A 57,080-nucleotide genomic window follows, 5' to 3' on the forward strand; every position below is an offset into this window, starting at 1 on the left:
CCGTCGCCCCTGCCGTCACCGGGGTTGACCGGGGCGCCGCCGGAGCCGGAGGGCTTGGGGTCGTCGCTCTTGCCGGCGACGGGCTTCTTGTCCTTGTCGTCGCCGCCGCTCGCGGTGACCGCCCACACGCTGCCGCCGATGACGATCAGGGCCGCGACCGCGGCGCCGATCGCCAGGGCGGGCTTGCCCTTGAAGGGGTTGCGGGACCCGGAGCCGCCGGGCGGCGGGGTGCCGGGCGCGCCCGGGAACTGCGGCTGCGGATAGCCGTAGCCGGGCTGCTGGCCGTACGGACCCGGCTGCTGGGGCTGGGCGTACGGGCCGGAGTTGTACGGCCCCGGCTGTCCGTAGGGACCCGGCTGGCCCGGCTGGCCCGGCTGGCCCGGCTGGCCCGGCTGGCCCGGCTGGCCCGGCTGGCCCGGCTGGCCCGGCTGTCCCGGCTGGCCCGGCTGGCCCGGCTGTCCCGGCTGGCCCGGCTGGCCCGGCTGCTGCGGGTAGCCGTACCCCGGCTGCGGCTGCTGCGGCGGACCGGGCGGCGGGCCCTGCGGGGGCGGCGGGGGCGGCGCCCCGAAGCCTCCCGGCGGTGGATCCTGCGGTGCTCCGAAGCCACCCTGCGGCGGCTGGTTGGGCGGCTGGCTCATCAGCGCGTTCCCCCTTATTACTCACTGATTTCTAGCCACGCCCCCGAGGTACGCGCTGGCCTCGGAGTCGTTTTGCGGCAGTCACTCAGACAGTTCTCGGACGGCCTTTCTATCACCCGGGCAGGACGGCACACCGGGCCGCGTCCGCCCCTGTTCCCAAGGGAGGACCGGCCCGTGATGCCTCTGTTACGGGCCTTCACGTCCTCTTCACGCCGTACGCGCCCCCCCGCGCGCGGCTAGGCGTCCTCCGCCAGTTCCAGCCAGCGCATTTCCAGCTCCTCGCGCTGACCAGCCAGTTCGCGCAGCTCGGTGTCCAGCTCGGCCACCTTCGCGAAGTCGGTGGCGTTCTCGGCGATCCGCGCGTGCAGCTTGGTCTCCTTCTCGGAGACCTTGTCCAGCTGCCGTTCGATCTTCTGGAGTTCCTTCTTGGCGGCGCGCACGTCGGCGGCGCTCTTCTCGGGCGCCTCCGCGGCCGGCTTCGCGGCTGCCGCCAGGACGTTGGCCGCTGCCGTCTCCTCCATGCGCCGGCGCCGCTCCAGGTACTCGTCGATGCCGCGCGGCAGCATCCTCAGCGCGCCGTCGCCGAGCAGGGCGAAGACCCGGTCGGTGGTGCGCTCCACGAAGAACCGGTCGTGGGAGATGACGATCATCGAACCGGGCCAGCCGTCGAGCACGTCCTCCAACTGGGTCAGGGTCTCGATGTCGAGGTCGTTGGTGGGCTCGTCGAGGAAGAGGACGTTGGGCTCGTCCATGAGGAGGCGGAGCAGCTGGAGGCGGCGCCGCTCACCACCGGACAGGTCGCCGACCGGCGTCCACTGCTTCTCCTTGCCGAAGCCGAACGTCTCGCACAGCTGCCCGGCGGTCATCTCGCGGCCCTTGCCGAGGTCGACGCGCTCGCGAACGCGCTGCACGGCCTCCAGCACCCGCCAGGTCGGGTCGAGTTCGGCGACCTCCTGGGACAGGTACGCCAGCTTGACGGTCCTGCCGACCCGGACGTGCCCGCCCGCGGGCTGCTGCTCCCCGTCGCTGTACGCGGCGTTCGCGAGGTCCCGCAGCAGGGAGGTCTTGCCGGCGCCGTTGACGCCGACGAGGCCGATGCGGTCGCCGGGGCCGAGCTGCCAGGTGACGTGCTTGAGCAGCACCTTCGGGCCGGCCTGGACGGTGACGTCCTCCAGGTCGAACACCGTCTTGCCGAGCCTGGACGAGACGAACTTCATCAGCTCGCTGCTGTCCCGGGGCGGCGGCACGTCCGCGATCAGCTCGTTGGCGGCCTCGACGCGGAAGCGGGGCTTGGAGGTGCGGGCGGGGGCGCCGCGCCGGAGCCAGGCCAGCTCCTTGCGGACGAGGTTCTGTCGCTTGGTCTCCTCGGTGGCGGCGATGCGCTCGCGCTCGGCGCGGGCGAAGACGTAGTCGGAGTAGCCGCCCTCGTACTCGAAGACGTCGCCGCGCTGCACGTCCCACATGCGGGTGCAGACCTGGTCGAGGAACCACCGGTCGTGGGTGACGCAGACGAGTGCGGAGCGGCGCTCGCGCAGGTGCCCCGCCAGCCAGGCGATGCCCTCGACGTCGAGGTGGTTGGTGGGCTCGTCGAGGACGACGAGGTCCTGTTCGTCGATGAGCAGCTTGGCGAGCGCGATACGGCGCCGCTCGCCACCGGAGAGCGGCCCGATGACGGTGTCCAGGCCCTGCGGGAAGCCCGGCATGTCCAGGCCGCCGAACAGCCCGGTCAGCACGTCCCTGATCTTGGCGTTGCCGGCCCACTCGTGGTCGGCCAGGTCCCCGATGACCTCGTGCCGGACGGTGGCCTCGGGGTCGAGGGAGTCGTGCTGGGTGAGCACGCCGAGCCGCAGCCCGCCGGAGTGGGTGACGCGGCCGGTGTCCGGGTCCTCCAGCTTGGCGAGCATCCGGATCATGGTCGTCTTGCCGTCACCGTTGCGGCCGACGACACCGATGCGGTCCCCCTCGGAGACGCCGAGGGACACGCCGTCGAGGAGCGCACGGGTGCCGTACACCTTGGTGACGTTCTCGACATTGACCAGGTTGACGGCCATTTCTCTCCTGACTGGGGGATCGATCAGCCTTCCAGCGTAGGCCCTCCGGGGTGTGAGGTGACGCGGACGGGGGTCGTCACTCTTTGTGGTGACGCATGTCGGACCGCCCGGCTACGCGAATGTGATCGACCTTCTGGTCTGGGGGCTGCGCGCAGGGTTGCCCGCCGAGTTCAGGGTCAGCCGGGAGATGACCACCATCCTCGACCGGCGCAACGGGCCGGAGCCCGAGGTGAGCGTCATCCGTGCCGAGGCGGTCACCGGGCCGGCACAGACGAGCTACAAGGCCAAGGACGTCCTCCTCGCCGTCGAGGTCGTCTCCCCGGACTCCGAGTCCCGCGACCGCACCACCAAGCCCCAGAAGTACGCCGCCGCCGGTATCCCGAACTTCTGGCGCGTCGAGCAGGGCGGTACGGACGGCAGGCCGGTCGTCCACGTCTACGAACTCGAACCGGTGACAAAGGCATACGTACACACGGGAATCCACCGTGACCGCATCAAGGTCGACAAGCCCTACGTCATCGACATCGACCTGACGGCCGTCGACGAACTCTGAGCCGGTCCTCCCTCACACCACCGTCGCCCCCGCCACCGCCCCCACCGCCGTACGCACCTCACGGCAGGTCCCCGACGCCCGCAGCACCCCCGCGATGTCGGAGGCCGACCTCGCGTCGGTCGCGAGGAAGGCCGTGGTCGGTCCCGAGCCCGAGACCAGGGCCGCCAGCGCACCCGCGGCCCGTCCCGCCGCGAGGGTGTCGGACAGTTCGGGGAAGAGGGAGAGCGCGGCCGGCTGGAGGTCGTTGGAGACGGCCACGGCGAGCGCGGCCGGGTCGCCCTTGGCGAGGGCGTCGAGCACCCCCTGATCGGCGACCGGCTCCGGAATGTCCTGGCCCTCCCCCAGCCGGTCGAACTCGCGGAAGACGGCCGGGGTCGACAGCCCCCGTGCGGCCAGTGCGAACACCCAGTGGAAGTCGCCGCCGACCTCCAGCTCCGTCAGCTTCTCGCCCCGCCCGGTGCCGAGCGCGGCCCCGCCGACCAGGCTGAACGGCACGTCGCTGCCCAGCTCGGCGCAGATCGCGAGCAGCTCGTCGCGCGAGGCGCCGGTGCCCCACAGGGCGTCGCAGGCGACCAGCGCGCCCGCGCCGTCGGCGCTGCCGCCCGCCATGCCACCGGCGACCGGGATGTCCTTGACGATGTGCAGGTGCACGTCGGGCTCGCGGCCGTAGCGCTCGGCGAGGGCGAGGGCGGCGCGGGCCGCGAGATTGCCGCGGTCCAGCGGGACCTGGTCGGCGTCCGGGCCCTCGCAGGTGACGCGGAGTCCGTCGGCGGCCGGGGTCGCGGTGATCTCGTCGTACAGGGAGACCGCGAGGAAGACGTTGGCCAGGTCGTGGAAGCCGTCGGGGCGGGCGGCACCGACGGCGAGCTGGACGTTGACCTTGGCGGGGACGCGGACCGTCACGCTCACTTGCTCGTCACTCCTTGTGTTCGGCGATACGCGCGAACTCTTCCACGGTCAGCGCCTCTCCGCGCGCCTGCGGGGACACGCCCGCGGCGAGGAGGGCGGCCTCGGCGGCCGCCGCCGAACCGGCCCACCCCGCGAGGGCGGCCCGCAGGGTCTTGCGGCGCTGGGCGAAGGCGGCGTCGACGACGGCGAAGACCTCGCGCTTGGAGGCGGTGGTCTTCAGCGGCTCGGTCCGCCGGACGAGTGACACGAGTCCGCTGTCGACGTTGGGCGCGGGCCAGAAGACGTTGCGGCCGATGGAACCCGCCCGGCGGACCTCGGCGTACCAGTTGGCCTTCACGGACGGCACGCCGTACACCTTGTTGCCGGGTCCGGCGGCGAGCCGGTCGGCGACCTCGGCCTGCACCATGACGAGGGTGCGTTCGATGCTCGGGAAGGTGTCGAGCATGTGGAGGAGGACGGGTACGGCCACGTTGTACGGCAGGTTGGCGACCAGCGCGGTCGGGGCGGGGCCCGGCAGCTCGGTCACGTGCATCGCGTCGGAGTGGACCAGGGCGAAACGGTCGGCGCGCCCGGGCATGCGGGCGGCGACGGTGGCGGGGAGGGCGCCGGCGAGTACGTCGTCGATCTCGACGGCGGTGACCCGGTCGGCGGCCTCCAGCAGGGCCAGGGTGAGCGAGCCGAGACCCGGTCCCACCTCGACCACCACGTCGTCGGGGCGTACCTCGGCGGTGCGGACGATACGGCGGACCGTGTTCGCGTCGATCACGAAGTTCTGGCCGCGCTGCTTGGTGGGGCGCACACCGAGGGCTGCCGCGAGTTCACGGACGTCGGCGGGACCCAGAAGGGCGTCGGGGGTGGGGCTGCTCACCCCGCAAGGGTAGCCGGGGGCGGCAGCATGCCCGCCGGAGCCGCGGGTGCCCCGAGGGTCCCGCCCGGTCAGCCCTGCAATCGTGCCCCGCAGTGCGGCCACGAGTCGGCGCCGCTGCGTACGTACAGCTTCTTCGCGCGGTACGTCTGCTCCGATGCCGACGCGTCCTGGGGGCGGCCCTCGCCGCCGAGGCTCCGCCAGGTGTGGGTGTCGAACTGGTAGAGGCCCCCGTACGTCCCCGAGGGGTCGACGGCGTCCGGGCGGCCGCCCGACTCGCACGCGGCCAGGCCCTGCCAGTTCAGGTGGTCGGCGCCCCGCACGGACGTCGGCCGGGCGCGGATGCCGACCCGCACGATCTGCGGGCTGGGTTCGCGCACCACCTCGGTGTGCAGCCGGCGCGGCTTCTCGCGGACGCCGTTGACGGTGCGCAGCGCGTACGTGGTGCGGCGCAGACCGGGCCGGCCCGCCTGCTCGACGACCTCGGTGCCCCGGTAGAGGGCGGAGTCCTCGACCCGCCGCACGTCGAACGGGATCGGGTCCTCGTGGACCTCCTCGGAGCCGGTGATCCGCAGCACCGTGACGGTCTGCCCGTCGCGGGGGAAGCCGGTCGCCGGGACGGAGGTGGTGTCCTGGCCGCGCAGGGTGACCCCGGCCTGCTCGACGGCTTCGCGCACGGTCGCGGCGTTGGTGCGGACGGTGCGGGCCCGGCCGTCCGCCATGACCGTCACCACCCGCTCGGTCCGTACGTTCAGGGCGAGGCCCTCGCGTCCGACGCGCCGGGAGCCCTCGGTGGACAGGTACGCGCCCTCCGTCCGCACGCCGAGCTGCCGCAGCGCCCCCTCCACCGTCTCCGCGGTCGTCCACACCTGGCGCCGGTGGCCGTCGAGGGTGAGCAGGACCGGCCGCCCGTAGCGGACGGAGACCTCCTCGCCGCTGGTGAGCGGGGTCCCGGGCGCGGGCACGATCACGTCGTGGGCGCCCACCTCGACGCCTTCCTGCGCGAGCAGTTCGGTCACGTCGTCGGCGAAGGTGTGCAGTGTGCGCGGGGTGCCGTCGACGGTCAGCTCGACCGCCTTGTCCTTGGCGACGAAGGCGGTGGTGCCGCCCGCGAGGAACGCCACGACCAGCGCACGCGGCAGCAGCCGGCGCAAGGAGCCGTCCGCGCGCCCGGCGCACCGCTCCCGGCGCCGGCGCGCGGCCCGGCCGTCTCCCGGCACGGGAGCCGGGGTCCGCGGAGCGCCCTGTCGGGGCAGCGCGGGGCCGGTCGGCTCATGGGCGGGCCGGTAGGTGTCGCCGTACGCCAGGGTCGGCGCGCTGTGCACGTCGTACGGTGCGTGCGTCTCGTGGGTCGCGAAGGTTTCGAACTGCGTTCTGCTCACGCCGACACGCTCCAGGGGTCCGGATCGGGCCCCCAGAACCTAGCGGAGCGCTCGTCACTCTCCAAAGCGACGCGACTACGCAGCGTGGCGCGGCTTCTTCTCGGCAGCCGTCTCCGCCGTTCTCGGTCAGTAGCCGCTCAGTACCCGGTCAGCACCCGCTCAGTACCCGAAGGCGCGGGCGGTGTTCGCGGCCAGGGCCGTCGCCAGCGTGTCCTCGTCGACGCCCCGCACGTCGGCCATGGCACGCACCGTGACCGGCACCAGGTAGGGCGCGTTGGGCCTGCCCCGGTAGGGCACCGGCGTCAGGAACGGCGCGTCGGTCTCCACCAGGACCAGCTCGGGCGGGGCGACCGCGAGCGCGTCGCGCAGGTTCTGGGCGTTCTTGAAGGTGACGTTGCCGGCGAAGGACATGTAGTACCCGGCACTCGCGCAGATCTCGGCCATCTCCGCGTCGCCGGAGTAGCAGTGGAAGACGGTGCGCTCGGGGGCGCCCTCCTCCTTGAGGACGCGCAGGACGTCGGCGTGGGCGTCGCGGTCGTGGATGACCAGGGCCTTGCCGTGCCGTTTGGCGATCTCGATGTGGGCGCGGAAGGACCGCTCCTGGGCCGCCTTGCCCTCGGGGCCGGTGCGGAAGTGGTCGAGGCCCGTCTCACCGACGCCCTTGACCTGGGGCAGCGCGGCCAGCCGGTCGATCTCGGCGAGGGCGTCGTCGAGCGCCGCGTCCCCGCCGGGCTCGCGTGCCCCCTGCCTCGACCAGCCGTCGGGGTCTCCGTGCACGATGCGCGGCGCCTCGTTGGGGTGCAGGGCGACGGTGGCGTGGACGGCGTCGTACGCCGCCGCCGTCTCGGCCGCCCAGCGGGAGCCGGCGAGGTCGCAGCCGACCTGGACGACCGTCGTGACCCCGACCGACGCGGCCTTGGCGAGAGCCTCCTCCACCGTGCCCGACTGCATGTCGAGGTGGGTGTGCGAGTCGGCGACCGGTACCCGGAGGGGTTCGGGAAGCGGGGGCGCGTCGTTCTTGTCGGACCGGCCGGAGGCGTTCGAAGGCATGCCTCCGATCCTACGAAAGGTCCCCCGGGCCCGGTACGGCCGTCAGCTCGCCCCGCGGTGGAGGTGCAGGGCGTTCAGGAGGTCGGCCAGGTGCCAGTGCCGGCGCTCGGGGGTGCGCCCCGGCACCCCGGGTCCCGGCGCCCCGGGCACCCGCGGCACCTCCAGGGGGCCGGCCGGCGGCACCCGGTGGAGGCCGTGCGAGGCGCCGCGCGCCGAGGCGACCCGCCCCGGCCGCATGATCCGTACGACGTGGTTGCCGCAGTTCTCGCAGGTCGGCCGGGTCAGCGGGGAGGGCACGACGCGGCCGTCCGCGACGTAGAGCACGAACTCGTTGCCGTCGACGTCCTTGTGGTGCTCGATCTCGAACGACTGCTCCCAGCCATGCCCGCAGCGCATGCAGGCGAAGGAGTACGACTCGTGGACGACGGCGGTGGCTCCGGCGCGCGGTCCGGTCCGCCCCGCACTCTCACTCGTGCTCATCCCGGCTCCTTCGGTTCGCTGGCCGATCCCTTTTCGCTCCTTCCTTCAGTGGACTCCTCCACCAGCGGGAAAGCACCGGATCTGCCGAGTGTTTGAGCCGATTTGAGCTGCCCTTGGCGCAAGGGGCCGAAGGGTCAGGGACGGGTCAAGCGCGGCCGGATCAGGACCGTCAGGAAGAGCAGGACCGTCAGGCCCCCGCGTTCTTCGCCGCCACCACCGCGTCGAACACTTCCCGCTTGGGCACGCCCACCTGTGCGGCCACCGCGGCGATCGCCTCCTTGCGCCGCTCCCCCGCCTCCTCGCGCACCCGCACCCGGCGCACCAGCTCCTCCGCGCCGACCTCCTCGGCCCCCTGTTCCGGCGCGCCCTCGACGACGACGGTGATCTCACCGCGCACCCCCTCGGCGGCCCACGCGGCCAGCTCGCCGAGGCCGCCGCGCCTGACCTCCTCGTAGGTCTTGGTCAGCTCCCGGCAGACGGCGGCCCGCCGGTCGGCGCCGAAGACCTCGGCCATGGCGGCGAGGGTGTCGTCGACGCGGTGCGTGGACTCGAAGTAGACGAGGGTGCGGCGCTCCCCGGCCACCTCGCGCAGCCGGGTCAGCCGCTCGCCGGTCTTGCGCGGCAGGAAGCCCTCGAAGCAGAACCGGTCGACCGGCAGTCCGGACAGGGCGAGCGCGGTGAGCACGGCGGACGGGCCGGGCACGGCGGTGACCCGCACGTCCCGTTCGACGGCGGCGGCGACCAGCCGGTAGCCGGGGTCGGACACGGACGGCATCCCGGCGTCGGTCACGAGCAGCACGCGTGCGCCGCCCGCCAGCTCCTCGACCAGCTCGGGCGTACGGGCGGACTCGTTGCCCTCGAAGTACGACACGACACGCCCCCTGGGCGTCACGCCGAGCGCCTGGGTGAGCCGGCGCAGCCGCCGGGTGTCCTCGGCGGCGACGACGTCCGCGCCGGCCAGTTCCTCGGCGAGCCGCGGCGGGGCGTCCCGGACGTCGCCGATGGGGGTGCCCGCGAGTACAAGGGTTCCAGTCACGCCCCCATCCTCCCAGGGACGGGCACGCGTCCTGCAGCGGACGCATCCGGACCACCGGTGAGGGCCATGCGCGGGACGCGCACAGTACGGTTCCCTACGATGGCGCGGTGACCAGTACCGCGTCCTCCACGGACACCCGGCAGGACCAGGCCCCGCACGACCGGCGGCCCACCTGGCAGCAGCGGCTGCGCCGCTTCGGCTACACGGCGGGGCCCGCGGCCGGCGACGTCCGCGACCGGCTGGTGCCGCCGTACACGAGCCCCGGTCCTCGCCTGTGGGCGTTCCTGGGCCTGGCCAAGGGGCCGGCCGACCGGATCGTGCGCTGGTCGGCGTGGGGCGGTCCGCTGCTGGTGGCGCTGCTGGCGGGCGTGCTGCGGTTCTGGAACCTGGGCAGCCCGAAGGCGGTGATATTCGACGAGACGTACTACGCCAAGGACGCCTGGGCGCTGATCCACCGCGGTTTCGAGGTCAACTGGGACAAGAACGCCAACGACCTGATCCTGAACTCCGGCGGCGACGTCCCGATCCCGACCGACGCGGCGTACGTCGTGCATCCGCCGGTCGGCAAGTACGTCATCGGCCTGGGCGAGCTGCTGTTCGGCTTCGATCCGTTCGGCTGGCGCTTCATGACGGCGCTGCTCGGCACCCTCTCGGTGCTGCTGCTGTGCCGGATCGGCCGGCGCCTGTTCCGCTCGACCTTCCTCGGGTGCCTGGCGGGCGCGCTGATGGCGGTGGACGGGCTGCACTTCGTGATGAGCCGCACCGCGCTGCTGGACAGCGTGCTGATGTTCTTCGTGCTGGCGGCCTTCGGCTGCCTGGTCGCCGACCGCGACTGGGCCCGCGGGAAACTCGCCGCCGCGCTGCCGGTGGACGACGACGGCCTGGTCCGCCCGGACGCGCACATCGCCGGGACGTTCCGGCTCGGGTGGCGTCCCTGGCGGCTGGCGGCGGGGCTGATGCTCGGCCTGGCAGCGGCCACCAAGTGGAACGGCCTGTACATCATGGCGGCCTTCTGCGTGATGGCCGTGCTGTGGGACGTCGGTACCCGCCGGGTCGCGGGCGCCCACCGGCCGCATCTGGCGGTGCTGAAGTACGACCTGGGCTGGGCGTTCCTGTCGACGGTGCCGGTCGCGCTCGGCACCTACGTCCTGTCCTGGCTGGGCTGGATCCTCTCCCCCGCCGACGGCAGCGGCGGCTACTACCGCGACTGGGCGGCGAACGACGGCAAGGACAGCTCCTGGTCCTGGCTCTTCCCGGACTGGTGGCGCAGCCTGTGGCACTACGAGACGCAGGTGCTGGAGTTCCACACCAACCTCACGTCGCCGCACACCTACCAGTCGAACCCCTGGAGCTGGATCGTCCTGGGCCGTCCGGTCTCCTACTTCTACGAGTCGCCGGCGCCCGGTACGGACGGCTGCCCGGCCGACGCGGGCGAGAAGTGCGCCCGCGAGGTCCTGGCGCTCGGCACCCCGCTGCTGTGGTGGGTGGGCTGCTTCGCGCTGCTGTACGTCCTGTGGCGCTGGGTCTTCCGCCGCGACTGGCGCGCGGGCGCCATCGCCTGCGGCATCGCGGCCGGCTATCTGCCCTGGTTCCTGTACCAGGAGCGCACGATCTTCCTCTTCTACGCCGTCGTCTTCCTGCCGTTCCTGTGCCTGGCGGTGGCGATGCTGCTGGGGGCGATCGTGGGCCGGCCGGGCTGCGGCGACGCCCGGCGGGTCGCGGGGGCGACGGGCGCGGGCGTACTGGTGCTGCTGATCGCGTGGAACTTCATCTACTTCTGGCCCATCTACACGGGCACCGCGATCCCGATGGAGGACTGGCGTTCACGCATGTGGCTCGATACCTGGGTCTGAGTCCGGGGAGTCCGGGTCCGAACACGCCGCATCTCCATTCGGCCACCATCCGGAAACATCCGTACCGCCGGTCACGCGCTGCACATAGAGTGCAACTCCGCACCGCTTCTGAACGTGTTCAAGACGGCGGGCGCAGCGGATGGAAGTTCAGAAACGGGGAATCGGACGGGGAGGGACTGCCGATGGGCAGGGGGGTGAAGGTCGCCGTCATAGGCGGCGTGTTCGCCGTGATGGTGGGCGGTGCCGGGTACGGCGCCTACAACGTCGTGTCGGCGCTGGACGGCGGCGGGGGCTCGGGAGCCTCGGGGGCGACGAAGAAGAGCGGGCCGCCGAGCGGCGACGAGGTCGGGGAGACGACGGAGAAGTTCTTCACGGCCTGGGAGAAGGGGGACGCGACCACGGCGGCGTCGTACACCAACAACGCCACGGTCGCTGGGACGCTGCTCACCGCCTACGGCGAGGCCGCGCACATCACCGACGTCGAGATCACGCCCGGCACGGCGAACGGCACCGCTGTGCCGTTCACCGTGAAGGCGAAGGTGTCGTACGAGGGCGCGACCAAGCCGCTGACGTACAAGAGCAAGCTGACGGTGGTGCGCGGTGAGACAACCGGCCGCGCGCTGGTCGACTGGCAGCCGTCCGTCGTCCACCCCCAGCTGAAGGACGGCGACACCCTGGTCACCGAGGAGTCGTCGACCCCCCAGATCCAGGCGGTCGGCCGCAACGGCACCGTGCTCACGAAGGAGAAGTACCCCTCCCTCGGCCCGGTCCTGGACACGCTGCGCCAGAAATACGGCGACAAGGCGGGCGGCACCCCCGGTGTCGAGCTGATGGTCCGGCACACCGCGGCCGAAGCCGCCGACACGTCGCTCCTGACCCTGACCGAGGGCGAGCCCGGAAAGCTGGAGACCACGCTCAGCGCGAGCGTCCAGGCGGCGGCCGAGAAGGCCGTGAAGCGGTACGGCGAGTCCTCGGTGGTGGCGGTCAAGCCGAGCACCGGCGAGGTGCTGGCCGTGGCGAACAACCGCGCGGACGGATTCAACGCGGCCTTCCAGGGACGCGTCGCCCCCGGTTCCACCATGAAGATCATCACCGCGGCGATGCTCATCGACAACGGTGTGACCTCGATGAACGGCCCGGCGCCCTGCCCGGACACGGCGACCTGGCAGAGCCAGACCTTCAAGAACCTCACCGGCATGAAGGCCGACATGAGCGCCACGCTCGCCAACACCTTCATGCGGTCCTGCAACACCGGCTTCATCAAGCTCATCGACGAGGACCCGCTCACGGACGCCTCGCTCACGGCGGAGGCCGAGGAGCGCTTCGGGCTGAAGGGGGACAACTGGCAGACCGGCATCGTCTCCTTCGACGGCAGCGTGCCCGCGTCCGGCGGCCCGGACCGCGCGGCCAACGCCATCGGCCAGGGCCAGGTCCAGATGAACCCGCTGAACATGGCGTCGGTGACGGCGACCGCCATCACCGGCGAGTTCCGCCAGCCCTACCTGGTCTCGCCCGACCTGGACGACCGGCAGCTCGCCACCGCCAAGGGCCTGCCGCAGAGCACCGCCGCCCAGCTCAAGCAGATGATGCGGCTCACCGCCACGCAGGGCACCGGCGCCGCGGCCATGTCCGGGCTCGGCGGCGACATCGGCGCCAAGACCGGGTCGGCCGAGGTCGACGGGCAGACCACGTCCAACAGCTGGTTCACCGGCTTCCGCAATGACGTCGCGGCGGCGGCCATGACCGAGGAGGGCGGCCACGGCGGCGACGCGGCCGGCCCGATCGTGGCGGACGTGCTGCGGGCGGGGGGCTAGGCGACAGAGCCTATGGCGGACCGGATGCGACGGGTGCCCATACTGTGGTCGCCGTCGTTGGAAGCATGAGGCAATGAGGGCACCGAGGGACCCCGGGAATCCGGGCGCCGCGGAGGAACGGGACACAGTGGGCAGCAGAAGGGCCGCCGGCGAGCGGCGGAGGACGAAACCCGCCGTGATCGGCAGCGTGGCCGCGGTGGTCGTGGCCGGCGCCGGATTCGGCGCCTACGCGGTGTACGGCGGCGGGGCCGGCACCGAGGACGGCGCCCGGACGACGTCCGCGGCCGGGGAGGAGGTGAAGTCGGGCCCCCTCACGGCGGCCGAGGTCACCTCGACGGCCCAGCGGTTCCTGACCGCCTGGCAGCAGGGCGACGTCGCCGGGGCGGCCGCCGCGACCGACGACGCCGAGGCCGCGAAGGCCCTGCTCACCGGCTACGCCAAGGACGCCCGGGTCAAGGACGTCACCCTCACCGCGGGCACCCCGGCCGGGGAGAAGGTCCCGTTCGCCGTGAAGGCCACCGTCGCGCACGAGAAGACGACGAAGCCTCTGGCGTACGACAGCGCGCTGACCGTCGTCCGCCGGGCCGGCGACGGCGAGCCGCGCGTCGACTGGCACTCCGCCGTCGTCCACCCGGAGCTGAAGGACGGCGACAAGCTGGTCACCGGGGAGGCCGGGGCCCCGCCGGTCGAGGCGCTGGACCGGGACGGCGCGGAGATCACCGCCGCGAAGTACCCGTCGCTCGGCACCGTCCTGGACGGCCTGCGCGAGAAGTACGGCGAGCAGGCCGGCGGCACCCCGGGCATCGAGCTGCGCGTGGTCCGCGGCAAGGAGTCGAAGGCGGCGAAGGCCTCCGACAAGACGCTGCTGGAGCTGAGCGAGGGCACGCCCGGCACCGTGCGGACGACCCTGGACCCCGCCCTCCAGGCCGCCGCCGAGAAGCAGGTGGCCGGCAAGGCGCGGGCGTCGGTGGTCCTGCTGCGCGCCTCCACGGGTGAGGTCCTCGCGGTCGCCAACGGCGGACACGGCTTCAACACCGCCTTCCAGGGCTCGCTGGCGCCCGGCTCCACGATGAAGGTCGTCACCGCCTCGATGCTGATCGAGAAGAACCTGGCGTCGACGGACAAGAAGCACCCGTGCCCGAAGTACTTCAGCTACGGCGGCTGGAAGTTCCAGAACGACGACAAGTTCGAGATCAAGGACGGCACCTTCAAGGCGAGTTTCGCCCGTTCCTGCAACACCGCCTTCATCAGCCAGGCCCCCGAGCTGGCCAACGACGACCTGACCAAGCAGGCGAAGGAGGTGTTCGGCCTGTCGATGAACAACTGGTCGGTCGGCGTGCCCACCTTCGACGGCTCGGTGCCGGTGCAGAGCGCGGCCCCGATGGCCGCCTCCCTCATCGGCCAGGGCGGGGTGCGGATGAACCCGCTGAACATGGCGTCCGTGTCGGCGACCGTGAAGTCGGGCAGCTTCCACCAGCCGTACCTGGTCGCCCCGTCGGTCGACGGGCGCAAGCTCGCCACGGCCTCCCGGACGATGTCGTCGTCGACGCTGGCGCAGCTGCGCGAGCTGATGTCCTACACGGCGGCGGCGGGCACCGCCGCGGAGGCGATGGCCGGGGTCGGCGGTGACGCCGGTGCGAAGACCGGCTCGGCGGAGGTCGACGGGCAGGAGAAGCCCAACGGCTGGTTCACGGCGTACAAGGGCGACCTGGCCGCGGCGGGCGTGGTCCAGCAGGGCGGCCACGGCAGCGAGTCCGCGGGCCCGATCGTCGCGGCGCTGCTGAAGAACGCCGGCTGAGCATCGGCGTGGGCACGTGCGGCCGGTGGCTCAGTGGGCCACCGGCTGGGCCACCGCCGTGTAGGTCCGGCGCAGGAACCGGATGAGCGCCTTGGTCTCGAACTGGACCACGGAGCAGCCCTGCGGGGTGTGGAACTCGACGACCGCCTGCACCCGCCCGCACGGCCACACCCGCACCTCGCCGCTCCCGGCGGGGGCGCGCAGGCCCTGTTCCAGCAGCGCCCGGTCGAAGGTCCACTCACGGAAGGCGGGGCCCGGACCGCGGCCCCGCGCGGGCAGTCCGACGCACACCGACCGCGGGTCGTGGTCGGGGTCGTAGCGCAGCACGACGGGTATCGCTCCGCCGTCGTCCTCGTCCGGAAGGTCCGCGTCCGTCAGAACGTGGGCTCGTGCGTACTGTTCGACAACGGACATCGGATCGCCCCTTGCGCTGTGCCACCTGTGCGAATGCTCTGCTTCCACCCCTTCTCCAATGTCCCATATTTCCCGTACCACGCCCTTCGAGGCGTATATCACATGTGAGATCAGCCTTTACCTCGCTCTTGCAAAGGGGTTGCAACTGGTCCCTATCATCGAGTCGTGCACGTACCTGACGGATTCATCAACGCCCCGACCTCCGCCGTGACCGGAGTCGTCGCCGCGGGCGCCATCGCGGTCAGCCTGCGCGGCGCGCGACGCGAGCTGGACGAGCGGACCGCGCCCCTGGCGGGGCTGGTCGCGGCGTTCATCTTCGCGGTGCAGATGCTGAACTTCCCCGTCGCCGCCGGCACCAGCGGACATCTGCTCGGCGGTGCCCTCGCCGCGATCCTGGTGGGCCCCTGCACGGGGGTGCTGTGCGTCTCCGTCGTCCTGCTCATGCAGGGCATCCTCTTCGCCGACGGCGGCCTGACCGCGCTCGGCGTGAACATCACCGACATGGCGATCGTCACCACGGTCGTCGCCTACGCCCTCTTCCGGGGCCTGGTGAAGGTCCTGCCGCGCACGCGCCGCTCGGTCACCGTCGCCTCCTTCGTGGCCGCCCTCGTCTCCGTACCGGCCGCCGCACTCGCCTTCACGTTCCTGTACTGGATCGGCGGCACCACCGACGTCGCCATCGGCAAGGTCGCCACCGCGATGGTCGGCGTGCACGTGCTGATCGGCATCGGCGAGGCCGCGATCACCGCACTGACCGTCGGCGCCGTCATCGCCGTACGCCCGGACCTCGTGTACGGGGCGCGCGGCCTCACGCGGAAGCTCAAGCTGCGCGTGAACGGCGAACTCGTCGACGTCCCCGACGCCGAGCCGGCCACCGCGCCCGCCGCCGCCCGCTCCCACCGCAAGCTGTGGATCACGGGCCTGGTCACCTCGCTGGTCCTCGCCGGCTTCGTCAGCTTCTACGCCTCCGCCGACCCCGACGGCCTGGAGAAGGTCGCCGCCGACAAGGGCATCGACGAGAAGGCCGAGGAGCACGCGAGCGCCGGCTCCCCGCTCGCCGACTACGGCGTCGAGGACATCACCGACGCCCGCGTCTCCGGCGGCCTGGCGGGCGTGATCGGCGTCGGCGTCACGGTCGTCGCGGGCAGCGCGGTGTTCTGGTCGGTGCGCAGGCGGCGCGGCGACGACGCCTCGCCGACGAGCGTCCCGGACCGCACGGACACGAGCGCCTGACGTGGGCGCAGGGCACGCGCACCGGCTCTACCGGCACGGGCACTCCCCCGTGCACGGTCTGCCGCCGCACACCAAGCTCGCCGCGACCTTCGCCTTCGTGATCGTCGTGGTGTCGACGCCCCGCGAGGCGATGTGGGCCTTCGGCCTCTACGCGCTGCTGCTCGCGGCGGTGGCGTACGCCGCCCGGGTCCCGGCCGGCTTCCTGCTGGGGCGGCTGCTGATCGAGGTGCCGTTCGTCGCGTTCGCGGTGCTGATGCCGTTCGTGGCCCAGGGCGAGCGGGTCGAGGTGCTCGGCATGTCGCTGAGCGTGAACGGCCTGTGGGGCGCCTGGAACGTGCTGGCCAAGGGCACCCTGGGCGTCGCCGCCTCCGTGCTCCTCGCCTCCACCACCGAGCTGCGTGAACTCCTGCTCGGCCTCCAGCGCCTGAAGCTGCCGCCGCTGCTGGTGCAGATCGCGTCCTTCATGATCCGGTACGGGGACGTCATCGCGGACGAGATGCGCCGGATGCGGATCGCGCGGGAGTCGCGCGGCTTCGAGGCGAAGGGCGTCCGGCACTGGGGCGTGCTCGCCAAGTCGGCCGGGGCGCTGTTCATCCGCTCCTACGAGCGCGGCGAGCGCGTCCACCTGGCCATGGTCAGCCGCGGGTACGCCGGTTCGATGCCGGTGATCGACGAGGTGACCGCGTCCCGGGCGCAGTGGTCGTACGCGCTGGCCCTCCCGTGTGCGGCGCTCGTCGTCTGTCTGCTGGGATGGGTGCTGTGATGGGTGCTGTGACAGCTTCTCTGGAGGTCTCCGGCCTCGCCTACGCCTACCCCGACGGGCATCAGGCCCTCTTCGGCGTGGACTTCTCCGTCGCCCGCGGCGAGCGGGTCGCGCTGCTCGGCCCGAACGGCGCGGGCAAGACGACGCTCGTCCTCCACCTCAACGGCATCCTGACCGGTGGCACCGGCACGGTCACCGTCGCCGGGCTGCCCGTGGACAAGCGGAACATGGCGGAGGTCCGGCGCCGGGTCGGCATCGTCTTCCAGGACCCCGACGACCAGCTCTTCATGCCGACCGTGCGCGAGGACGTGGCGTTCGGACCGGCGGCGGCCGGGCTGAAGGGGGCGGAGCTGGAGCGTTGCGTGGACCGGGCGCTCGCCCTGGTCGGCATGGCGGAGTTCAAGGACCGGCCCCCGCACCACCTCTCCTTCGGCCAGCGACGCCGGGTGGCGGTGGCGACCGTGCTCGCCATGGAGCCGGAGATCCTGGTCCTGGACGAGCCCTCGTCCAACCTGGACCCGGCCTCCCGCCGCGAACTCGCCGACATCCTGCGCTCCCTGGACGTCACCGTCCTGATGGTCACCCACGACCTGCCCTACGCCCTGGAGCTGTGCCCCCGCGCACTGATCCTCAGCGACGGCGTGATCGCGGCGGACGGCCCGACCGCCGGCCTGCTCTCCGACGACGAGCTGATGCGCGCCCACCGCCTGGAACTGCCCTTCGGCTTCGACCCGCGGTCGGTGTCGGCGAGCGGGTGAGGAATCGCAGGGGACCGGCGACGGTTGCACCCACTGTCGCAGGCGATCGGAAGGGACCCGGAAACGTGGACGCGGACACGGACGTTGACGTGCACGGCACAGTGGCCGAGGGCTTCGAGCCGGTCAGGGACGCGTTCGCACGCAACTTCGCGGCGCTCGGGGACCGGGGCGCGGCGGTCGCCGTCTACCGGGACGGGCGCAAGGTCGTCGACCTGTGGGGCGGCACCAGGAACGTCGATGACACAGCCGGCGGCGAACCGTGGCGCCGGGGCACCGCCCAGGTCGTGCGCTCGGCCACGAAGGGCGTCGCCGCCGCCGTACCGCTGCTGCTGCACCAGCGCGGGGAGCTGGACCTGGACGCTCCGGTGGGCGAGTACTGGCCTCAGTTCAAGGCGCACGGCAAGGAGCGGGTGCTGGTCCGGCACGTGCTGAACCACCGGGCCGGGCTGCCGGTCCTCGACCGTCCGCTCACCCCGGACGAGGCTCTCGACCCGCTGCGCGGGCCGCAGGCCGTCGCCGCCCAGGCACCCGTCTGGGAACCCGGCACCGACCACGGCTACCACGCGCTGACGTACGGCTGGCTGCTCGACGAACTGGTCCGCAGGGCGACGGGCGGGCGGAGCACCGGCGAGTGGATCGCGGACGAGATCGCGCGGCCGCTGGGCCTGGACCTGTGGCTGGGGCTGCCCGCCGCGGAGGAGGCGGCGGGCCGGGCCGGGCGGGTCGGGCGCGTCGAGGACCCCGAGCCGTCGGGGAGCGGCCCGCGCCTGCGCCCCAAGCGTGCGGTCACCGAGGCCTACCAGGACCCGGGCTCCCTCACCCGCCGCGCCTTCGCCGCGATCACGCCGTTCCCCGACCAGAACGACCCGGCGTACCGGGCGGCGGCCCTCCCCGCGACCAACGGCATCGCGACGGCCGACGCGCTGGCCCGCTTCTACGCGGCGCTGATCGGCGAGGTCGACGGCGTGACGCGGCACGCGCGGCTCTTCGACCCGGCGACGCTGGAGCGGGCCCGCGCCGAGGAGTCGGCCGGGCCGGACCGGATCCTCGTCGTGGGCACCCGTTTCGGCCTCGGCTACATGCTGCACGGCAGCGCGTCCCCGTTCCTGTCCCCCGGCTCCTTCGGCCACCCGGGCCGCGGCGGCGCGCTCGGCTTCGCCGACCCGGAGGCGGGCATCGCCTTCGGGTATGTCACCAACGGCTTCCGCAAGACCGTGACGGCGGACCCGCGGGCGCAGGCGCTGGTGCGTGCGGTGCGGGCGTCACTCCGGCGGACCGGCTCAGACGTGGATGGGGTGTGAGGTCCTCCCCGACGCCGCGTCGATCTCGTCGTGCGCCTTGGTGAGCAGTTGCATCGCCAGCTCGTTCAAAGCACGCGCCCCCGCGACCTCCTCGCCGACCCTCGGCTGATGGGAGTCGACGCGGTGGCGGCTGGCGTGGCCATGGCCGCGGACCTCGCTGCCGTCGGGGAGCCGCACCATCGCGACCGCCCGCGTGTGCTGGTCGTCCTCCATGAACTCCAGCTCGACATGCCATCCCACTGCGGTGTGCATCATGACGATCACCTCCAAAACACCTGCTTCCAGGGTGCTCCTCGCAGCCGCCGTGCGCACTATCGCGCGGCGGTCCGGCTGCCGGGCGGCGGTGTGTCCCGCGGCCGGTCTATCCCGTGTGCAGCATCAGTCCGATCCCGACGACGAGGAGGCCCGCCGCCGCGATCCGGGGAGCGCCGAACCGCTCCTTGAAGAAGAGGGCCCCTATCGCCGCGCCGACCAGGATCGAGGACTCGCGCAGGGCGGCGATCGGCGCGAGGGCGGCGCGGGTCTGGGCCCACAGGACCAGCGCGTACGCGGCGACGGACAGGCCCGCGCCGAGCAGTCCCAGACCGGCGTGCGGCCGCAGCAGCGCCCAGGCACCGGTGCGGTGGCGGTACAGGAAGTACGCCGGGAGGACCGTCCCCTGCACCGCCATCAGCCAGGCGATGTACCCGAGGGAGGACCCGGAGGCGCGTACGCCCAGCCCGTCGACGACCGTGTACGCCGCGATGGTCGCCCCGGCCGCCAGAGCCGCGCCGATCGCCGCCCAGTCGGGCCGGCGCCCGCGCAGCCCCCACAGGGCGACGCCGGTCAGCCCCGCGCAGGACACCAGGACGCCCCCGGTCGCCCAGCCGTCCGGCACCTCGTGCGCGAAGACGGCGGCGAGGACGGTGACCAGCAGCGGCGCGCTGCCGCGGGCGATCGGGTAGGCCTGGCCGAAGTCGCCCAGCCGGAAGGACCGCATCAGCAGGGCGTAGTACGCGATGTGGATCGCTGCGGAGACGAGAAGGTACGGCCACGCGCCGGCCGCCGGGAACGCCGTGAACGGCAGCAGCGCGAGCCCGATGAGCATCCCGCCGCCCGAGATCAGCGCGAAGCCGGTCAGCTTGTCCGTGATCCGGTGGGCGATGGCGTTCCAGCTCGCGTGCGTGACCGCGGCGAGCAGGACGGCGCCGGTGACCAGGGGTGTCACTCGGAGCGCTCGCGCACGTCCACGAGGGTGGCGCCGGCGGTGGCGACGAGCTCCTTGGGTTCCATCGGGAAGACGGCGTACGGGGTGCCGGCGGCGGCCCAGACGACCTCGTGGGCGAGGAGGGAGCGGTCGGCGAGTACCCGGGTCCTGCTCCGGTGCCCGAAGGGCGGCACGCCGCCGATGGCGTAGCCGGTGGTCTCCCGTACGACGTCGGCCTTGGCCCGCGTGACCTTCTCCGCGCCGAGCTCCTCCCGGACCCGCTCCAGGTCGACGCGTGAGGCGCCGTCCATGAGGACCAGTACGGGCACGCCGTCGGCGGCGAAGACGAGCGACTTGCAGATCTGGCTCAGCTCGCACCCGATGGCGGCCGCGGCCTCGGCGGCGGTGCGGGTGGCCTCGGGGAAGCGCCGGGCCCGTCCGGCCAGGTCACCGAGGCCGAGTCCGCGCAGGGCCTCGGCGAAGCGGGGGTGGGCGGCGGAGGGCTCGGCGTGGGAGGTGCCGTCGGTCGTAGTCATGAGCGGCACGGTAGCGGTGGGTGTACGTAGCAGGCGACCGGGATTGTCCGTCGGAAACCGTCGCAGGCGGAGCGGGAGACCGTGCGGCGCCGCCGAGACCGCTGGTCGCCCGCCGGCCCTCGCGGTCGAACGTAGGGTGACCGGAATGAGCGATGATCCCGTGATACTGCGGCCGGCGGCCGAGGACGACCTGTCGGTGCTCGAGCGATTCCTGACCGATCCGGAGGCGGCCGGACCGTTCCAATGGCTGGGCTGGTCGGACCCGGGGCGCTGGCGTCGTCGCTGGGCGCAGGACGGGCTGCTGGGTGACGACGGGGGGCTGCTGATGGTGGTGTCCGGCGCGGACCCACTCGGCTTCGTGGCGTGGCGAAAGGTCGTGACCTCGCGGAACTCGTACTGCTGGAACATCGGGGCCCAGTTGCTGCCGGAGGCCCGGGGCCGCGGTGCCGGCACCCGGGCCCAACGACTGCTGGTGGAATACCTGTTCGCACACACACCCGTGGTCAGACTCGAGGCGGACACCGAGACGCGGAACATCGCCGAGCGGCGCGCGCTGGAGAAGTCCGGCTTCACTCGTGAGGGCGTGCTGCGCAGCACCGTCTTCCGGAACGGGCGGTGGAGGGACGTCGTGCGCTACAGCGTGCTGCGCGAGGACATGGCCGCGGACGAACCCGCCGGCCACCCGTCACTCCGGGCCGCCCCGACGGTCACTTCGTGACAGAGGAAGCCGGTGAGGGCAACCCCGTCCCCACGGAGCCCTCACCGGCTGGTCTGTCGTCCTCCTGTCAGAGGTGGCGCGTCAGGTGCGTGCCAGCTCCCGGTCCTCGTCGGGACCCGAGCCCCGCTCCTCGGCCGTGCGCAGGCCCTCGCCCTCGACGTCCACGTTGGGCAGCGCGCGGTCCAGCCACCTCGGCAGCCACCAGGCCTTCTTGCCGAGCAGGGCGAGGACCGCCGGGACGATGGCCATGCGGACGACGAACGCGTCGAAGAAGACGGCGATCGCCAGGCCGAAGCCGATCATCTTGACCATCGACTCGCTGGATCCGATGAAGCCCGCGAAGACCGCCATCATGATGACCGCCGCGGCGGTGACGACCCTCGCTCCGTGCCGGAAGCCGGTGACGACCGCCTGGTTGGGCTTCTCGCCGTGGACGTGGGCCTCCCGCATGCGGGTGACCAGGAAGACCTCGTAGTCCATCGCCAGGCCGAAGACCACGCCGACCATGAAGATCGGCATCATCGACATGACCGGGCCGGTCTCCTCCACGCCCATCAGGCCGGACAGCCAGCCCCACTGGAAGACCGCGACGACCGCGCCCAGCGCCGCCATGACGGAGAGCAGGAAGCCGAGGGCCGCCTTCAGCGGGACCAGGATCGAGCGGAAGACCACGATCAGGAGGAGGAAGGCCAGGCCGACGACCAGGACCAGGTACGGCAGCAGCGCGTCGTTCAGCTTCTCGCTGACGTCGATGTTCATCGCCGTCGAGCCGGTGACCAGGGTCTCCGCGCCGGTGTCGGCCTTGATGTCGCCGCCCGCGTCGCGGATGGCGTGCACCAGGTCCTCGGTCTGGACGGAGGACGGCTTGGAGTCCGGGATCACGGTGATCGTCGCGGTGTCGCCGCCCTTGTTGGGGGCGGGCGGGGTGACCGCCACGACGTCGTCGAGGCCCTTGATCTCGTTGGAGACGTCGGTGAAGACCTGCTTCGGGGCGTCGCTGCCCTTCGCGTCGACGACGACCATCAGGGGGCCGTTGAAGCCCGGCCCGAAGCCCTCCGACAGGAGGTCGTACGCCCGGCGCTGGGTCGTGGACGTCGGCTGGGAGCCGTCGTCGGGCAGGCCCAGTTCCAGGGAGGTGGCGGGGATCGCGGCGGCTCCGAGGCCGATGACGCCCAGGAGCAGGACGGCCAGCGGGCGGCGGACGACGAAGCTCGCCCAGCGGGTGCCGAGGTTGGCCTTGGCCGGCTTGCCGTCGGCCTTCGCGTCGTTCTTCTTGCCGGCGCCGCCCAGGAGCTTGCTCTTCGCGCCGGTCGGCTTCACCCTGCGGCCGGCGTAGCCGAGCAGTGCGGGGACCATCGTGAGAGCGATCAGGACCGCGATGGCGACGGTGCCGGCCGCCGCGATGCCCATCTTGGTCAGCATCGGGATGTTGACGACCGCGAGGCCCACCAGGGCGATGACGACCGTGAGGCCGGCGAAGACGACCGCCGAGCCGGCGGTGCCGACCGCCCGGCCCGCGGCCTCCTCGCGCTCACGTCCCTCGGCGAGTTCGGCGCGGTAGCGGGAGACGATGAACAGGGCGTAGTCGATGCCGACCGCGAGGCCGATCATCATCGCCAGGATGGAGGTGGTGGAGCCCAGCTCCAGTGCGCCGGCGAGGGCGGTGATCGAGGAGACGCCGATGCCGACGCCGATCAGGGCCGTGAGGAGGGGCAGTCCGGCCGCGACCAGCGAGCCGAAGGTGATGACGAGGACGACGGCGGCGACCGCGATGCCGATGACCTCGGTGGCGCCGGTGTGCGGGACGGCCTGGAGCGCGTCACCGCCGACCTCGACGGTCAGCCCGGCGTCGCGCGCCTGCTGGGCGGCGTCCTCCAGGGCGTCCTTGGTGGTGTCCTCCAGCTCCATGCCGGAGACGTCGTACCTCACCGACGCGTAGGCGATCGTGCCGTCCTTGCTGACGGCGTTGCCCGTGTACGGGTCGGCGACCGAGGCGACCTCGGAGCCGTCGGCCAGGTCGGCGACCGTCTTCTCGACGGTCGCCTTGTTGTCGGCGTCCGTCATCGTCTCGCCGGACGGTGCCTTGAAGACGACGCGTGCGGTCGCCCCGTCGGCGCTGGTGCCGGGGAAACGCTCCTCCAGCAGGTCGAAGGCCTTCTGGGCCTCGGTGCCGGGGATGGAGAAGGAGGTGGTGCCGGCGGGCGGGGCACTGGCCGCGCCGACGCCCGCGAGCGTCAGCAGCGCCACCCATATCAGGGCGACGAAGTGCCGCCGACGGAAGGCGAGCCGGCCGAGTTTGTAGAGGAACGTGGCCACGAGGGCGTACTCCCGGTCAGGTCGTGGGAACTTCAGGGCAGGGGGATCGGCCCGACGACGTGAGCGGTTACGTCAGGTGGGGCTCAGCTGGGGGGGACGTGTCGGGGGTGACGTGTCAGGTGGTGGGGGCGCCGAGGGCGGGGAGGATCACGGCGTCGATGTACGAGGTGAGGAAGGCCCGGGTCGGGGGCTGGTCCTCGAGCAGCGTGCGGGTGGCGAAAGCACCGACCAGCATGGGCACGAGGAAGTCCAGTGCCGGGCAGTCCGCTCTGATCTCGCCCCGGTCGACGGCGCGTTGCAGCAGGTGCCGGAACTCCGCCATCTCCGGTTCGACGAGTTGGTCCCGGAAGGCCTGGCGCAGGTCCGGGTTCTGGTGGAGGGCCATGGCCACGCCGCGCATCAGCGCGGAGTTCTGGGCCATGGTGCAGTCGTCCTCGCGGGCCATCAGGGCGTGCAGGTCGCCGCGCAGCGTGCCGGTGTCGACATCGCCGATCTCACCGGGCTTGTTGTGCCGCATGGCCTTGACGACCAGCTCGGGCTTGCCGCCCCACTGGCGGTAGAGCGTCGCCTTGCTGGACCGGGTGCGGGCCGCCACGGCGTCCATGGTGAGGGCGTCGTAGCCGACTTCCCGGAGCAGGTCGAGCACGGCCTCGTACAGCTCGGCCTCGCGCTCGGGAGTGATCCGGCTGCGGCGCGCGGTGGCTGCCTCGGTCATCTCGCTCGCCCCTCTCCGTCCCACTCCGTCTGAACGACACCGTTTCGTACACCACGAATGTACCCCACCCCCTAGCGAAACGAAACGGTTTCGTTCGTGGTCTGGGTCACGGTTGTCGGCTACTCATAAGTCGCGGGCCGAGTTGCCGGGGTCCGGCCCCGGGCAAAGCATGGGGTGGGTGAGTTATCTGCGCCTTCCGCACCTCAGTGGCGACCAGCTGTGCTTCGTGGCCGAGGACGACCTCTGGCTCGCGCACCTCGACGGTCCGGGCCGTGCCTGGCGGCTCACCGTCGACCGCACCAAGGCCGGCCACCCGCGCTTCTCGCCCGACGGCCGCCACATCGCCTACACCAGCTGGCGCAGTCTGTCGCCGGAGGTCCACCTCGTGCCGGTGGACGGCGGACCCGGACGGCGGCTCACCCACTGGGGCGGCCTCGACACCCGGGTCTGCGGCTGGTCGCCCCCCGAGCCCGACGGCCACGCCGCCATCCTCGCCGTCGCCTCGCACGGCGAGCCCTTCTCCCACCTGACCTGGGCCTACAAGGTCATCCCCGACGGCGGCCCCGGCCGCAAACTGCCCTGGGGGCCGGTCACCGACATCCAGGCCGCCGACCTCGACGGGGAACGCAAGACCCTCCTGCTGACCGGCACCCCGCCGCACGAACCCGCCGCCTGGAAGCGCTACCGGGGCGGCGCCACGGGCCGGCTCTGGCTGCACGGGCAACGGCTCCTGCCCGACCTCCAGGGCCATCTGCACTCCCCCATGTTCGTCGGCGGCCGGATCGCCTTCCTCTCCGACCACGAGGGCGTCGGCAACCTCTACTCGTGCGCCCAGGACGGCTCCGACCTGCGCCGCCACACCGACCACGACGCCTGTTACGCCCGGCACGCCGCGAGCGACGGCGACCGCGTGGTGTACCAGTGCGCGGGCGACCTGTGGATCGTCGACGACCTGGCGCCCGGCTCGGTGCCGCGCCGGCTCGACGTCCGGCTGAGCGGGCCGCGCGCGGGACGGCGTACGTACCAGGTGCCCGCCGCCCAGCACGTGGGCGGCGTCTCCGTCGACGAGACGGGCCGCGCGAGCGCCGTCGTCGTACGCGGCAGCCTGTACTGGCTCACCCACCGCGACGGCCCGGCCCGGACCCTCGCCGACACCCCGGGAGTGCGGGTGCGGCTGCCGGAGATGCTCGGGGCGAGCGGGCGGATCGCGTACGTGACGGACGCGGAGGGCGAGGACGCCGTCGAGATCGCCCACCTGCCGCGCGCGACCGGGGGCCGTGCGCCCAGGCGGCTCGCCTCGGGGAGGCTGGGCCGGGTCCTGGAGCTGGTCTCGGACCCGGCGGGCGAGCGACTCGCCATCGCCTCGCACGACGGCCGGCTCCTGCTGCTGGACGTCTCGGAGGAGGACGCGGAGGTCGCCCAGGCGCTGGATGCGGTGGACACGGTGGACACGGGGAGCCCGGCGGAGGCAGTGGACACGGTGGCCGCCGACACCGGCACCGGCGGCGGCGCGGACCCGGACCCGGACGGCGCGACGGAGGGTGCCGGGGACAGCGGCACGGCGGCGAGGGCCTCCGGCCTCACCGCAGCCGCCGCAGGCCGCGTCACCGAGCTGATCCGGTCCGTCAACGGTCCCGTGAGCGACCTCGCCTTCTCCCCGGACGGGACCTGGCTCACCTGGTCGCACCCGGGCATCGGACGCTCGCTGCGGCAGATCAAGATGGCCCGGATCAACGGGCAGAACGGGCAGGACGGGCAGGAGGGCCCGCTCGTCGTCGACGTCACCGACGGGCGCTTCGAGGACGAGAACCCGGTGTTCACCCGGGACGGCCGCTACCTCGCCTTCCTGTCCTGGCGCGGCTTCGACCCGGTGTACGACGTGCACACCGGGGACCTGTCCTTCCCGCTGGGCTGCCGCCCCTACCTGGTGCCGCTGTCCTCCGCGACCCCCTCCCCCTTCGCGCTGAACCCGGAGGGCCGTCCCGCCGCCGGGGGCCTGGACCCGCTGGAGGACGAGCCCGGCGAGGGCGGCGCGGTGACCGTCGAGGTGGAAGGGCTGGAGAGCCGGGTGACCCCGTTCCCGGTCACCGCGTCCAAGTACTCGGCGCTGCACCCGGTCGCGGGCGGCGGCCTGGTCTGGCTGCGCTGGCCCATCTCCGGCGCGCTCGGCGAGACCTTCGCCAACCCGGCGGACCCGAGCGAGCGGCCCACCCTGGAGCACTTCAACCTCGCCAAGGCGAAGAAGTCCGAACTGGTCGACCACCTCGACTGGTTCCGGGTCAGCGGCGACGGCACCCGCCTGGTCGTGCTCGACGAGGGCGACCTGCGCGCCGTACCGGCGACCGAGGGGGGCGACGGCGACTCGACCACCTGGATCGACCTGCGCCGCATCCTGCACGAGGTCGACCCGGCCGCCGAGTGGCGCCAGGCGTACGACGAGGCGGGCCGCCTGATCCGCGCCTACTTCTGGGACCCCGGGATGTGCGGCATCGACTGGGACGCGGTGCTGGACCAGTACCGGCCGCTGCTCGAACGGGTCGCCTCCCCTGACGAGTTCGCCGACCTGCTCCGCGAGGTGCTCGGCGAACTCGGCACCTCGCACGCCTACGTCGCCGCCGCCCGCCGCAACGAGGGCCCGGCGCACTACCAGCGCTGGCAGGGCCTGCTCGGCGCCAACTTCGTGTGCCGGGACGGCCACTGGGTGGTCAAGCGCATCCTGCCCGGCGACTCCTCCGACTCCAAGGCCCGCTCCCCGCTGGCCGGCACGGGCATCCGCGAGGGGGCGGCGCTGACCCACGTCGACGGCCGCCCGGTGGATCCGGTGGCGGGTCCGTACCCGCTGCTGGCGGGCGCGGGCGGTACGACGGTGGAGCTGACCTTCACGCCGGGCGGGGGCGGCCCGGGGCCGGCCCGCCGGGTCGCCGTCGTACCGCTCGTCGACGAACGGCCGCTGCGCTACCAGGACTGGGTGGCCAAGCGCCGCGAGGTGGTGCGGGAGTTGAGCGGCGGGCGGTGCGGCTATCTGCACATCCCCGACATGGGCGGCTCCGGCTGGGCGCAGTTCAACCGCGACCTGCGCATGGAGGTGTCCCGGCCCGCGCTGATCGTGGATGTGCGCGGCAACGCGGGCGGGCACACCAGCGAACTCGTCATCGAGAAGCTGACCCGCACCATCCTGGGCTGGGACCTGACGCGCGACGCGCAGCCGGTGTCGTACACCTCCAACGCCCCGCGCGGGCCCGTCGTGGCGGTCGCGGACGAGGCCACGTCCTCCGACGGCGACATGATCACCGCCGCGTTCAAACTGCTGCGCCTCGGCCCGGTGGTCGGACAGCGCACCTGGGGCGGGGTGGTCGGCATGACCGGCCGGCACCGCCTCGGCGACGGCACGGTGATCACGGTGCCGATGAACGCGGCCTGGTTCGACGCGTACGGCTGGTCCGTGGAGAACCACGGCGTCGCCCCCGACGTCGAGGCGCTGCGCACGCCGCTGGACTGGGCCGAGGGCCGCTACCCGGTGCTGGACGAGGCGGTCCGGCTGGCACTGGAGCTGCTGGCGACCAACCCGCCCGCCACGCCGCCCGGTTACGAAGACGTACCCGACCGCTCCCGCCCGCCGCTGCCGCCCCGGGCATGAGGAAGGGGCGCCCTCCGTGACGAACGGGGGGCGCCCCTTCAACTCAGCGGCGGCGCGTCAGGCGTCGAAGCTCTCCTCGAACCGCTCGTCCGCGTCACGGCGGCGCGTGGACGGGTCACGCTCCTCCGCGTCCCGGCGGCGCGACGGGTCCATCTCGTCCTCGTCACGACGGCGGTCGCGGTTCGGGAACTGCTCCCTGGCCTGGTCGGCCCGCTGCTTGCCCTGCTGCTGCATGCGCTCGGCCTTGTCCTGGAACTGGTCCTTCATACCCATGTGGGTTCACTCCTGTGATGTTCGGGCCCGGCCGGATCGGCCTGGCTCGATCAGATTCACATGGGCCGTGACCGTGCGCATGTCGATCACTTACGGACCGTAGTGGCGCTGGTCGGACGCTGTTCGTCGGCCGCTCCGCCCGCGCCGACCAGCCCGACGCGCACGCCGTTCAGCCGGTCCCCGAAGCGCCGCATCTCGCGCTGTCCGACGGTGCCGATGACGGCCGGCAGGTAGCCGCGCATCCCCTGCATGCCGCGCAGCCACCACTGCCCGTAGACGTGGGCCGAGCGACGTTCGATGCCCTCCACGAGCCGGTCGACCGCCGGGCCCAGCGGATAGGTCTTGTTCGACGGCCAGGGCAGCCGCTGCCGCAGTTCGCGCATGACGTCGTCCTGGTCCGCGCCGCGCACCATGTCGGTGTCGGTCCAGGACAGATAGCCGACGCCGACCTTCACGCCCCGGTGTCCGACCTCGCCGCGCAGGCAGTGCGCGTACGCCTCGACACCGGACTTGGAGGCGCAGTAGGCACTCATCATCGGCGCGGGCGTGAGGGCGGCGAGGGACGCGATCTGGAGCAGGTAGCCGCGGCTCTCCAGCAGCGCCGGCAGGAAGGCGCGGGCCGTGACCGCCGACCCGATCAGGTTGACCTCGACGACCCGCCGCCAGGACTCCGGGTCGGAGTCGACGAAGGGCCCGCCGGTGGCGACGCCGGCGTTGGCGACGACGATGTCGATCCTGCCGAACCGTTCCTTGACCTCACCCGCGACCCGGGCCATCGCCTCGTGGTCGGTGACGTCGGCGTGCCAGTGCTCGCTCTCGCTGTGCAGCCGGGCGGAGACCTGCTTGAGCTCGTCCGGCTCCAGACCGACCAGGGCGACCTTCACCCCGCGCGCGGACAGCTTGCGGGCCAGCAGTTCCCCGACGCCCCGCGCGGCTCCGGTGACGACGGCGACCCGCCCTTCCAGGCTCACCCTGCTCATGCGCTCTCCTCGGCGTGTACGGCACGCTCGGTGCGTGCGGCGGATATGTGGGTGGCGGCGAGGGCGCGTATCTTCCCGGTGACCAGCTCCGGCGCCTCCACCGGCGTCATGTGGCCGAGGCCCACAAGCTCCGTCAGGCCCACGCAGTGGGGCAGTGCGGCGGCCAGCGAGCGGGCGTGCACGGGCGGGGTCAGCCGGTCGGCGGTGCCGACGACCACCTCCACCGGCATCGTCAACTCCCGTACCCCGTGGTCGAGGTCGAGCAGGTCCAGCACCTCCGACCAGGCGCGCCGTACCTTGCGCGGGCAGGCGTGCACGATGCGGGCGCAGGCGTCGACCATGTGCGGGGCCGAACCGGGGCCCATCGTCCCGTACTTGAGGATCCTGCGCGCAAGCGGCGTGACCGGCCCGAGCGGCGCCCGGGAGCCGAGGATCCGCCGGGTCAGCCAGGTGCGTACCCGGCCCTCCCCGAGCGGCACCACGGTCGAGGAGGCCACCAGCCGCGAACTGCCCGTGCTGCACAGCAGGACGGCCGCCGCGTGTTCGCGCACCGCCGGCCGGGTCGCGGCGGCCATCACCGTCATCCCGCCCATGGAGTGCCCGGCGATCACGGCCTGCTCGCCCGGTGCGAGCGTGGCCGTGAGGACGGCTTCCAGGTCGTCGGCGAGGGGCTCGGTGCCGCACGCCGGGTTCGCCGGGCTGCGGCCGTGGCCGCGCTGGTCGAAGACGACGACCCGGTGGTCGGCGGCCAGCGCGCGGACCTGCGCCGCCCAGAAGGCGGTCGAGCAGGCCCAGCCGTGCGCGAGGACGACCGCGGGGGCGTTCTCCGGGCCGTGCACCTGGACGTGTATCCGGGCGCCGTCGGCGGCGGTGACGGTCAGCTCGCGGGCGGGGGCGGGCGGCGCGTACGGCCCGGCGGCGACGTGCAGCAGGCGGCTCACGCGCCCACCTCGGCGTTCGCGCCCGCACCGGGTGCCGCCTCGGCGTTCGCGCCCGCGCCGGCGTTCGTGCGCGGCCCAGCGGCCGCCTCGGCGACGGCCGGGCGCAGCACCTCGTACTCCGCGAGGTCCACGCGCCGCGTCGCGCGCCGGAACTCGGCGGTCGTGCCGGGCCAGACGGTGGTGTTGCGGCCGCTCGCGTCCAGGTACCAGCTGGTGCAGCCGCCGGTGTTCCACACCGTGCGCTTCATGCGCTCCTGCACCCGGTGGTTCCAGTTCCGCACGGCGGCGGGGCGGGCGTCGAGGGCGGCCCGGCCGCCGAGGACGCTGATCTGCCGCAGGTAGTCGGCCATGTAGTTGAGCTGCGACTCGATCATCAGGATCATCGACGAGTTACCGAGGCCGGTGTTGGGCCCGATGACCGTCATGAAGTTGGGGAAGCCGGCCGCCGAGGCGCCGCGCAGGGCCTCCATTCCCCCCTTCCAGGTCTCGGCGAGGGTCCGCCCGTCCGCGCCCACGACGCGCTCGGCGATGGGCATGTCGGTGACGTGGAAGCCGGTGCCGAAGATGATCGCGTCCACCTCGGCCTCGGTTCCGTCGGCCCCGACGAGGGTCGAGCCGCGCACCTCGCTCAGACCGCTGGCGACGACGTCGACGTTGGGCTTGGCGAGCGCCGGGTAGTACTCGCTCGACAGCAGGATCCGCTTGCAGCCGATGCGGTAGTCGGGGGTGAGTTTGGCGCGCAGGGCCGGGTCCTTGATGGCGGCGCCCATGTTGCGCTTGGCGATCTGCTCGACGAAGCCCAGCTCGCCCGGGTGCTTGGTGAAGGCCTGCACCTGGAGTTCCCGGATGCCCCACAGCAGCCCGCGGCGCAGCTTGGTGGTGACGGGCAGCGCCCGGTGCAGGGCGCGCTCGGCGCCGCTGATCGACCGGTCCATGCGGGGCATCACCCAGGCCGGGGTGCGCTGGAAGAGGGTGAGGCGGCCGGCCTTCGGCTGGATGGACGGCACGATCTGGATGGCGGAGGCTCCGGTGCCGATCATGGCCACCCGCTTGCCGGTGAGGTCGTAGTCGTGGTCCCAGCGGGCCGAGTGGAAGACCTTGCCGGGGAAGGAGTCCAGCCCTGGGATGTCCGGGACCTTCGGGTCGGACAGCGGCCCGGTCGCGGACACGACGACGTCGGCGGTCAGCCGGCCGCTCACGGTCTCGATCTCCCACCGCAGCCGCTCGCCGTCCCACGCCATCCGCTTCACCTCCGAGTCGAAGCGGAGGTGGGGGCGCAGCCCGAAGGTGTCGGTCACGTGCTCCAGGTAGGCGCGGATGTGCTCCTGCCCGGAGAAGGTGCGCGGCCACTCCGGGTTGGGCGCGAAGGAGAAGGAGTACAGGTGGGACGGCACGTCACAGGCGCACCCGGGGTAGCTGTTGTCCCGCCACGTACCGCCGACGCTCGAGGCCCGCTCCAGCACCACGAAGTCCGTGATCCCCTCGCGCCTCAGCCGCACGGCGGCACCCAGCCCGCCGAAGCCGGACCCGATCACCGCCACCCGCACGTGTTCTTGAACCTGCTCGTGCTCGGCCATCCCGAAGCCTCCACGCGTCGCCTAGAACTCCGCCAGTGAACACTGGCGCAATGGGGAGAGTAGAACAGCTCCGTACTCGTGGGTAGGGGTCGGGCCGAAGAAAGTTACCGCCGGTACGACTTAGGGTCGGGGCGTGACCGAGAAGCGCGAATACCGCATGGAGGAACTGGCCGGGCTGGCCGGCATCACGGTGCGCACCCTGCGCTTCTACCGCGAACGCAAACTGATCCCGCCGCCCCGCCGCGAGGGCCGCATCGCCTGGTACGACGACCACCACCTGGCCCGCCTGCGCACCATCGCGGCACTGCTGGAACGCGGCCACACCCTGAACGGCATCGCGGAACTCGCCGACGCCTTCGACCACGGCCGCGACGTCGGCGACCTGCTCGGCCTCGGCGAACCCACCGAGGAGACCCCCGTCCGCCTCACCCCCGAGGAACTCGCCGCCCGCTTCGAGGGCGAGGTCACCCCCGAGAACCTCGCCGCCGCGATGGACCTCGGTTACCTCGGCACCGACGGCGACGAACTCGTCCACATCAGCCACCGCCTGCTGGAGGTCTCCTCGGCCCTGGTCCGCGAGGGCATCCCGCTCGGCGAGGTCCTCCAGGCCGGCGCCCGCGTCCGCGAACACGCCGACGCCCTCGCCGACCTCTTCGCCGACCTGATCCTGCGCCACGCCCCCGAGGGGGAACTCCACCGACTGCGCCCGCTCGCCCGCAGCGTGATCGAGGCGGAACTGTCCCTGGCGCTGGACCGGCGGATACGGAAGCAGGCCAACGAGGACTGACCGGGGTCCAGGTGTGCTGTCCGGCGGATCATGCCGCAGACGCGGGGGTGGACACGTCCATCCGCGCTGATGAGGCGCCGTCGCTTTGCTGCGACCTGAACCGCCGGACAGGCCCTAGCGGTCGTAGACGACCGTCACCGGGGCGTGGTCGGACCAGCGCTCGGCATGCGTGGCGGCCCGCTCGACGTGGCCCTTGACCGCCTTGGCGGCCAACCCCGGGGTGGCCACGTGGTAGTCGATGCGCCACCCGGAATCATTGTCGAAGGCCCGCCCCCGGTACGACCACCACGAGTACGGCCCCTCGGCGTCCGGGTGCAGGGCGCGCACCACGTCCACGTAGCCGCCCTCCGCCGGATCCAGGACCCGCCCCAGCCACTCCCGCTCCTCCGGCAGGAAGCCGGAGTTCTTGGTGTTGCCGCGCCAGTTCTTCAGGTCGGCCTGCCGGTGGGCGATGTTCCAGTCGCCGCAGACGACGACTTCGCGGCCGTCGGCGGCGGCGCGCTCGCGCAGTTCCTTGAGGTAGGCCAGGAACTCGCCCATGAAGCGGACCTTCTCGTCCTGGCGCTCGGTGCCGACCTCGCCGGAGGGGAGGTAGAGGGAGGCGACCGTCACACCGGGCAGGTCGGCCTCGACGTACCGGCCGCTGGTGTCGAACTCCGTCGAGCCGAAACCGACCTGGACCCGGTCGGGCTCGCGGCGGGTGTAGAGGGAGACGCCGGCGCGGCCCTTGGCGGCGGCGGGGGCGTGCGTCACGTGCCAGCCGTCGGGCGTGCGGACGTGTTCGGGCAGCTGCTGGGGCTCGGCCCGCACCTCCTGGAGGCACAGCACGTCGGCGGAGGTGTCGGCGAGCCACTCCACGAAGCCCTTCTTCGCGGCGGCGCGCAGACCATTCACGTTTACGGAGGTCACGGTGAGCACCAGGGCACGATACCGGCACACTGGACGATGTCCCGCTCCGGATGACGCATCCATATACGGTAGGTAGCATGAACATACGCCGGGTCCCCTTCGACCACCCCGACGCCGTGAAGCTCAACGACGAGGTCCAGGCCGAGTACGACGTCCGCTACGGCGACGGCGGCGACGCCACGCACCTGGATCCGTCGGACTTCGCGCCGCCGAACGGCCTGTACCTGATCGCGTACGACGAGAACGGCGTCCCGGTCGCCTCCGGCGGCTGGCGCGGCCAGGAGACCAACGACGAGGGTTACCGCGACGGGGACGCCGAGCTGAAGCGGATGTTCGTGATCGAGCAGGTGCGCGGGCGCGGTCTGGCCCGCCGCATCCTGGCCGCCCTGGAGGAGGACGCCCGTGCGGCGGGCCGGACCCGCATGGTGCTGGAGACCGGCACCAAGCAGCCGGAGGCCGTGGCCCTGTACACCTCCAGCGGCTACGAGCCCTGCGGGAAGTTCGGCTTCTACCGCTTCCACGAGGAGAGCCTCTGCTACGCGAAGGCTCTCCAGGTCCCGTAGCGCCTGCCCGTCAGGGTCCTCGTCACCCCGCGTCGGCTGCCGCGCGTCGGCGTGAGACGGCGAAGAGCACGCCGCCCGCGGCGAGCGCCAGCGCCGCGCCGGCCGAGGCGAGCAGGGCCGTGGAGCCGGTGGAGGCCAGCAGGCCGCCCTGGCCGTCCTGACCGCCCTGCGGCGACTGGCCGCCGGTCGTGCCGCCGGTGGACCCGGCACCGCCCGCGCCGGTGCCGCCGGTGGCACCCCCGGTGGAGGCCGAGCCGCCGGTCGTGCCGGTGCTGCCGCCCGTGGTCTCCGAGCCGCCCGTGGTGCCGGAACCGCCCGTGCCGCCGCCGTCGGTACCGCCCGTGCCGGTACCGCCGGTGTCGCCCGGCGTCTCCTCGTCGCCGGTGCCGTTCAGCACGATCCAGCCGGCGTCGTTGGACGGGTCGCCCTCCCACGGGTTGTCCCACTCCGGAAGGGCGATCTTGCCCTTGGCGCCCTCGACGACCTTGTCGATGCGGAGCTGGAAGGCGAAGGTGCGCCGGTCGTCCTCGAGGAACGGGGTGTCGGCGAAGCAGAGGTACTCGGACGTGGCCTCGCCGTTCATGGGACGGCAGGGGCTGTCCACGACGCTCGCGCCCTCGGGGATCTGCACGCTGAAGCCCAGCGGCTCACCACCCGAGCGCAGCGCCCCGATCCAGGCGGGTCCGTGGTTGCTCAGGCCGATGTCGACCGTGACGGTCTCGCCCTGCTCGCCGTCGACGCGCGCACCGGTGAGGTCGAGGTCGTAGCTGTTCTGCGTGGGCAGGTCGATCTCGGCGTACTTCGTGTAGTCGCCGCTCTGGCCGCCCTTGACCGGCTTCAGGGTAAGCGTCCTGCCGGAACCCTGCCGGTAGTCGGCGCCCGACCGCAGCGCGCCGGCCTCCTCGGCGCCGACCGCGTCGAAGCCGTAGTGGAAGATGTCGCCGAGCGCGAAGTCCGCGGTCTTCACCCGGACCGGCTCGCTCAGTTCGTAGGCCGTGCCCGGCAGGAATTCGCCCTCGAAGGTGCACAGGGCGACCTTCTGATAGCGGATCAGGTCGTCCTTGTTCTCCTCCGCGTACGAGCAGTTGTCGTACGAGTCGGGGAAGGACAGGCCGCGCGTGCCGCCGAAGCGCAGCACCACGCCGTCGGCCGACATGCTGCCGACGTTGCGGAAGCCGAGCGGGGCACTGTAGGTGTCACCGGCCTCGAAGTCCTCGGGTTCGGCCGGGAGCTTCTTCTTCAACAGCTCCGGCCCGCCGACCAGCACGTCGACGGTGTGCTCGTTGAACTCCAGGCCCTCGCCCGCGCCCGTCACCTGTATCTTGCCGAAGTCCCCGGCCTCGGCGGTGTCCTTCAGGTCGAGGCGGATGTTCCAGCTCGGGTTGTAGGAGTCGCCGGGGTACAGGCTGCTCGCGTCGCAGACGGCGGTCAGTCCGTCCACGTCGCACGACTGTGGCAGGTCGACCTCGGCGAAGCCCTTGAGCGCGGTGGCGTCGATGGTGACGCGGTAGCCGTTGTTCGGGACCGGCTCCGGGTCCGTGCCGCTGTCCGGGTCGTACTCCCCCGGCCCGGTGATGCCCAGCCGGATCTGCGGCTCCCCGGGCTCGCCCTCGGCCCCGTCCAGCGCCAGGTCCACCTTGTCCGGACCGGTGATGGTGACGGGAAGCGGCGCCTGGCCGCCCTCCGCGTGTGCGACTCCGGCCATTGCGAGCGTGGCGAGTCCCGCAACGGCCACGTGGGCCACTGCCGCGCGAGCCCACGGCGCGCGCAGGGAGCTACGTCTCATGTGTTCTCTTCCGTTCCCCAGACGACAGGACGGCGCCACTGCGGTGACGCCGCGCACAGGTGACCCACTGGTAACGGTGAAGGTTGCACAAGGCCCGATCACGGATTTATCTCGGCCATACGTGCCTACAGGCGCGCCCCGGAAACGACGAAGGTCCCGTCCGATCGTGATGATCGGACGGGACCTTCGCCAATGTGCGTGGACCTGTGGGGATTTGAACCCCAGACCCCCTCGATGCGAACGAGGTGCGCTACCAGACTGCGCCACAGGCCCTTGCGACGAGTGAAACTTTAGCACCCCGACCGGCCTGCTCAAAAATCGCTTCCGACCGGCGAGCGGGCGGCCCCGGCGGAGGGCTACTCGTTGGCCGCGCGGGGGCGGTCCCCGTCCTCGTACTGGTCGAAGAGGGGGGTCCGGCCCCGTTCCCGGGACCGGCGGGCGGACGCGGCGCGGCGGGCGTCGCTACGGCCCGGGGTCTCCGCCCGGTCCTCGGTGTGGGCCGCCGGGTGGTCCCGCCCGGGGTCGGCCGCCGCGTCCTCCTGCTCGGCGACGGCGCTGGAGCGTGCCGAGCTCCAGGCGTCCGGCGCCGCGAGGTCCACGTCGGGCGTGGCGCGGGGGGCGACCGGCGCGGTCACGTAGGTGGGCAGGGGTACGGGCACCGGGTCCCAGCTGTCGCCCTGCGGCCGCCGCTGCCGTTCGCGCTGCTGGTCGACCCACTCGGCGTGGTCGGTCTGCTCCACCAGCGCGCGCCGGTCCGCGGCGAGCGCCGACAGGCCGGAGTCGGGCTCCTCCTCGGGTCCCTCGTCCGGCTCGTCGGCGTCGGGGTCGCCGACGGGACCTGCGGGGCCGGCGGGGTCGGCGGGCATGCGCCGGCGCGGCCGACGGTCGCCGGCGCGCAGCCGCTGCGCGGCGACCTCCGCCTGGCGGCGGTCCATGTGGAAGGCGAACCGGTGGCGTTCCTGCGAACGCAGATAGGCGATGTAGGCGCTGAGCAGCACCGCGGGCACCCCGGGCGCCCACAGGAAGGCGAGCCCGCCGACCGCCGCGACGACCGAGCCGAGGGTGAAGGCCAGGAACAGCATCACCGTCGTACGCCGACGGCGCGCGAGCACCTTGGTGCGCCGGGCCCGGGCCGCGGCCGCCGGTGAGACGGGTGCGCGCCGGGCCTGCGGCACGCGCTTGCGCGCCGCTGCCGCACCGGGTCCGGGGGACTGCTCGGATCTGGGGCCGTGCGGGCGTCCGCCGGTCTCCTGGCGCGCCGGTTCGGACTGCCACGCCGGTTCGGGCTGCTCCGCGGGCTGGGCCGCGGGCTGCTGCCGTGCGTCGGGGCGAGGGTGCCGGCGCGTTCTGGACACGGCGAAGGCCCGGACGTCCACCGAGTCGGTGACGGCGTCCGGGGCGTCGGCGTCGGGCTCCGCTTCGTCGGCGGAGCGCGACCGCAGGTCCTTGGCGTACCGGCGCTCCATGCCCGCCCGTCCGGACAGCAGCCGGATGGCGGTGCTGAAGCGTTCCGTCGGACGGGCCTCGTTCAGCTCGTCCTCCCTACGGAGCCACATCGGCACCAAGTAGGCGGCCCAGGCCCCGACGATGACTGCGTAGATGAGGCCGCTGCTGCTCACGCCTCACACGGTAGAGGGGTTTGCTTGAGGCCATCCGCCAATTGAGCCGGTGTGTCGCACGATCTGGCTGATATTTCGAACTTTTTTTGTGACCGATGCGATCAGCCGACTACCAGGGTCGCGAAATTATCCGTTCCGGACGGTCGCACCCTGGCCTTTTCGAACGTTTATTCAATTACCGGTCTTCCGCGTACTCCGGCCCCGTGACCGGTGCCAGCGCCGCAACAGCCCCTCCGGGACCTCTTCCGCGGTGAGCGCGAAGACGAGATGGTCGCGCCAGGCTCCGTCGATGTGGAGATAACGCGGCCTGAGACCCTCCTCGCGGAATCCGAGTTTCTCCACGACCCGGCGACTGGGCGTGTTCTCGGGGCGAATACAGACCTCGACGCGATGCAGTCCGACGGTGCGGAAACAGTGGTCCACCACCATCGCCACGGCGGTCGGCATCACCCCGCGGCCGGCCACCGCCTCGTCCACCCAGTAGCCGACGTGCCCGGAGCACATCGAGCCCCAGGTGATGCCGGCCACCGTCAACTGCCCGACCAGTCGCCCCTGGTACTCGATGACGAACGGCAGCATCCTGCCCGCGTGGGCCTCGGACCGGAGGTGCCGCACCATCTGGCGGTAGGTGGGCCGGTGCGTGAGCGGCCCGCCGGGCGTCGGCGGCGGAATCGTCGCCTCCCACGGTCGCAGCCAGTCGCGGTTGCGCCGGTTGACCTCCCGCCAGGCCCGCTGGTCGCGCAGCCTTATCGGCCTGATGACGATGTCGCCGTCCACCAGCTCCGCGGGCCAGGATGGGCTGTTCAGCTCGCACCCCCACCACTGGCGGGTCTGGCGTGGTCGCCGCCGCGGAGCTGGTCCACGGCGTGCGTCAGCAGCGGCTCCAGCACGGCGAGGCCGTCCTTCACCCCGCCGGAGGACCCCGGCAGGTTGACGATCAGCGTGCCGCCCGCCACTCCGGCCAGGCCCCGGGAGAGCACCGCGGTCGGCACCTTGTCCCGGCCGTACGCCCGGACGGCCTCCGCGATGCCGGGGACCTCGTAGTCGATCACCGCCCGGGTCGCCTCGGGGGTGCGGTCGGTGGGCGAGATGCCGGTGCCGCCGGTGGTGACGATCACGTCGTAGCCCGCCTCGGCGCCCGCTCGCAGGGCGGCCTCGACGGGGTCGCCGTCGGGGACGACCCGGGGGCCGTCGACGGCGAAGCCGAATCGGCGCAGGCCCTCGGCGATCAGCGGCCCGCCCTTGTCCTCGTAGACCCCGGCGGCGGCCCGGTTGGAGGCGGTGACCACCAGGGCGCTGTACGGCGCGAGCAGGGCACCGTCCACCGACGCGTCCAGTGTCATGCCCGGCTCCAGTCGCCCGACTTGCCGCCCGTCTTCTCCTCCACGCGCACGTCCGTGATGACCGCTCCCTTGTCGACCGCCTTGACCATGTCGATCACGGTGAGCGCGGCGACGGAGACCGCGGTGAGCGCCTCCATCTCGACACCCGTGCGATCCGTCGTGCGCACCGTGGCGGTGATCTCCACGGCGTCGTCCGCGACCGACAGGTCCAGTTTCACACCGGAGACCGACAACGGGTGGCACAAGGGGATCAGGTCCGGGGTGCGTTTGGCGCCCATGATGCCCGCGATGCGCGCGGTGGCGAGGGCGTCGCCCTTGGGGACCCCCTCGCCGCGCAGCAGTTCGACCACACGGGGCGCGACGAGGACGCGTCCGCTCGCGCGCGCGGTGCGTGCGGTCACTTCCTTGGCGGACACGTCGACCATCCGGGCGGCGCCCGCCTCGTCGATGTGCGTCAGCCGGTCCTGCGGGTCGTGCGCGTCCTGGCCGTAGTGCGGGGGTCGGTCCTGCGTACTCATGCTCGTGTGGCGCTCCCGGTCCGGGCCCGGCGCGGTGCGGCGCGTGGGCCTGCTGTGCGCGACACGGTACCGCCAAGCGGGCGGGGTCAGCCGAGCAGGACCACCTCGACGTCGGCGCCGGGCTCGACGGACTCGGCGTCCTCGGGGACGACGATCAGCGCGTCGGCGTGCGCGAGGGCGGCCACGAGGTGGGAGCCCGAGCCGCCGACCGGGGTGACCGAGCCGTCGGCGTAGCTGCCGCGCAGGAACTGCCGGCGCCCCTTGGGCGAGGTCAGCGCCTTCTCCGCGGCCAGGGACGCGGTGGTCGTCGGGCGGTGGACGTCGGTGAGGCCCATGAGGGTGCGGATCGCGGGGCGGACGAACAACTCGAAGGAGACGTACGAGGACACCGGGTTGCCGGGCAGGGCGAGCAGCGGGGTGTGGTCGGGGCCGATGGAGCCGAAGCCCTGGGGCTTGCCGGGCTGCATGGCGAGCTTGCGGAAGTCCACGCCGCTGCCGGGCTCGTCCTCGTCGGCGACGTGCGCCAGCGCCTCCTTGACCACGTCGTACGCCCCGACGCTCACCCCGCCGGTGGTGACCATCAGGTCGGCGCGGACCAACTGGTCCTCGATGGTGGACCGCAGGGTCTCGGCGTCGTCGGCGACGGCGCCCACGCGGTAGGCGATGGCGCCGGCGTCGCGGGCGGCCGCGGTGAGGGCGAAGCTGTTGGAGTCGTAGATCTGGCCGTGGGCCAGTTCCTCGTCGGGCTGGACGAGTTCGCTGCCGGTGGAGAGCACCACCACGCGGGGGCGCGGGCGGACGCGGACCCTGCCCCGGCCGATCGCGGCGAGCAGCGCGATCTGCGGCGGGCCGAGGACCGTGCCGGCCTCCAGGGCGCGGTCGCCGGACCTGACGTCGCTGCCCTTCGCGCGGACGTGCGCGCGGGCCTCGGCCGGGCGGTACACGTGGACCTGGCCCTCGGCGCCCTCGGGGGCCAGGCTGCGGGCGCGCATTCCGGCCACCGGGCCCTCGCCGAGCCCGCCGTCGGTCCACTCGATGGGGACGACGGTCTCGGCGCCGGGCGGGAGCGGGGCGCCGGTCATGATGCGGGCGGCCTGGCCGGGGCCCACGGTCAGCGGGTCGGCCTGGCCGGCGGCGACATCCCCGACGACGACCAGGGCGGCGGGGAACTCCTCGCTCGCGCCCGCGACGTCGGCGACCCGCACCGCGTAACCGTCCATGGAGCTGTTGTCGAACGGCGGCAGGGAGAGCGGCACCGTGATGTCGTCGACCAGGACGCAGCCCTGGGCGTCGAGCAGGTTCAGCTCGATGGGTTCCAGGGGGCGGACGGTGGCGAGGATGTCGTCCAGGTGGTCCTGCACCGACCACAGCCGGTCCGGACCGAAGTCCGCGGGGGCGTGGTCGTGGCCGGTGTCACGGTGCGCTGCGCTGCTCAACGTCCCTACATCTCCTCGGCTACGTAACTGCGAAGCCAGGTCCGGAAGTCCGGGCCCAGGTCTTCACGTTCGCACGCGAGTCTGACAATGGCACGCAGATAGTCGCCGCGGTCACCGGTGTCATAGCGGCGGCCCTTGAAGACGACGCCGTGCACCGGGCCGCCGACCTTCCCCGCGGCGGTAGCCGCTGTTGTATGCGTCTCGGCGAGCTGCTGGAGGGCGTCGGTCAGCTGGATCTCGCCGCCGCGGCCGGGCTCGGTCTTGCGGAGTATGTCGAAGATGTGGGGGTCGAGCACGTAGCGGCCGATGATGGCGTAGTTGGAGGGCGCGTCGACCGCGTCGGGCTTCTCGACCAGTCCGCCGACCTTGACGACGTCGCCGTCCTCGGTGCTCTCCACGGCCGCGCAGCCGTAGAGGTGGATCTGCTCGGGCGCGACCTCCATGAGGGCGATGACGCTGCCGCCGTACTGCTCCTGGACCTCGATCATGCGCTGCAGCAGCGGGTCGCGCGGGTCGATCAGGTCGTCGCCGAGCAGGACCGCGAAGGGCTCGTTGCCGACGTGCGGGGCGGCGCACAGCACGGCGTGGCCGAGGCCCTTGGGGTCGCCCTGGCGGACGTAGTGGATCATGGCGAGGTCGCTGGACTCCTGGACCTTGGCCAGCCGGCTCGCATCGCCCTTCTTCTGGAGGGCGGACTCCAGTTCGTAGTTGCGGTCGAAGTGGTCCTCCAGGGGGCGCTTGTTGCGGCCCGTGACCATGAGGACGTCGCCGAGGCCCGCGGTCACGGCCTCTTCGACCACGTACTGGATCGCCGGCTTGTCGACGACCGGCAGCATCTCCTTGGGAGTGGCTTTGGTGGCCGGCAGGAACCGGGTACCGAGCCCGGCTGCGGGGATGACAGCCTTGCTGATCCTGGGGTGGGACTGAGTCATGCGCGCCACCATATCCGGTGCCAATAGGGAGAATCTGTGACTCCGGATCACTGGCGCTCATATGAGCGCATTAGAGAGGTACGGGAACGACCTTTGACCCACATCGGACCTATTGACCAGCCTGACAAGCGGACGTTGCGGCGGGAGTTCCTCGCGGTGAGGAACAGGTTGACGGCCGATGACGTGCGGGAAGCGGCGGACTCGCTGACCGGACGGGCGCTCGCGATGCCGGAGGTGGCGCGGGCGCACACCGTGGCGGCATACGTCTCCGTGGGCGCCGAACCGGGCACCCTCGCGCTCCTGGACGCGCTGCGCGCGCGGGGGGTGCGGGTCCTGCTGCCGGCACTGCTGCCGGACAACGACCTGGACTGGGGCGAGTACGAAGGGGAGGACTCCCTGGCACTCGTGCGGCACGGCGGGCGGATGGCCCTGTCCGAGCCCGCCGGCCGGCGCCTGGGGCCGGACGCGGTGACGGAGGCCGACGTCGTGCTGCTGCCGGGCCTGGCGGTCGACGGGCGCGGCCTGCGGCTGGGGCGCGGCGGCGGGTCGTACGACCGGGTCCTCGCGCGCCTGGACCGCGCGGGCGCGCGACCCGCGCTACTGGTCCTGCTGTACGACTCCGAGGTCGTCTCGCACGTCCCCGCCGAGCCCCACGACCGGCCGGTGGACGCGGTGGTGACGCCGTCGGGAGTGCGCAGGTTCACGTGAACGTGAAGGCGGCCCCCACGCGCGCGGGGGCCGCCTTGTGTCAGCCGGTGGCTACGGTCTCAACACCGGTGGCTACGGCTTGAGCACCAGTGTGTCGCTCGTACTCGCGTCGACCGCCTTCTTCGAGAAGGCCCACGGCAGCAGCTCTCCGTCGGCCCACTTGTCCGTCTGATCCGTGTAGTGGGCGCTGTAGGCGTGTCCGGAGGCGCCGGTGAGATTGATCCACCGCGACTTGTCGAGGTCGCCGAGGTTGACCACCATCCGCATGGACGGCACCCACACCACCCCGTAGCCGCCGGCCGCGTTCCAGCCGGAGGCGTTGACCGCCGCCTCGCCGCCGCTGAGCTTCCACGGGCCGCGGTTGAGGGCGTACTTCAGGAAGTCGGGGCCCTCGATGCCCAGGGTCTGGTTCTTCAGGAACAGGCGGTGCAGCCGGCCCCAGTTCCAGGTGTCGATGTCCTTGCCGAGCTTGGCGGTCAGCTCCCAGCGGGCGTCGATCATGGCCCGCTTGAAGAGGTCGTCGCGGTTGTGGTCGGCGCCCTTGCGGGTGCCGGAGGCGGGCGTCGTCCACCAGTCGCTCTTGGGCTTGTCCATCAGAGTGCGGACGACCTCGAACCAGCGGTCGCCGCCGTCCGGCTGCGCCTGGTCGGCATCCCGCTGGCCGCACTCGCGGACCTTGTTCGTCTCGTCCGCGGGACCGGTGGTGTTGACCGGGTCGACCCACAGGCACTGGCCCTCGACCCGCAGCTCCTTGGGCAGCTTGTTGCCGAAGGCGAGCTTGAGGACGTTGCGCCAGACGGCGTTGAAGTAGGCGGCGGCCGCCGAGTCGGCGTCCTGGGTGTAGTCCCAGCCCTCCAGCAGCTTCTGCGCCTCGCGGACGTCCTTGTCCCCGACGTCGATCTTCAGCAGCTGGGGGACGAGCAGCTTGGCCATCTCGCTGCTGTTGTCCAGCTGCATCTGGCGCATGTCGTCGGTGGAGATCTTGCCGCCGTCCTTGATCTTCTGCTCGATCAGGGACGTGATCCGCTGGCTGCGGGTGCCGTAGCCCCAGTCCGTGGTCAGCGTGTACGGGTACGTGTCCTCGTCGACGACGGCCTGGTTGGCGGTCACGATGTAGCCGCGCTCCGGGTCGTACTCGTAGGGCAGCTCGTCCGGGTCGATGTACTCGCCGGTCCAGCGGTACTTGGAGGTCCAGCCCGGTGCCGGGACCGAACCGTCGTGGTCCTCGGCGCGCACCGGGATCTTGCCGGGCAGCGTGTAGCCGATGTGCTCCTCGTCGGCGTAGACGAGGTTCTGCGAGGGCACGTCGAACAGGGCGGCGGCCTCGCGGAAGGAGTCCCAGTCCTTCGCCCGGTCCATCGCGAAGACGGCGTCCATGGTGGTGCCGGCGTCCAGCGCGGTCCAGCGCAGCGCGACGCCGTAGCCGTCGCCCCGGTCGGGGGCGGCGGTGTCGACGGTGGCCTTCTTGCCGACCTTCACCAGCTCGTCGTCGCGGTCGGAGAGCAGGGGGCCGTTGTTGGTCTCGCGGACGACGATCTTCTTGGACTCGCCGCCGGCGACCTTGATGGTCTCCTCGCGCGTCTCGAAGGGGACCACCTTGTCGTCGTACTGGTAGCCGTTGCCGGTGATCTTCTCCAGGTAGAGGTCGGTGACGTCGACGCCGGAGTTGGTCAGGCCCCAGGCGATGTCCTGGTTGTGGCCGATGACCACGCCGGGCATGCCCGCGAAGGTGTATCCGGCGACGTCGTACTGGCACTTCGCGGAGACACTGCGGCAGTGCAGGCCCATCTGGTACCAGACGGACGGCAGCGACGGCGACAGGTGCGGGTCGTTGGCCAGCAGCGGCTTGCCGGTGATGGTGTGCTCGCCGGAGACGACCCAGGAGTTGGAGCCGATGCCGTTGCCGTTCACGCCGACGGCGGTGGGCAGGTCGTCCAGGACGTCCTGGAGACCGGACAGTTGGCTCTGCAGGGCATTGCCGGTGCCGGTCCCGGTGCCGGCCCCCGTGCCGGTCCCGGTGCCCGTGCCGGTCCCGGTGCCCGTGCCGCTGCCCGTGCCGGACGAGGAATCGTCGCCGCCGGACGGGCCGCCGCCGTCGAACGTCTCGGTCAGCTCGTCGTACTGACCCTCCTGGACGATCGCCTTGTTCCGGTCGTACGGGTACGCCGGATACAGGTCGGCGATCTGCTTGGGACCGAGGCGGCTGGTCATCAGGGCGCGGTCGACCTCGTCCTCCATGTTGCCGCGCAGGTCCCAGGCCATCGCCTTCAGCCAGGCCACCGAGTCGACCGGCGTCCACTCCTGGGGCTTGTAGTCGTTGGTGAAGCCGAGGGCGGCGTACTCCAGGGAGATGTCCCCGCCGTCCTTGCCGGCCAGGTAGGCGTTGACACCCTTGGAGTACGCCTGGAGGTACTTCTTGGTGGAGTCCGACAGCTTCTCGTCGTACTCCTTCTTCGCCACCCGGTGCCAGCCCAGCGTGCGCAGGAACTCGTCGTTGTCGACCTGGCCCTTGCCGAACATCTCCGACAGGCGCCCGGAGGTCATGTGGCGGCGTACGTCCATCTCGTAGAACCGGTCCTGCGCCTGGACGTAGCCCTGCGCCATGAACAGGTCCTCGTCGGAGGAGGCGTAGATCTGCGGGATGCCGTAGTTGTCGCGCTTGACGTCGACCGGCCCCGACAGGCCCTCAAGCGTGATCGAGCCCTTGGTCTGCGGAAAGGACGCGCGGACGGTGCTGATGGACCAGTACGCCCCGTAGGCGAGGCCGCCGATGATGGCCAGGACCAGCACGAGGACGAACAGGCGCGCCTTGCGCCCCTTCTTCCTGCCGGACTTGCCGGGCTGCTGACCCGTAGAGGCGGTGTTGGTGGGGGGCATCGCTGTCCTTGCTGTCCTAACACGAGCGGCAGGGGCGGGCTGTGCTTTGTACTGAACGCTGGAGCAACTGTAGGCGCAGGGCCCACGCCGCCTTGACGCGGAGTCGGGTACCGGCAGGCACGGGCATTCGATCTTGCCAAGCCGAGCGTCAAGAAATCGTCAAGAGTTAGGTAAGGTAACGAAGTAGTTGTCCGCAGAGCACTGCGTCTCGTGTGCCATGGAGGTGTGCTGTCGCGCACCGCGCGGGAGTACTCGTCCGTGCTGTGATCCGCACTGTGGTCCGTGTCGTGATCCGTGCTGTGCGCCAGGGAAGGGAACGGCCGCTGACTGTCCACCACCTCAACCAGCTCCTGCTCGTCTGCTCGCTCGTCCTGCTCATCGCCGTGGCGGCGGTCCGGATCTCCTCGCGCAGCGGGCTCCCCAGCCTGCTCGTCTACCTGGCGATCGGCATCGCCATGGGTCAGGACGGCATCGGCGACATCCAGTTCGACGACGCCGAACTGGTCCAGGTCATCGGGTACGCCGCCCTGGTCGTGATCCTGGCCGAGGGCGGTCTCGGCACGAAGTGGAAGGAGGCGAAACCGGCCCTGCCGGCCGCCTCCGCACTGGCGCTGGCCGGGGTCGCGGTCAGTGTCGGCGTGACGGCCGCGGGCGCGCACTACCTGACCGGGCTGGAGTGGCGGCAGGCACTGATCGTCGGGGCGGTGGTGTCCTCCACGGACGCGGCCGCCGTCTTCTCGGTGCTGCGCAGAATCCCGCTGCCCTCGCGGATAGTGGGGACGCTCGAGGCCGAGTCGGGCTTCAACGACGCCCCGGTGGTCATCCTGGTGGTCGCCTTCTCCACGGCCGGCCCGATCGAGCACTGGTACGTGCTGCTGGGCGAGATCGCCCTGGAGCTGGCCATCGGCGCGGCCATCGGACTCGCGGTCGGCTGGCTGGGGTCGCTGGGGCTGAAGCACGTGGCGCTGCCCGCCTCCGGCCTCTACCCCATCGCCGTCATGTCGATCGCCGTCGCGGCCTACGCGGCCGGTGCCATGGCCCACGGCAGCGGCTTCCTGGCCGTCTACCTCGCCGCGATGGTCATGGGCAACGCCCGGCTGCCGCACTGGCCCGCCACCCGCGGGTTCGCCGACGGGCTCGGCTGGCTCGCCCAGATCGGCATGTTCGTGCTGCTCGGCCTGCTGGTCACCCCGCACGAGCTGGGCGACGACATCCTGCCCGCCCTGGTCATCGGACTGGTGCTCACCATGGTGGCGCGCCCACTGAGCGTCGTGCTGTGCCTGGTGCCGTTCCGGGTGCCGTGGCAGGAGCAGGCCCTGATGTCCTGGGCCGGGCTGCGCGGCGCGGTGCCCATCATCCTCGCGACGATCCCCATGGTGGAGGGCGTCGCGGGCAGCCGCCGGATCTTCAACATCGTCTTCGTCCTGGTCGTCGTCTACACCCTGGTCCAGGGACCGACCCTGCCGTGGCTGGCCCGCAAGCTGCGCCTGGGCAAGGGGGACGAGGCCGCCGACCTCGGCATCGAGTCGGCGCCCCTGGAACGGCTGCGTGGGCACCTGCTGTCCGTCACGATCCCCGAGGGTTCGAAGATGCACGGCGTCGAGGTCAGCGAGCTGCGGCTGCCGACCGGGGCCGCCGTCACGCTGGTCGTCCGCGACGGGAAGTCGTTCGTGCCGCTGCCCACGACGGGACTGCGGCGCGGGGACGAGCTCCTCGTGGTCGCCACGGACCCCGTCCGGGACGCCGCCGAGGCGCGACTGCGCGCGGTCGGCCACGGCGGCAAGCTGGCCGGCTGGCTGGGCAGCGGAGGCACCAGCGGCAATCACAGGTGAGCGTGAGAGGCGAACACAGGTGTGAGGCAATCACAGGCATGGGGCAGTCGTAGGCGTGAGGCAATCGCAGGTGTGAGGCAATCGCAGGCGTGAAAGAGAGGAGTGCGCGCTTTCACAGGTTGCGCCCCTGTTGATCCCTGTACGATGAAGGCGGCACCTGATCGAACCAACTCTGCCTGAAGCAGAGCTGGCGCGACCGTATGGCGGCCGGCACGCCCCCTCCCCAACCGGGCTCCGGCATCTACCGCAGTCCGCGCAAGAGGACAGCTCTCGGCGCTCCCGCACGGCGACAGCCGCGAGGCGGACCGCGCTACCAGGCGGCAGAAAGGCACGGGCCGTGGCATCCACGGTCACCCCGTCGAAGAAGTCGCCGGAGGGGGCGCAGCACACCGCGCCCGGCTCCGCCCGCCCCGGATACGGACAGCTGCTGCGCACCCGCGGCGCCTGGACGTTCCTGCTTCCCGGCTTCGCGGCACGCCAGCCCTTCGCCATGCTGACGCTCTCCATCGTGCTGCTCGTGCAGCACACCACCGGCTCCTACGGCGTCGCGGGCGCCGTCGCGGCCGTCACCGGCGTCGCCATGGCCGTGTTCGCCCCCTACACCGGCCGGCTCGCCGACCGTTACGGACAGCGCGCCGTCCTGCTCCCCGGCGTGCTCGTGCACGCCGCGTCCGGTCTGATCCTGACCGCTCTCGCGCTCTCGGACGCACCTCTGTGGGCGCTGTTCGTGGCGGCCGTGCCCACCGGTGCCTCGGTGCCGCAGGTCGGGCCCATGGTGCGGGCCCGCTGGGGCGTGAAACTCAAGGGCTCCCCCCTGATGGGCACGGCGGCCGCCTTCGAGTCCGTCACGGACGAGCTGACCTTCGTCCTCGGCCCGCTGGTCGCCACCGCCCTGTGCACGGCCGTGGACCCGGCCGCGGGCCTGGTCACGGAGGCGGCGCTCACCCTGGTGGGCGGTCTGCTGTTCGCCGCGCAGAAGAGCACCCAGCCGACGGTCGGCCGAGCCGACGGTGACCACGCGCGCGCGGAGCACGTTCCGGCGCTGCGCGTCCCCGGGGTGCGCGTCCTGATCGTGGTCTTCCTGGGCATCGGTTCCGTCTTCGGCGGCATGCAGGTCTCACTGGCCGCGTTCACCGAGTCGATCGGCGAGCCCGGGCTGAACGGCGTCCTGTACGGGATCTTCGCCGCGGGCAACATGCTCTCCGGCCTGGCCTGCGGCGCCATCGCCTGGAAGGTCGCCCCGCAGCGGCGCCTCCTGGTCGGCTACACCGCCCTCGCGCTGACCGCGTCCGGCCTGTGGGCCGCGCACTCGGTGCTCGTACTGGCCGGCCTCGGCCTGCTCGTCGGCATGTGCATCGCGCCCGCCCTCATCACCGGTTACACCCTGGTCGAGAGCCTGGTCCCGGCCGGTGCCCGCACCGAGGCCTTCACCTGGCTGACCGGTGCCGTGGCCCTGGGCCAGGCGGCGGCCGTGACCGTCTCCGGACAGCTGGAGGACCGGTTCTGGGACGGCGCCGGGTTCCTGGTGCCGATGGGCGGCACAGTGCTCGCGCTGGCGACGCTGGTGGCGCTGCGGTCGCGGCTGGAGACCCGGCCCCGAGGGCGTACGGTCGCACGTGGCGTCGGTCACCGCGAGCACGCCACAGTGGACTGATCCCGCGGAATACGTCACTATGGATCGTCGTTAGCACTCATCGAGTGAGAGTGCCAGGAGGAAGACAAGTGCCGACGTACCAGTACCAGTGCACCGAGTGCGGCGAGGGCCTCGAGGCGGTGCAGAAGTTCACCGACGACGCCCTCACCGAGTGCCCGAACTGCCAGGGCCGCCTGAAGAAGGTGTTCTCGGCGGTCGGCATTGTCTTCAAGGGCTCCGGCTTCTACCGCAACGACAGCCGCGGCAGCTCGTCCAGCAGCTCGCCGGCGTCGAAGTCGTCCGCCTCGTCGTCCTCTTCGTCGACGTCCTCGGACTCCGGTTCGTCGTCGGGCTCGGGATCGTCGTCGGGCTCGGGGTCGTCGAGCTCCGGCAGCTCCTCCTCCAGCACCACCGCCGCGTAAGGCCCACCAGGACTTCTTACGGGACCCTGTCGTCGTCCGACGACGGGGTCCTCGGCGTTTTCCGGGGCGGTTAGGGTGCGGGCATGGCGAACATGGCGAACAAGGTGGATGCCGAGATCGGCGTGATCGGCGGCTCCGGTTTCTACTCGTTCCTCGACGACGTGACCGAGGTCGAGGTGGAGACCCCGTACGGGCCGCCCAGCGACTCCCTCTTCCTCGGCGAGGTCGCCGGCCGGCGGGTCGCCTTCCTCCCCCGGCACGGGCGCGGCCACCATCTGCCGCCGCACCGCATCAACTACCGGGCCAACCTGTGGGCGCTGCGCTCGGTCGGCGCGCGCCAGGTCCTCGGGCCGTGCGCGGTCGGCGGCCTGCGCCCCGAGTACGGGCCGGGCACGCTGCTGGTGCCGGACCAGTTCGTCGACCGTACGAAGTCCCGGCCGTCGACGTACTTCGACGGGCTGCCGATGCCCGACGGCACGCTGCCCAACGTCGTGCACGTGTCGCTGGCCGACCCGTACTGCCCCACCGGACGGGCCGCCGCGCTCAAGGCGGCCCGGGGGCGGGACTGGGAGCCCGTGGACGGCGGCACCCTGGTCGTGGTCGAGGGGCCACGCTTCGGGACCCGCGCGGAGTCCTTGTGGCACCGGGCACAGGGCTGGTCGGTGGTGGGCATGACCGGCCATCCCGAGGCGGCGCTCGCCCGTGAACTGGAGCTCTGCTACACCTCGCTGACCCTCGTCACCGACCTCGACGCCGGTGCGGAGAGCGGCGAGGGCGTTTCGCACGAGGAGGTTCTGCGGGTGTTCGCGGCGAACGTGGACCGGCTTCGGGGCGTCCTGTTCGACGCGGTGGCCGCTCTGCCGGCGGCCGGGGCTCGGGACTGCCCGTGCGGGGCGGCGCTGGGCGGGATGGATCCGGGGATCACGCTGCCGTAGAGGGGCGGTGCCGACCGGGCGCCTGTGCCGGTTCCGGTGTCGGCTCCGGTGTCGGTGTCGGCTCCGGTGTCGGTGTCGGCTCCGGTGTCGGTGTCGGTGTCGGTGGGGGCGGGTGCGGAACGTCCCGTTCGGGTGAGGGAGTTGTCCACAACCGGTCGGTGACCCACGGGCTCCGGCGGGCGACGGCGAGAAGCCCCATCGTGGGAGCGCAAGCCGATCCCTCGTCGTCTCCTCGTCACAGGTGGTGGTCACCGTGTCCCGTTCCACCGTTCCCAGCCCGCTTCCGCCCCCGCCCCCGCTCCCGCTCGGCACCGACGCGCCGCCCACGTGCGAGGTGCCGCACTTCGCCCCGGTCCGGGTGCGCGGCGGACGTCAGCTGCTGCACCGGCTCGTACGCCACCGGCGGCGCGCCGTGGCCGCCGGGCTCGCCGTCACCGCCGCGGCGCTGGTCGCGGCGGGCCCGCACCCGGGCACCGGCGCACGGGACACCCAACGGGCACGCGGGCATCCGGTGACGGAAACGGAAACAGAAACGGAGACGGCGGGCAGGCGGCACGGCGCGCGACTCGTGACGGCGCCGGTGCGGATCGCCGACGCGGCCACGGTGCGGCTGCTCGGGCCGGGCGACCGGGTCGACGTCGTCGCGGCCGGGGACGGCGGCGCGGGCGACGCCTCCGTGGTCGCGCGCGGAGCGCTGGTGGCGGAGGTGCCGGAGCTCATGGACGGGACCGCGGCCGGCGGGGCACTGGTGGTGGTCTCGGTGCCGCGTGCCACCGCGCACCGGCTGGTCGGCGCGAGCGCCCTGTCGCGGCTGGCGGTGACGCTGTGCTGAGCCCGTTGAGTCGCTCGTCAAGTCCCTCGTTCGAAGGACCTGATTGGACAGGACGGCCCAGCACTGACGTAGGTTGCGGAGCGTTTTGTTCCACACCCTGTTCGTGCGAGACCCCTTCGCGCGAGACCTGTGCGTACGAGGAGAGCCCCCGAGGTGAGCGAGAAGAACGAGCCGAGCGTCTGGCAGGGCTTCAAGGCCTTCCTGATGCGCGGAAACGTCATCGACCTGGCGGTGGCGGTGGTCATCGGCGCCGCCTTCACCAACATCGTCAACTCGGTGGTGAAGGGGGTCATCAACCCTCTGATCGGTGCCTTCGGCACCAAGAGCCTGGACAGCTACAGCTCCTGCCTCAAGGGCCCGTGCACCGGTACCGGCGACACCGCCACGGGTGTGCGGATCCTCTGGGGCTCGGTGCTGGGCGCCACCCTCACCTTCCTGATCACCGCGGCCGTCGTCTACTTCTTGATGGTCCTGCCCATGGCGAAGTACCTGGCCCGGCAGGAGGCCCGCCGCAAGGCGAAGGAGAGCACGCAGGAGATCGTCGAGATCTCCGAGCTGGAGGTGCTCAAGGAGATCCGGGACGCGCTGGTCGCGCAGCGCGGTTCGGGCCACGACCGCCCGTAGGGCCGTCCGAGGCGGGAGCGGCTCGTGCCGGTACCCGCACGGCTCACAGGTGGTGGGGCGGCTTCTCGTCGAGGAAGCGCTTCAGGTCGGCCGCGCTGTCGCCCTCGGGCCGCTCACCCCATCCCCGGTCGGTGTCGTCCGAGGTCTGCTGGTCCAGCGGGTCGTCGAAGACCAGCGGGGGCCGGGGCGCGCGGGGCTCGGGTTCGGGGGTGGTGCTCATGGCTCCAGGGTACGGCCCCTCCGCTGCGGGGCGCCCCGACTTCCCGGGTGGCCCCGGCGGGCAGCGGTCCCGGCGGGCGGCCCCGGCTGCCCGTGCCGCGGGCGGCGCCGTCCGGGGGCGTGTCCGCGCCGTCTCTGCTGTGCTGGGAGCCATGATGTCCAGCCCTTCTCCCGCGAGCACGTCCTCCGGCCCGCCCCGGGTTCGGCCGCCGGTGCGCCGACTCGTCGCCCGCGGCCGGCACGAGGCGCACCGTGGCGCCACGCCGCTGGAGCTCTTCTTCGACCTGTGCTTCGTCGTCGCGGTCGCCCAGGCGGGCGTCCAGCTGGTGCACTCCATCGCCGAGGGCCACGCCGACGAAGGCGTCCTCGACTACGCGATGGTCTTCTTCGCCATCTGGTGGGCGTGGATGAACTTCACCTGGTTCGCCTCGGCCTACGACAACGACGACGTGCCCTACCGGATCGTCACCCTGGTGCAGATCGGCGGTGTGCTCGTCCTCGCGGCCGGGGTCTCGCGGGCCTTCGTGGACCACGACTGGACCGCCGTCGTCCTCGGCTACGTGATCATGCGGGTGGCCATGTCGGCGCAGTGGCTCAGGGCGGCCCGTTCCGCCAGGCCTCCCGAACGCGCCATGACCCTGGGATACGCCGGGGGCGTGCTGCTCTGCCAGGTCGGCTGGCTGGGGCTGCTGTTCCTGCCCGAGGGCGGCCGGGGCGGGCTGTTCCTGGTGATGGTGGTGCTGGAGCTGTGCGTGCCGGCGTTCGCGGAGCGGAAGCATCCGTCGTCCTGGCACCCGCACCACATCGCCGAGCGGTACGGACTGTTCACGATCATCGTGCTCGGCGAGACCATCGCCGCGGCCACGGTCGCGGTGAAGTCGGGCATCGAAGAGAACGACGCGCTGGGCGAGCTGCTGCCGATCGCGGCAGGCGGGCTGCTGATCGTCTTCGCCGCGTGGTGGATCTACTTCGCGGTGCCCGTCCACGGCCGTCTTCGCTCCAGCAGACAGTCGTTCCTGTGGGGCTACGGGCACTACCTGGTGTTCGCCTCGGCGGCCGCGATCGGGGCGGGCCTGGAGGTGGCGGTGGAGCAGGCGGTGGGCAAGGCGCACATCTCGACCCTCGCGGCGTCCGCGGCGGTGACCCTGCCCACGGCACTGTTCCTGCTCACGGTGTGGGGGCTGCACGCGCGGTACTCCAAGGTGGGCGTCGCCGAGCAGCTGGTGCTGCCGACGGCCGCGCTGCTGGTGGCCTGCTGCACCTTCGCCGGTGAACTCGCGGTGCTCGTTTCGGGAATCGTCCTGTCTCTGGCCGTCGCGATCGGGGTGGTGCTGACCGCGCGGCGGAGTGTGCCGGAGCAGGGCCCCGCGGCGCCCGCCGCCTGAAAGTCCCGACGTCCCCCGGATCTCCTCGCAGGCCCCCGGGCGCCCCCTGATGGGGCCGCCAGGCGCCGGTGACTGGACGAGACTGGCGGCATGACAGTTGACGCATTGACGGACGTGGCCGGCCTGCTGGTGGGGCACGCGACGCGCACCGGCGACGGGTGGCTCACGGGCACGACGGTGGTGCTCGCGCCGGAGAGCGGGGCGGTCGCCGCCGTGGACGTACGCGGAGGAGGCCCCGGCACCAAGGAGACGGACGCGCTCGATCCGCGCAACCTGGTGCAGAAGGTCCAGGCGGTGGTGCTGACCGGCGGCAGCGCGTACGGGCTCGACGCGGCGTCCGGGGTGATGACCTGGCTGGAGGAGCGGGGACGCGGGGTGCGCGTCGGCCCGGACCCCGCGCACGTGGTGCCGGTGGTGCCCGCGGCATGCGTCTTCGACCTGGGGCGCGGGGGCGACTTCCGGGCCAGGCCGGACGCGGCCACCGGACGGGCGGCGGCCGAGGCGGCCCACGCGAGCGCGCCGGGCGCGGGGGTGGCCGAGGGGTCTGTCGGGGCGGGCACGGGAGCCGTGGTCGGCACGCTGAAGGGCGGTATCGGCACCGCGAGCACCGTGCTGGACTCGGGGATCACGGTGGCGGCACTGGTGGTGGCCAACGCGGCGGGATCGGTGACGGATCCGGAAACGGGGGTGCTGTACGGGGAGTTGTTCCGGGGCGGACGGGTGGAGTACCCGGCGCCGGGCGTCCACGAGGCGGCGGGGCGGCGTCTCGCCGAGGTCGCGGCGAGGAACGCGCCGCCCCCGCTGAACACCACGCTCGCCGTGGTCGCCACCGACGCGGACCTGTCCAAGGCCCAGGCGCAGAAGCTGGCCGGCACGGCGCACGACGGCATCGCGCGTGCAGTGCGGCCGGTGCACCTGCTCAGCGACGGGGACACGGTGTTCACCCTGGCGACCGGGCGGCGCCCCCTCGACGCGGCCCAGCCGCTCGCGCTGAACGAGGTGCTGGCGGCGGGCGCGGACATGGTGACGCGCGCGATCGTGCGGGCCGTCCGGGCCGCCGAGCCGGTGGACGGGCCGGGCGGGGCGTGGCCGTCGTACGAAGAGCTCTACGGAAGCCCGTCCAGGGCCGGTTGACCAGACCCGAGGATCAACTCTCCCAAGTACGGGCCGTCCCAAGTACGGGCCGTCCCGAGCATGGGCGTCCCGAGCACGGGGCGTCCCGAGCACGTGGCCGTCCCGAGCACGTGGCCGTCCCACGCACGTGGCCGTCCCACGCACGTGGTCGCCCCACGCACGTGGTGGTCGCCCCACGCGTGTGGCCGCCCCGAGCAGGTGAGTGTCCCGGTTCTGTCACGCGTCGGTGTTCCGGGCGGCCGGTGGGAACCCCGTCGGCCGCCGAGCGCCTCTACAGGCCTGAAGCGAACACCGCGCAACACCCGAACCTGGAGCAGCCCGTGACCGGGCAATCCGCCCTTCGGTCGCCAGGGCACCAGCCACGGCTGCGTCGGACTGCGGGACGTCCAGGGCGGGCAGGGCGCCACCCCCGCCAAGTGGTTCTACGACAATTCACTCATCGGGGACGTCGTGGTCGTCAAGAACTCCCCGGACGACACGGTCGCGCCGGACAACGGACTCAACGGCTGGAACATGGCCTGGAGTGAGTGGGTCGCCGGAAGTGCCGCCTGACACGCCTCTGAGCAGCGAATTTTGACGGCTCGTCGGGTCGCGCGGGAACTTTTCGCGCGGCCCGCGCGTTTTTCGGACGTACGTTTTCTCGGTTCCCGGACATGATGTCCGACCGAGGGGCTACGGTATGCACCCACAAGGTGACATGCAGCAACGCCGGGAGAAACCTTGAGCGTTCCGTACGAGACGGCAGCGTACGAACCACCCGAGTCGCCCGAGTCTCCGGAGGAGCACCTCATGCGACTGCTCGGTCGCGCCCTGAACTCGTTCGAGCTGCCCGACGAGACGATACGGCAACTGGACTGCGCGCTGGCGCACGACGGTTCCCTGCACTCCGCGCACCACAGCGCGGGGCTGCACCGCGAGACGTACCGGCACACCTGGCTGCTCGCCGACGGCTCGGCGGTCACGCTCTGGGAGCTGGTCCACAACCCCGCCCCGGGCAGTGAACCGCAGCACGAGGTGTACGTCGACGAGGAGGAGCTGCGCACCGCCACCGCCCGGCTGGCACTGCCGCCGGACACACCGGACTTCGAGCTGCCCGTGCAGGTGCAGCTGTCCCCGGTGTCCACCCCGCGGCACGCCTACGTCCCCGACGCCTCGGCGGACCACGCCCGCCGACTGCTGCGCCGCGCGGAGAACCCGGACCGGCCCGGCGGCGACCTCGCCGCGCTGCTGGCGACGGCGACCGCGCACCAGATCACCCAGGCGTTCGGCGGCCCCGGCCGCACGGGCCGCGCCCGGATCGGTTTCTCGCTCTACGAGCACGCGTTCCTGCTGCGTGACGGCGCGGAGGTCTCCCTCTGGGAGGTCGAGCACACGGCCACGCCCGACGGGCGGCACATGTGCGAGGTGTACGACAGCGAGGACTCCGCCCGCCGCGCGATGGAGCGGCGCGCGGCGCAGGTCTCCCAGTAGGGCCGGGGCGCCGCGGGCCGGGAACGCCACCGGGCCGGGCCCCTTGCGGAACCCGGCCCACCCATCGTTGACGAAGACCGTCCCTTACGCGGCCACCGGCTGGCTGGCCCCCGGCGCCGAGGCCGACGGGTCCGCGCCGCCGGGTCCCGGTGCCGCCGCTCCCGGCGCCGGCTTGCGCAGGCCCTTGAGGACGATCACCAGAGCCGTGGTGACGCAGACGCCCGCCGCGATGGCGACCAGGTAGAGCAGCGGGTTGCCGATCAGCGGGACCACGAAGATGCCGCCGTGCGGGGCGCGCAGCGTGGCGCCGAAGGCCATCGAGAGGGCGCCGGTGACCGCGCCGCCCACCATCGAGGACGGGATGACCCGCAGCGGGTCGGCCGCGGCGAACGGGATCGCGCCCTCGGAGATGAAGGAGGCGCCCAGCACCCAGGCGGCCTTGCCGTTCTCGCGCTCGGCGGCGTTGAACAGCTTGCTCCGTACGGTCGTGGCCAGGGCCATCGCCAGCGGCGGGACCATGCCGGCCGCCATGACCGCCGCCATGATCTTCATCGCCGAGTCACTGGGGTCGGAGACCGCGATGCCGGCGGTGGCGAAGGCGTAGGCGACCTTGTTGACCGGGCCGCCGAGGTCGAAGCACATCATCAGGCCGAGCAGGGCGCCGAGCAGGACCGCGTTGGCACCGGACAGGTCGCTCAGCCAGTCGGTCATCGCCTTCTGCGCGGACGCGATGGGCTTGCCGATCACCACGAACATCAGGAACCCGACGATCGCCGAGGAGATCAGCGGGATCACCACCACGGGCATGATGCCGCGCAACGCCGCCGGTATGCGTATCCGCTGGATCGCCATCACCACGGCACCGGAGATCAGACCGGCCGCCAGACCGCCGAGGAACCCGGCGTTGATGGTCAGCGCGATCGAGCCGCCGACGAAGCCGGGGACCAGGCCCGGCCGGTCGGCCATGCCGTAGGCGATGTACCCGGCCAGCACCGGGACGAGGAAGGCGAAGGCCACGCCGCCGATCTGGAACAGCAGCGCCGCCCAGCTGTCCGCCTGGGACCACACGAAGTGGTCCATCACCGACGGGGCCTTGTTGATCTCGTAGCCGCCGATGGCGAAGCCCAGGGCGATCAGCAGACCGCCCGCGGCGACGAACGGGACCATGTAACTGACGCCGGACATCAGCCAGATGCGCAGCTTCGTCCCGTATCCCTCGCCGGACCCGCCGCCGCGCTCGACGGGCGTCGCACCGCCGAAACCGGCCGAACCGGCCGAACCGGCCGCCGTGACCTCGCCGCGGGCCGCTTTGCCGCGGACCTCGCCGATCAGCTCGGCG

General features: G+C 72.3%; 51 protein-coding genes, 1 tRNA gene and 1 pseudogene (2 of these 53 running past the window's edge). 23 read left to right on the plus strand and 30 right to left on the minus strand.

Going from position 1 to position 57,080, the window contains the following annotated elements; genetic code table 11:
* Together ACFW48_RS07500 and ACFW48_RS07505 are read right to left on the minus strand one after the other, a co-directional pair.
* Positions 1 to 638: the 5' end (the start) of a PQQ-binding-like beta-propeller repeat protein gene (locus tag ACFW48_RS07500; RefSeq protein ID WP_386311321.1), read on the minus strand. 1,237 nt of this gene lie to the left of the window's left edge; 638 of the gene's 1,875 nt are visible here — the first part of the coding sequence; its start codon is at positions 636 to 638; the stop codon falls past the left edge of the window.
* A gap of 236 nt (positions 639 to 874) precedes the next feature.
* Positions 875 to 2,689, minus strand: a complete 1,815-nt coding sequence (locus ACFW48_RS07505; RefSeq protein ID WP_386311322.1) for an ABC-F family ATP-binding cassette domain-containing protein — start codon at positions 2,687 to 2,689, stop codon at positions 875 to 877.
* Between the two features lie 88 nt (positions 2,690 to 2,777).
* On the opposite strand from ACFW48_RS07505, the gene ACFW48_RS07510 reads away from it, so the two are divergent.
* On the plus strand, positions 2,778 to 3,242 hold the full coding sequence (locus ACFW48_RS07510) for a Uma2 family endonuclease (protein WP_386311323.1): 465 nt from the start codon (positions 2,778 to 2,780) through the stop codon (positions 3,240 to 3,242).
* 12 nt (positions 3,243 to 3,254) lie between these two features.
* On the opposite strand, the gene ACFW48_RS07515 is transcribed toward ACFW48_RS07510, so the two are convergent.
* The 6 genes from ACFW48_RS07515 to rsmI all read right to left on the minus strand — a co-directional run bounded on the left by ACFW48_RS07515 (position 3,255) and on the right by rsmI (position 8,964).
* Positions 3,255 to 4,151 carry a 4-(cytidine 5'-diphospho)-2-C-methyl-D-erythritol kinase gene (locus ACFW48_RS07515; protein WP_386311325.1) on the minus strand — a complete coding sequence of 299 codons (897 nt, stop codon included), beginning with the start codon at positions 4,149 to 4,151 and terminating at the stop codon, positions 3,255 to 3,257.
* 7 nt (positions 4,152 to 4,158) lie between these two features.
* On the minus strand, positions 4,159 to 5,019 hold the full coding sequence (rsmA, locus tag ACFW48_RS07520; RefSeq protein ID WP_386311327.1) for a 16S rRNA (adenine(1518)-N(6)/adenine(1519)-N(6))-dimethyltransferase RsmA: 861 nt from the start codon (positions 5,017 to 5,019) through the stop codon (positions 4,159 to 4,161).
* Positions 5,020 to 5,087: 68 nt separating this feature from the next.
* Positions 5,088 to 6,398, minus strand: a complete 1,311-nt coding sequence (locus ACFW48_RS07525) for a ubiquitin-like domain-containing protein (protein WP_386311329.1) — start codon at positions 6,396 to 6,398, stop codon at positions 5,088 to 5,090.
* Between the two features lie 159 nt (positions 6,399 to 6,557).
* Positions 6,558 to 7,448 carry a TatD family hydrolase gene (locus tag ACFW48_RS07530; protein ID WP_386311331.1) on the minus strand — a complete coding sequence of 297 codons (891 nt, stop codon included), beginning with the start codon at positions 7,446 to 7,448 and terminating at the stop codon, positions 6,558 to 6,560.
* A 42-nt stretch (positions 7,449 to 7,490) separates the two neighbouring features.
* Positions 7,491 to 7,928, minus strand: a complete 438-nt coding sequence (locus ACFW48_RS07535) for a hypothetical protein (protein ID WP_386311333.1) — start codon at positions 7,926 to 7,928, stop codon at positions 7,491 to 7,493.
* A gap of 187 nt (positions 7,929 to 8,115) precedes the next feature.
* Complete coding sequence (gene rsmI, locus ACFW48_RS07540; protein WP_386311334.1) at positions 8,116 to 8,964, minus strand: 16S rRNA (cytidine(1402)-2'-O)-methyltransferase; 849 nt, start codon at positions 8,962 to 8,964, stop codon at positions 8,116 to 8,118.
* Positions 8,965 to 9,071: 107 nt separating this feature from the next.
* Here rsmI and ACFW48_RS07545 point away from each other — a divergent pair, with 107 nt between their 5' ends.
* The 3 genes from ACFW48_RS07545 to ACFW48_RS07555 all read left to right on the plus strand — a co-directional run bounded on the left by ACFW48_RS07545 (position 9,072) and on the right by ACFW48_RS07555 (position 14,429).
* Positions 9,072 to 10,817, plus strand: a complete 1,746-nt coding sequence (locus ACFW48_RS07545) for a dolichyl-phosphate-mannose--protein mannosyltransferase (RefSeq protein ID WP_386311336.1) — start codon at positions 9,072 to 9,074, stop codon at positions 10,815 to 10,817.
* 182 nt (positions 10,818 to 10,999) lie between these two features.
* Complete coding sequence (locus ACFW48_RS07550; protein WP_386311338.1) at positions 11,000 to 12,631, plus strand: penicillin-binding transpeptidase domain-containing protein; 1,632 nt, start codon at positions 11,000 to 11,002, stop codon at positions 12,629 to 12,631.
* 175 nt (positions 12,632 to 12,806) lie between these two features.
* Positions 12,807 to 14,429: a penicillin-binding transpeptidase domain-containing protein gene (locus ACFW48_RS07555; protein ID WP_386311339.1), complete on the plus strand. Its 1,623-nt coding sequence runs from the start codon at positions 12,807 to 12,809 to the stop codon at positions 14,427 to 14,429.
* Between the two features lie 30 nt (positions 14,430 to 14,459).
* Here the strand turns inward: ACFW48_RS07555 and ACFW48_RS07560 are convergent, their stop codons facing one another.
* Positions 14,460 to 14,843 (minus strand): SsgA family sporulation/cell division regulator, encoded by a 384-nt coding sequence (locus ACFW48_RS07560; RefSeq protein WP_386311340.1) that lies wholly within the window; start codon positions 14,841 to 14,843, stop codon positions 14,460 to 14,462.
* 165 nt (positions 14,844 to 15,008) lie between these two features.
* On the opposite strand from ACFW48_RS07560, the gene ACFW48_RS07565 reads away from it, so the two are divergent.
* From ACFW48_RS07565 to ACFW48_RS07580, 4 genes are all read left to right on the plus strand, one after another.
* Positions 15,009 to 16,076, plus strand: a complete 1,068-nt coding sequence (locus tag ACFW48_RS07565) for an energy-coupling factor ABC transporter permease (RefSeq protein WP_386311342.1) — start codon at positions 15,009 to 15,011, stop codon at positions 16,074 to 16,076.
* 1 nt (position 16,077) lies between these two features.
* Positions 16,078 to 16,839: a cobalt ECF transporter T component CbiQ gene (cbiQ, locus tag ACFW48_RS07570; RefSeq protein ID WP_386311344.1), complete on the plus strand. Its 762-nt coding sequence runs from the start codon at positions 16,078 to 16,080 to the stop codon at positions 16,837 to 16,839.
* Complete coding sequence (locus ACFW48_RS07575; protein WP_386311345.1) at positions 16,839 to 17,597, plus strand: energy-coupling factor ABC transporter ATP-binding protein; 759 nt, start codon at positions 16,839 to 16,841, stop codon at positions 17,595 to 17,597. Before cbiQ ends, ACFW48_RS07575 begins: the two co-directional genes overlap by 1 nt.
* Positions 17,598 to 17,662: 65 nt before the next feature.
* Positions 17,663 to 18,898, plus strand: coding sequence for a serine hydrolase domain-containing protein (locus tag ACFW48_RS07580; RefSeq protein WP_386311347.1), 1,236 nt, complete (start codon positions 17,663 to 17,665; stop codon positions 18,896 to 18,898).
* On the opposite strand, the gene ACFW48_RS07585 is transcribed toward ACFW48_RS07580, so the two are convergent.
* From ACFW48_RS07585 to ACFW48_RS07595, 3 genes are all read right to left on the minus strand, one after another.
* Entirely contained in the window at positions 18,878 to 19,153 is a 276-nt protein-coding gene (locus ACFW48_RS07585) for a DUF1876 domain-containing protein (protein WP_121747813.1), read from the minus strand. The genes ACFW48_RS07580 and ACFW48_RS07585 overlap by 21 nt on opposite strands.
* A gap of 106 nt (positions 19,154 to 19,259) precedes the next feature.
* Entirely contained in the window at positions 19,260 to 20,105 is an 846-nt protein-coding gene (locus ACFW48_RS07590) for an EamA family transporter (protein ID WP_386311349.1), read from the minus strand.
* Entirely contained in the window at positions 20,102 to 20,620 is a 519-nt protein-coding gene (locus ACFW48_RS07595; protein ID WP_386311351.1) for a YbaK/EbsC family protein, read from the minus strand. The genes ACFW48_RS07590 and ACFW48_RS07595 overlap by 4 nt, the downstream gene beginning before the upstream one ends.
* A 145-nt stretch (positions 20,621 to 20,765) precedes the next feature.
* On the opposite strand from ACFW48_RS07595, the gene ACFW48_RS07600 reads away from it, so the two are divergent.
* Complete coding sequence (locus ACFW48_RS07600) at positions 20,766 to 21,338, plus strand: GNAT family N-acetyltransferase (protein WP_386311353.1); 573 nt, start codon at positions 20,766 to 20,768, stop codon at positions 21,336 to 21,338.
* 81 nt (positions 21,339 to 21,419) lie between these two features.
* Here ACFW48_RS07600 and ACFW48_RS07605 read toward each other — a convergent pair whose 3' ends face one another.
* Together ACFW48_RS07605 and ACFW48_RS07610 are read right to left on the minus strand one after the other, a co-directional pair.
* Positions 21,420 to 23,654 carry an MMPL family transporter gene (locus ACFW48_RS07605; protein WP_386311354.1) on the minus strand — a complete coding sequence of 745 codons (2,235 nt, stop codon included), beginning with the start codon at positions 23,652 to 23,654 and terminating at the stop codon, positions 21,420 to 21,422.
* Between the two features lie 115 nt (positions 23,655 to 23,769).
* Positions 23,770 to 24,369, minus strand: a complete 600-nt coding sequence (locus ACFW48_RS07610) for a TetR/AcrR family transcriptional regulator (RefSeq protein WP_386311355.1) — start codon at positions 24,367 to 24,369, stop codon at positions 23,770 to 23,772.
* Between the two features lie 169 nt (positions 24,370 to 24,538).
* Here ACFW48_RS07610 and ACFW48_RS07615 point away from each other — a divergent pair, with 169 nt between their 5' ends.
* Positions 24,539 to 28,006, plus strand: a complete 3,468-nt coding sequence (locus ACFW48_RS07615; protein ID WP_386311356.1) for a S41 family peptidase — start codon at positions 24,539 to 24,541, stop codon at positions 28,004 to 28,006.
* Positions 28,007 to 28,063: 57 nt separating this feature from the next.
* On the opposite strand, the gene ACFW48_RS07620 is transcribed toward ACFW48_RS07615, so the two are convergent.
* From ACFW48_RS07620 to ACFW48_RS07635, 4 genes are all read right to left on the minus strand, one after another.
* Positions 28,064 to 28,279, minus strand: a complete 216-nt coding sequence (locus ACFW48_RS07620; protein WP_386311357.1) for a hypothetical protein — start codon at positions 28,277 to 28,279, stop codon at positions 28,064 to 28,066.
* A gap of 86 nt (positions 28,280 to 28,365) precedes the next feature.
* Positions 28,366 to 29,259: an SDR family oxidoreductase gene (locus tag ACFW48_RS07625; protein ID WP_386311358.1), complete on the minus strand. Its 894-nt coding sequence runs from the start codon at positions 29,257 to 29,259 to the stop codon at positions 28,366 to 28,368.
* On the minus strand, positions 29,256 to 30,200 hold the full coding sequence (locus ACFW48_RS07630) for an alpha/beta fold hydrolase (protein WP_386311359.1): 945 nt from the start codon (positions 30,198 to 30,200) through the stop codon (positions 29,256 to 29,258). The genes ACFW48_RS07625 and ACFW48_RS07630 overlap by 4 nt, the downstream gene beginning before the upstream one ends.
* A complete protein-coding gene (locus ACFW48_RS07635; RefSeq protein WP_386311360.1) occupies positions 30,197 to 31,777 on the minus strand; it encodes a flavin-containing monooxygenase in 1,581 nt (526 codons plus the stop codon). Before ACFW48_RS07635 ends, ACFW48_RS07630 begins: the two co-directional genes overlap by 4 nt.
* A 133-nt stretch (positions 31,778 to 31,910) precedes the next feature.
* Between ACFW48_RS07635 and ACFW48_RS07640 the strand changes: the two genes are divergently transcribed.
* Entirely contained in the window at positions 31,911 to 32,564 is a 654-nt protein-coding gene (locus ACFW48_RS07640) for a MerR family transcriptional regulator (protein ID WP_386311361.1), read from the plus strand.
* Positions 32,565 to 32,678: 114 nt separating this feature from the next.
* Here the strand turns inward: ACFW48_RS07640 and ACFW48_RS07645 are convergent, their stop codons facing one another.
* A complete protein-coding gene (locus ACFW48_RS07645) occupies positions 32,679 to 33,482 on the minus strand; it encodes an exodeoxyribonuclease III (RefSeq protein ID WP_386311362.1) in 804 nt (267 codons plus the stop codon).
* A gap of 68 nt (positions 33,483 to 33,550) precedes the next feature.
* Between ACFW48_RS07645 and ACFW48_RS07650 the strand changes: the two genes are divergently transcribed.
* Positions 33,551 to 34,036, plus strand: a complete 486-nt coding sequence (locus ACFW48_RS07650; protein ID WP_386311363.1) for a GNAT family N-acetyltransferase — start codon at positions 33,551 to 33,553, stop codon at positions 34,034 to 34,036.
* Positions 34,037 to 34,058: 22 nt separating this feature from the next.
* Here ACFW48_RS07650 and ACFW48_RS07655 read toward each other — a convergent pair whose 3' ends face one another.
* The 8 genes from ACFW48_RS07655 to galU all read right to left on the minus strand — a co-directional run bounded on the left by ACFW48_RS07655 (position 34,059) and on the right by galU (position 41,670).
* Positions 34,059 to 35,822 carry a hypothetical protein gene (locus ACFW48_RS07655; protein WP_386311365.1) on the minus strand — a complete coding sequence of 588 codons (1,764 nt, stop codon included), beginning with the start codon at positions 35,820 to 35,822 and terminating at the stop codon, positions 34,059 to 34,061.
* A gap of 199 nt (positions 35,823 to 36,021) precedes the next feature.
* Positions 36,022 to 36,095 (minus strand) — tRNA-Ala (locus ACFW48_RS07660).
* 83 nt (positions 36,096 to 36,178) lie between these two features.
* Positions 36,179 to 37,441: a gephyrin-like molybdotransferase receptor GlpR gene (gene glpR / locus ACFW48_RS07665; RefSeq protein WP_386311367.1), complete on the minus strand. Its 1,263-nt coding sequence runs from the start codon at positions 37,439 to 37,441 to the stop codon at positions 36,179 to 36,181.
* 171 nt (positions 37,442 to 37,612) lie between these two features.
* Positions 37,613 to 38,221 (minus strand): GNAT family N-acetyltransferase, encoded by a 609-nt coding sequence (locus ACFW48_RS07670; protein WP_386312061.1) that lies wholly within the window; start codon positions 38,219 to 38,221, stop codon positions 37,613 to 37,615.
* A 23-nt stretch (positions 38,222 to 38,244) separates the two neighbouring features.
* Positions 38,245 to 38,784: a molybdenum cofactor biosynthesis protein B gene (locus ACFW48_RS07675; RefSeq protein WP_386311369.1), complete on the minus strand. Its 540-nt coding sequence runs from the start codon at positions 38,782 to 38,784 to the stop codon at positions 38,245 to 38,247.
* Positions 38,781 to 39,302: a cyclic pyranopterin monophosphate synthase MoaC gene (gene moaC / locus ACFW48_RS07680; protein ID WP_386311371.1), complete on the minus strand. Its 522-nt coding sequence runs from the start codon at positions 39,300 to 39,302 to the stop codon at positions 38,781 to 38,783. The genes ACFW48_RS07675 and moaC overlap by 4 nt, the downstream gene beginning before the upstream one ends.
* A gap of 86 nt (positions 39,303 to 39,388) precedes the next feature.
* Positions 39,389 to 40,738, minus strand: coding sequence for a gephyrin-like molybdotransferase Glp (gene glp / locus ACFW48_RS07685; protein ID WP_386311373.1), 1,350 nt, complete (start codon positions 40,736 to 40,738; stop codon positions 39,389 to 39,391).
* Positions 40,739 to 40,743: 5 nt separating this feature from the next.
* Entirely contained in the window at positions 40,744 to 41,670 is a 927-nt protein-coding gene (gene galU, locus ACFW48_RS07690; RefSeq protein ID WP_386311375.1) for a UTP--glucose-1-phosphate uridylyltransferase GalU, read from the minus strand.
* A 93-nt stretch (positions 41,671 to 41,763) separates the two neighbouring features.
* Here galU and ACFW48_RS07695 point away from each other — a divergent pair, with 93 nt between their 5' ends.
* Positions 41,764 to 42,378, plus strand: a complete 615-nt coding sequence (locus ACFW48_RS07695; protein WP_386311377.1) for a 5-formyltetrahydrofolate cyclo-ligase — start codon at positions 41,764 to 41,766, stop codon at positions 42,376 to 42,378.
* Between the two features lie 72 nt (positions 42,379 to 42,450).
* Here ACFW48_RS07695 and ACFW48_RS07700 read toward each other — a convergent pair whose 3' ends face one another.
* On the minus strand, positions 42,451 to 45,255 hold the full coding sequence (locus tag ACFW48_RS07700; protein WP_386311378.1) for a penicillin acylase family protein: 2,805 nt from the start codon (positions 45,253 to 45,255) through the stop codon (positions 42,451 to 42,453).
* A gap of 287 nt (positions 45,256 to 45,542) precedes the next feature.
* Between ACFW48_RS07700 and ACFW48_RS07705 the strand changes: the two genes are divergently transcribed.
* The 6 genes from ACFW48_RS07705 to mscL all read left to right on the plus strand — a co-directional run bounded on the left by ACFW48_RS07705 (position 45,543) and on the right by mscL (position 51,533).
* On the plus strand, positions 45,543 to 47,087 hold the full coding sequence (locus tag ACFW48_RS07705; protein ID WP_386311380.1) for a potassium/proton antiporter: 1,545 nt from the start codon (positions 45,543 to 45,545) through the stop codon (positions 47,085 to 47,087).
* 337 nt (positions 47,088 to 47,424) lie between these two features.
* Positions 47,425 to 48,741: an MFS transporter gene (locus ACFW48_RS07710; RefSeq protein WP_386311382.1), complete on the plus strand. Its 1,317-nt coding sequence runs from the start codon at positions 47,425 to 47,427 to the stop codon at positions 48,739 to 48,741.
* 68 nt (positions 48,742 to 48,809) lie between these two features.
* Entirely contained in the window at positions 48,810 to 49,142 is a 333-nt protein-coding gene (locus ACFW48_RS07715) for an FmdB family zinc ribbon protein (RefSeq protein WP_386311384.1), read from the plus strand.
* 92 nt (positions 49,143 to 49,234) lie between these two features.
* Complete coding sequence (locus ACFW48_RS07720; RefSeq protein WP_386312064.1) at positions 49,235 to 50,077, plus strand: S-methyl-5'-thioadenosine phosphorylase; 843 nt, start codon at positions 49,235 to 49,237, stop codon at positions 50,075 to 50,077.
* Between the two features lie 253 nt (positions 50,078 to 50,330).
* On the plus strand, positions 50,331 to 50,909 hold the full coding sequence (locus tag ACFW48_RS07725; RefSeq protein WP_386311386.1) for a hypothetical protein: 579 nt from the start codon (positions 50,331 to 50,333) through the stop codon (positions 50,907 to 50,909).
* Positions 50,910 to 51,062: 153 nt separating this feature from the next.
* Positions 51,063 to 51,533 (plus strand): large conductance mechanosensitive channel protein MscL, encoded by a 471-nt coding sequence (mscL, locus tag ACFW48_RS07730; RefSeq protein ID WP_386311388.1) that lies wholly within the window; start codon positions 51,063 to 51,065, stop codon positions 51,531 to 51,533.
* Between the two features lie 43 nt (positions 51,534 to 51,576).
* Here the strand turns inward: mscL and ACFW48_RS07735 are convergent, their stop codons facing one another.
* Positions 51,577 to 51,753: a hypothetical protein gene (locus ACFW48_RS07735; protein ID WP_386311390.1), complete on the minus strand. Its 177-nt coding sequence runs from the start codon at positions 51,751 to 51,753 to the stop codon at positions 51,577 to 51,579.
* A gap of 154 nt (positions 51,754 to 51,907) precedes the next feature.
* Between ACFW48_RS07735 and ACFW48_RS07740 the strand changes: the two genes are divergently transcribed.
* The 4 genes and pseudogenes from ACFW48_RS07740 to ACFW48_RS07755 all read left to right on the plus strand — a co-directional run bounded on the left by ACFW48_RS07740 (position 51,908) and on the right by ACFW48_RS07755 (position 55,741).
* Positions 51,908 to 53,137, plus strand: coding sequence for a low temperature requirement protein A (locus ACFW48_RS07740; protein WP_386311391.1), 1,230 nt, complete (start codon positions 51,908 to 51,910; stop codon positions 53,135 to 53,137).
* Positions 53,138 to 53,227: 90 nt separating this feature from the next.
* Positions 53,228 to 54,271, plus strand: a complete 1,044-nt coding sequence (locus ACFW48_RS07745) for a P1 family peptidase (RefSeq protein WP_386311393.1) — start codon at positions 53,228 to 53,230, stop codon at positions 54,269 to 54,271.
* 327 nt (positions 54,272 to 54,598) lie between these two features.
* Positions 54,599 to 54,823 (plus strand): annotated as a pseudogene (locus ACFW48_RS07750) (L,D-transpeptidase); the annotation flags it as partial.
* Between the two features lie 168 nt (positions 54,824 to 54,991).
* Complete coding sequence (locus ACFW48_RS07755) at positions 54,992 to 55,741, plus strand: DUF6227 family protein (RefSeq protein WP_386311395.1); 750 nt, start codon at positions 54,992 to 54,994, stop codon at positions 55,739 to 55,741.
* Between the two features lie 84 nt (positions 55,742 to 55,825).
* Here ACFW48_RS07755 and ACFW48_RS07760 read toward each other — a convergent pair whose 3' ends face one another.
* Positions 55,826 to 57,080, minus strand: the 3' portion of a protein-coding gene (locus tag ACFW48_RS07760) for a fructose-specific PTS transporter subunit EIIC (protein ID WP_386311397.1). The gene runs 851 nt beyond the window's last position; the window shows 1,255 of its 2,106 coding nt (coding positions 852–2,106); the start codon falls outside the window, past its right edge — the gene reads right to left on this strand; its stop codon occupies positions 55,826 to 55,828.

Source organism: Streptomyces sp. NPDC058812 (genome assembly GCF_042744565.1).
Lineage (GTDB): Bacteria > Actinomycetota > Actinomycetes > Streptomycetales > Streptomycetaceae > Streptomyces > Streptomyces thinghirensis.

Coding starts and splice junctions, on each gene's coding strand:
- ACFW48_RS07505 (WP_386311322.1), bottom strand. CDS start 2,689: ATGGCCGTCAACCTGGTCAATGTCGAGAACGTCACCAAGGTGTACGGC.
- ACFW48_RS07530 (WP_386311331.1), bottom strand. CDS start 7,448: ATGCCTTCGAACGCCTCCGGCCGGTCCGACAAGAACGACGCGCCCCCG.
- ACFW48_RS07535 (WP_386311333.1), bottom strand. CDS start 7,928: ATGAGCACGAGTGAGAGTGCGGGGCGGACCGGACCGCGCGCCGGAGCC.
- ACFW48_RS07550 (WP_386311338.1), top strand. CDS start 11,000: ATGGGCAGGGGGGTGAAGGTCGCCGTCATAGGCGGCGTGTTCGCCGTG.
- ACFW48_RS07560 (WP_386311340.1), bottom strand. CDS start 14,843: ATGTCCGTTGTCGAACAGTACGCACGAGCCCACGTTCTGACGGACGCG.
- ACFW48_RS07575 (WP_386311345.1), top strand. CDS start 16,839: ATGGGTGCTGTGACAGCTTCTCTGGAGGTCTCCGGCCTCGCCTACGCC.
- ACFW48_RS07585 (WP_121747813.1), bottom strand. CDS start 19,153: ATGATGCACACCGCAGTGGGATGGCATGTCGAGCTGGAGTTCATGGAG.
- ACFW48_RS07595 (WP_386311351.1), bottom strand. CDS start 20,620: ATGACTACGACCGACGGCACCTCCCACGCCGAGCCCTCCGCCGCCCAC.
- ACFW48_RS07600 (WP_386311353.1), top strand. CDS start 20,766: ATGAGCGATGATCCCGTGATACTGCGGCCGGCGGCCGAGGACGACCTG.
- ACFW48_RS07610 (WP_386311355.1), bottom strand. CDS start 24,369: ATGACCGAGGCAGCCACCGCGCGCCGCAGCCGGATCACTCCCGAGCGC.
- ACFW48_RS07615 (WP_386311356.1), top strand. CDS start 24,539: ATGGGGTGGGTGAGTTATCTGCGCCTTCCGCACCTCAGTGGCGACCAG.
- ACFW48_RS07620 (WP_386311357.1), bottom strand. CDS start 28,279: ATGGGTATGAAGGACCAGTTCCAGGACAAGGCCGAGCGCATGCAGCAG.
- ACFW48_RS07625 (WP_386311358.1), bottom strand. CDS start 29,259: ATGAGCAGGGTGAGCCTGGAAGGGCGGGTCGCCGTCGTCACCGGAGCC.
- ACFW48_RS07635 (WP_386311360.1), bottom strand. CDS start 31,777: ATGGCCGAGCACGAGCAGGTTCAAGAACACGTGCGGGTGGCGGTGATC.
- ACFW48_RS07650 (WP_386311363.1), top strand. CDS start 33,551: ATGAACATACGCCGGGTCCCCTTCGACCACCCCGACGCCGTGAAGCTC.
- ACFW48_RS07655 (WP_386311365.1), bottom strand. CDS start 35,822: ATGAGACGTAGCTCCCTGCGCGCGCCGTGGGCTCGCGCGGCAGTGGCC.
- ACFW48_RS07675 (WP_386311369.1), bottom strand. CDS start 38,784: ATGACACTGGACGCGTCGGTGGACGGTGCCCTGCTCGCGCCGTACAGC.
- moaC (WP_386311371.1), bottom strand. CDS start 39,302: ATGAGTACGCAGGACCGACCCCCGCACTACGGCCAGGACGCGCACGAC.
- galU (WP_386311375.1), bottom strand. CDS start 41,670: ATGACTCAGTCCCACCCCAGGATCAGCAAGGCTGTCATCCCCGCAGCC.
- ACFW48_RS07700 (WP_386311378.1), bottom strand. CDS start 45,255: ATGCCCCCCACCAACACCGCCTCTACGGGTCAGCAGCCCGGCAAGTCC.
- ACFW48_RS07720 (WP_386312064.1), top strand. CDS start 49,235: ATGGCGAACAAGGTGGATGCCGAGATCGGCGTGATCGGCGGCTCCGGT.
- ACFW48_RS07735 (WP_386311390.1), bottom strand. CDS start 51,753: ATGAGCACCACCCCCGAACCCGAGCCCCGCGCGCCCCGGCCCCCGCTG.
- ACFW48_RS07740 (WP_386311391.1), top strand. CDS start 51,908: ATGTCCAGCCCTTCTCCCGCGAGCACGTCCTCCGGCCCGCCCCGGGTT.
- ACFW48_RS07745 (WP_386311393.1), top strand. CDS start 53,228: ATGACAGTTGACGCATTGACGGACGTGGCCGGCCTGCTGGTGGGGCAC.